Genomic DNA, 41,956 nt, shown 5'->3' with positions numbered 1-41,956 from the left:
CGACATCTCGAAGCGTGGAGAACGGCCGCCTCCGCTGTCCCGGAAAGAACCGCAGATCAGCAGGTCGGGTGACCTGCGCGGTTAAACGCCAAGCTATGTGCTGCACACTGGCACCCAGTGGGAGTACCTGCCCCAGGAACTCGGCTTCGGCCCGGGCATGACCTGCTGGCGCAGCGCTGGCCATACTCCCAGCCCCGTTGAAATAAAGCGTGCCTAATCGTTCCTCTGTTCGGCCTATCCCCGGGTCGCTGCGGTTCTCCCGCGAGCTTAGCGTCTTCCACTAGGACCGGACGCCAGCCGGACGACCGGCTGACCGCCCAGGACCTTCGGTCAGGAGGAGCGCAATGAGCGGGGTCCCGAAGAGGGGTAGCGAACGAGACCCTGCCCTGACGCACGAAGAGATCCAGGCCAGGATCGGAAAGCGCCTGGACGACGTTGCCAAGATCCTGGCTGGAGCCCTCGTCGCCGTTGCCGGAGTCATGACCCTGCTTGGCCTCAGCAGCGACGTCGTGTTCGTTGCCCTCAACAACGACTCGTGGCCCATCTATGTGGCCTCGCTCTGCGCCATCCTCGCCATCGTCTGCAGCATTGTGGCTCTGCTCGTCCACCCCACACGGCGGGGCAACTTGTGGGAGACCGTCGTGCTCATTCTCGGGGTGATCCTCTATATGGTGGCTCTGAGCGTGGCGGTTATCGGCGCGGCCAAGGCTGCTGGGGGAAACGGGCGGCCGACGATCACCAACATCAAAGTCGACGGCCCTCGGTCCAATCTGAAATTGAGTTTCCTGGTTCATGCTGACGGCGTCGAGACGGGGGCCAGCATCGAGGTGTTTGTAAACGCTGTCAGGGCCGACTTGTCCGAGGCTGTCGTTGAATCGGTCGACGCCTACTCAAGTGAGCTCAGACCCAACGACAAGGGCGTGGTCGAGCAGCGGGTCAGTATGCCGATGTCCCTTCCACCACAGGCTGCAGGCATCAGCATCATGGCTCTCAACGCGGGCGACGGAACCCAGGACGAATGTGGCTCGCTCACAGAGCGCGGGCCGACGTGCGCGAGGTTCCGGGTTCCCTAACAACGGCTAACACGATGAGCCGAGTTGTCGCTGGGTAATCAGGCAGCAGGCGAGTTTGAGAAACGCCTCGTGGATGTCCGCCCTGCGTTCCCAGCGGATGCTCAGGCGTCGGAAGCCGTGCAGCCAGGCGAAGGTGCGCTCGACCACCCACCGGTAAGTACCCAGACCGGTGCCGTGCCGGGTGCCGCGGCGGGCGATGGCCGGGACGATGCCGCGGGCGCGGACCTGGTCGCGGTAGATGTCGTGGTCGTAGCCGCAGTCGGCGAACAGGAGTCGGGCTTGCGGCGCGGACGCCCCACCCGGCCGCGGACGGGCGGGATGGCATCGAGCAGCGGCAGGAGCTGGGTGACGTCGTTGCGGTTGCCGCCGGTCAGCAGGACCGCGAGCGGGGTGCCATGCCCGTCGGTGATCAAGTGGTGCTTCGAGCCGGCCCGGCCCCGGTCGACCGGCGACGGGCCCGTGTGCTGCCCCCTTATAGCGCCCTGACGTGGGAGGAGTCGACCACACTGCGCGACCAGTCCAGCCGCAAGGCCGCGTTCAGCTCAGCAAGCAGGACCTCGTGCAGCCGCTGCCAGACCCCGGCCTCGTTCCAGTCCCGCAGCCGACGCCAACAGGTCATGCCTGAGCCGAAGCCCAGCTCCTTGGGCAGGTACTCCCACTGGATGCCGGTTTGCAGCACGAACACGATCCCGCACAGCACCTCCCGGTCCGGCAGTGCCTTGCGCCCCGGATACCGGAGGCGCCGCTCGCGCTGCGGCAGCAACGGCTCCACTCGGTCCCACAGCCCATCCGACACGATCCACGGCGACATCTCCACACCGGAGCGCGCTCAACTCCCGCCCCGGACACGGCCATCAGGACTGATCCACCTCATTGTGTTAGCCGTTGTTAGACCGGACCCGGCACGCAGAGCCGATTGACGAGAGGGAAGCTGTCCTGCCCGCACCGGACGCGCCGGGACTTGCATGAGTTCGTGGAGGGACCATGGGAGCAGAAGCATGGCCATCGGTCATTGCCTTGATCGGTGTGACCGTCGGAGGCGCGCTTTCGTTTGCGGCGCAATGGGTAAATCACCGCGCTCAGGATCACCAAGATAATGCGACGCGGCAGGAGGCTCGACGCAACGAGCGGCTGTCTTACCTCGTCACCTTCCTCGAAGTAGCGCAGGAAGCCGAACGCACCGCGATGGACCAGCACCTGGTACGCGCTGATGAAGACGAGTGGCGCCGGAGGGCAGGGGCTGTCCAGGATCGCCTCTGGGCGGCGCAGAAGACACTGCACATGCTGTGTCAGCCAGCTGTTGCGCAGTCCGCTCACGCGTTTGCCCAGGCGGTCAATCATCTGCTCTGGCACGGTCCGGGGGCTCAGTCGGTCCGCGACTTCCTGCATCCGACGCGCAACGCGTTTCTTGATGCTGCACGATCCGATCTTGAGCGCCACGCCAGGTAGCCGGGCCGTTCCCATTGACGCGCCATGGGTGGTGTCGACCACACCCGCATGATCAGCATCACGAACTTGCCCTCGTCGACGACACACTCGAGACCTGGACACGTCCCGGTTTCCTCAGGCATGCAGCAGCACTTGCCGACGTGAACCTTCTCGCCTACGTGCTGACGCAGGCCGCACGCCTGCAGGAGGCGTGGCCGGTCTTCGAGGCCAATGCAGCGGTCGCCACCTCATGGCCCTGGGAACTGGACGGCGCGCCTCTGAAAGAGGTTCAGGAGTGGCACTCTCGTGCCTTCAGGGCCCGGGCCCGGCGGTCACCACGGTGATGGCTCACGCATTCGCGAAGCACCGGTTGGTCCTGCCTGGACAGGCCGCCCTGCGTGCCGCGCCGGGCGCAACGGAAATGGTGGCGTCATGCCCGTTCCGCCACGGATTACGTACAGGAATCGCGGCAAAGTCCGCGATATCGAAATTGACAACCTCGCCACCCGGGGAGAAACTGGTCCTATCTGGTAATTACCAGTTTGGGCTATTGCTCAGCGGCCGCGGCGACCGCTCGTCGCCTCCGCGGAAACCCGAGGTTGTGATGACTGCTCAAGCGCCCCCCGAACCAGTTGGGCAGGCCGAACTGCTCGCGCTGGACTCGGAATGCAGGGTCACGAGGACCGATCAGCTCTTCCGCGAAAGTCATCGGAACGCGGCAGACGACCCACATGAAGCCCACTTCGAACTGGTGAGTGTCGATGCCCGAGATGTCGGCCGGCTGCGGCGTCTTGCGCAGGAATTCCTCACCGACCTGAAAGTGCCGCCTGCGGCGCGCGATGATGCTCTGCTCATCGTCTCCGAACTTGTCACCAACGCGGTACTCCATGCCTCGCCGCCAGCTGCTCTGCGAGTGCGCTGCATCCAGCGACGTGTCCTCCGAATCGAAGTCACGGACGGCGGCCCACAACCCGATCCACCCTCCAAGGCGGACCAGCATGGGGAGCACGGCCGCGGCATGCAGATCGTCGCCGCCATAGCAGTTCGCTACGGCACGGTGACGCACGCAGGCGGGGCCACCCGCTGGGCGGAGCTGAACTCCCGATGAGCAAGCAGCCGACCCTGCCGGCCTTGGCCCAGCGGCGGAAACGCGGGTGCAGGTTGGCTCATGGACCGTACCGCTCGGGCACCTTGATCCTGGTCCTCCAGCCGCAGCAGGCGACCGGCGGCGTCGACCCGGACTGGCCACCGATCGTGACCTGTATGACGGGCTGCTGAGCTTGTTCTTTAACCTCAGTCGCTGCTGAGTGCTTGCTGGTAGGGCAAATTGCGGTGCGGGCGGGCACCACCCCGGGTCAGACTCGCGGACATGACTGAGAAGATCACCCGCATCAACCCCGAGCAGCTGCATGAAACTCCCGGCTACCACCACATCACGGTGGTGGAGGCCGGCCGTACGGCCCATCTGGCGGGGCAGTGCCCGCTGGATAGGAACGGTGACCTCGTGGGTTCCGGTTCCCTCGAGACGCAGGTCGACCAGGTGGTCGCGAACGCGCTCACTGCCCTGGCAGCGGTGAATGCCCAGCCGCAACACGTGGTGCGGTCAGTGATCTATGTGCGGAGCGACGAGAGGGATGTTCTGGGAGCCGCGTGGCGTCGGCTCACCGACTCTGCCCTGGGTCCGGCGTTCACCACCGCCAGCACGCTCTTGGGCGTCGCCCAGCTGGGCTTTCCCGGACAGCTCGTCGAGGTGGATCTCACTGTGGCGTTGCCTGACTGAGTTTTCTCGCTGACTGTCGAACGCCGTCTCGCCGCCTGGCTCGACCACAAGGGCGAACTCCCGTTGATCGAGGGCACGTTGATTCGGCTGGAGGTCGAGCATCTGTCGAAGGACCGCGCAGCGCCGGCGGTGTGGTTGTGGTCCTCGAAGACCGGCGCCACCGACGCGGACGTCGACCGCGCCCGGCAGGCCTTCTTGCGGCGCTTCGACCTGGAACACACCTTCCGGCTGTTCAAGCAAGACCCTCGGCTGGACCCGACCCCGACTGCGGGAACCGGAAGCGGCCGACCGGTGGACCTGGCTGATCATCGCCGCATACTCCCAACTCCGGCTCGCCCGCCCGCTGGCCCAGGACCTGCGGCAACCTTGGGAGAAACCAGCCACACCGAACCGGCTCACCCCGGCCCGGGTCCGCCGCACGTTTCGGAACCTCCGCCAGCACATGCCCTGCCCCGCCAGAGCACCAAAACCTCACCGCCCCGGCCCCGGGCGACCACCCGGCACGAAGAACAGACACCGGGCGCCCCGATACGACGTGGGCAAAACCGTCCGCCGCGAAAAGACACTCATCGCCCTACAACGGTTGAAAGGTTAAAGAACAAGCTGAGAGACACGCAGGTCGGAGCCCTCACCGGGCGTGTGCGTTTCAAGCCCCAGATTCGTCAGTGTCGGCTGAGACCGCTTGCCGTTGCGAGAGGGTGATGCGGCGCTGGACCGGGTCGACGTCCAGGATTTTGACCGGCAGGGCGTCACCGACCTGGATGCCGCGCTGCGGACTGTCCAGGTTTCCGTCGGCCAGTTCGGAGTTGTGCACCAGTCCCTCGAAACCGTTCTCCATCTCTTCAATGCGTACGAACGCGCCGATCGGTACGAGCTTGGTGACGCGGCCGACGACCGTCTGGCCGATCTGCCCGGTCAGCAGCGGCATCGGATCTTCGTGCAGGGCCTTGAGGGACAGTGATACGCGTTCATGGATCGGGTCGACGTCGAGAATTTCGGCGTTGATCTCCTGACCCACGGAGACGATGTCGGACGGGTGGTTGATGCGGCGCCATGACAGCTCGGGGATATTGATCATCGCTTCGAAGCCGCCGATGTCCACGAAGGTGACGCCGAAGCTGGCGATCTGGGTCACCGTGCCGGTGACGATCTCACCTCGGCGAAGGGTCTTGAGGAAGGCCCAGTTCCGGTCGCTCGGTGTCGGCTCGGTCTGCCAGCGGGCCCGTACCACTCCGTCGCTGTCAGGCATCACAGCGGTGAACAGAGGCACGCGTTCATCGGCATACACGGACAGCAGTACTGCGGCGTCGGCCTCGGATATCCGGTGGGCCAGCTCCGGGAACTCGTTCTCCTCGGCGACAGCGCTGTGGATCCGGCCGTCCTTGTCCTGCCAGACACATTCGACGAGGCCCTCGGCGGGGAGGGCTGCGAGCACCCCTTCGATGTCGGAGTACAGGTCGGGCCACACGGCCAGCCGGGCGCGGGGAGCGAGCCCGGCGCGAACTGTGTCGATGGTGTGGCGGGTGAGGCGGTGCCACCGTGAGGCGCCCTCGATGTATGTCTCCTCCAGGAGTCCGGCGCGGCGCGTGGCGACTGCCCAGTGCAGACCGGCCCAGAAGTCGTCGTCGCCCGGCCGCTGGACGTGAGCCGCATCGTTCTCCATGTCGTACGGGGAGGCGTCCAGGCGCTCCGGGAACAGTCCAAGCGCGCGGGTCCGGGCCAGCGCCTCCTCGCAGGGCCGGCTACTGCCGATATAGAGGTACTGGTCCCAACCCACGTGCACTGCGAATGCGCCTTCCGCCTCCAGCCGGCACCAGGCGCCGCCGTCGCGCAGCATGACCCGCACCAGTTCCAGCCCGATCTCGAGCGATACTTCTGCTCCGTCGTGGAAGCTGGCCAGGCCGGTCGGGAAGAGCCCATCCAGCCCGAAGTCGTCCAGGGGTCGCTCGACACCGAAGTGCGCGAGGGACGGGACCTGCGGCTCGCGTACGGACAGAACGTCGATTCCGACCTCCGCGGCGAAGGCCTCGACCGCCCGAAGATAGGCCGCCTCTACCTCGCCGTGATCGCTGACGGTGTCCTCGGCGCCGGTGTAGCGGCCGTGTTCGTCACGGTCGGCCGGGTCGTACTTGGTGACGCGATGGACGTAAGGCAGCACGCCCCCATCTTCGAGTAAGAAGCCACTCCCTGACGAGCCGCTGAAGGACGTCTCAGCCGTCTGCTTCGCGGTCGTCCTGCACCTGTTCGTCCACGAGGCGCCCGAACAGATCGCGCAGGCGCTGTTCGGCTTCCGGGTTGAGCGGGTCCGGAGGCTGCGTGATCAAGTCCCGCAGGTCGGCGGCAGTGGTGTCCTGGGCGGCCAGGCCGGCCGCGGCGGCCGCGCCGAAGCGGCGGATGACGTCCTGGAGCCGGGCGCGTTCCTCCGGCGAGGCGGCGTCGAGTTGCGCGGTGAGGGCGTCGCGGAGGGCCTGGAGGCGTTCGACGTCCGCGATGGTGCCGGGGATGTCTTGGCTCATCAGCACCCGCGCACTCGCCTCGTCCCCAGGCACCGGGGCAGCCTCGTCGGCCACTTCGCTCGGTTCGTCGGCGGACAGGACCCAACCGTGCGCGGCCATGCCCTCCTTGGTCCACTCGACAAAAAGGTCCGCGCCCTCCTCGACGCGTGCCATGTCGTAGCCGCCGCCGGTGCCGAACCAAGCCAGCAATGCGCAGGCGGCGGGCTTGCCGACATCGCAGGAGGCGCACAGTTCCAGGTGGATCGGAAAGCCGTTCTCGTCTTCCTGCGGCATGACGGCGCTGGAAATCAGTGGCCCGCCGCATCGTGAGCACGACGGCAGATTCTCTGCGAGTTCCACTCGGGTCACGCGAGCCTCCTTGCTCGTCACGTGCGCCCACCAAAGCCCTCGTGATCGACGGCGTCAACCCCCTCCACATCACACCCCAGCGAGGAGAATCCGACCAAGGGGGCGCGCCGTCTCGTCGAGCCATACGTACCGGTTGCGCAGTCGAGCGAGTTGACCACCGTGGACCGCTACTACCTGGCCAGGGACGCCTACCGGCAGCAGCACGGCCGCGAGCCCGAGCGCGATGAGCTCCCGCAGTTCCTGGCCGCACAGGGCATCACGGGACGCGGCGGCACACCGGCCAAAGCCAGCAATCTGCGACGACCCTTCGTCGAGTTCCGCTTCTAGGCTCTGTGGGCTGCGTACCGAGCCGCGGGACCGAAGAGCGACTGTCGGGCTTTGAGCGCCGCTGGGCCGTCGTGTCGGCACTCCGCCCTGGCGTGCCCGCCTGATCTGGTCCTGGGGGCGGCGCGGGCGGGTGCTGGCGTGAAGTTCTGAACGGTGGTTCACTTGTTGCATGGTCTACCGCAAGACGCCCGCCGAGCAGGACCGCCTCGCCGCCGCCAGGGAGCACCTGGTGGAGCGGGCCACCGCCGTCGTTGCCGATGTGGGCTGGGCGAACGCCTCCGTCACGGCGGTCGCGGCCGCGGCCGGGATGTCGGTCGGCTCGGTCTACCAGCACTTCCCTTCCAAGGGCGCGCTGGCGGTCGAGGTTTTCCGCCGCGCGTCGGGGCGGGAGGTCGAGGTGCTCAGCAAGGTCCTCACGGAGGGCGGCCGGGACCCGGTCGAGCGGCTCGCGCTGGGCGTCGGCGTGTTCGCCCGACGTGCCATGGAGTCCCGCGGCCTGGCTCACGCGCTGCTCGCCGCTCCGGCCGAACCGGCGGTGGGGCAGGAGCGGCTGGGGTACCGGCGCCGCTACCGCGAAGTCTTCGCCGAGGTGATCCGCGAGGGCATCGGCTCAGGTCTGCTGCCCGACCAGGACCCGGAGGTCACCGCCGCGGCGCTGACCGGGGCGATCGGCGAGGTGCTGGTCGACCCGCTGTCCGTTCCGGCCGAGGGCGGCGACGCCGACCACCTGGTGGCCGAACTGGTGGCGATGTCCCTGCGCTGCGCGGGCGCCGCCGCCCCGGCCGAAGTCGACGCCGAAGACCGTGACCACGCCCGCGTACGACGACTCCCGGAGACTGCGATGACCACGACAGAAGCCGCCGCACTACGCAGCAACCCCGCCGCGCGCACCCATGAGGTGACCAACCAGCCGCCGCCGCTGGTCGGCCACGATGTCGCCGACGACGCCGTACTGCTGGAGGGCGTGCGGCGCGAGGGCGCCGAGTGGTACGTGGAGGACCTGCATCGCGTCGGCCGGCTGGCCGGCTCGGAGCAGGTCCAGCGCTGGGCCGAGGAGGCCAATCGCTACGAGCCGGTGCTGCGCACCCATGACCGCTACGGCAACCGGATCGACGAGGTGGACTTCCACCCTGCGTACCACGCGCTGATGGACGTGGCGATCAGCGAGGGCCTCGGCGGCGCACCGTGGGCCGACGACCGGCCCGGCGTCCATGTGGCCCGCGCGGCGGGGTTCATGGTGTGGAGTTCGGCCGAACAGGGGCACGGCTGCCCGGTCTCGATGACCTACGCGGTCGTCCCCGCGCTGCGCTCGGCGCCGGACCTGGCCGCGCTGTACGAGCCGCTGCTGACGAGCCGGACGTACGACCCCGGACTGCGCGCCCCTGCAAGCAAGCGCGGCCTGCTCGCGGGCATGGGCATGACGGAGAAGCAGGGCGGCACCGATGTACGGGCCAACACCACCACCGCCGTCGAGCAGTCGGACGGCACGTGGCGGCTGCGCGGCCACAAGTGGTTCACCAGCGCTCCGATGAACGATCTGTTCCTTGTGCTCGCGCAGGCTCCGGGAGGGCTGTCCTGCTTCCTGGTTCCGCGGGTGCTTCCGGACGGCAGTCGCAACACCTTCCGTATCCAGCGGCTGAAGGAAAAGCTCGGCAACCGCAGCAACGCCAGCAGCGAGCCGGAGTTCGACGACACCGTCGCCTGGCCGGTGGGTCAGCAGGGGCAGGGGGTGCGGACCATCATCGACATGGTCACGATGACCCGGCTCGACTGCATCCTGGGCTCCGCTTCCGGGATCCGTGCGGCGCTCGCGCAGGCCGCCCATCACGTCCGGCACCGCACCGTGTTCGGCGCCCGGCTGATCGACCAGCCGCTGATGCGCAACGTGATCGCCGACCTCGGACTCGAGTCCGAGGCAGCGACCACCCTCGCCCTGCGGATCGCGGGAGCGACCGACCGGGCGCAGCGCGGAGACACACAGGAGCGCGCGTTCCTGCGGCTGGCCACGGCGGTCGGCAAGTACTGGGTGTGCAAGCGGCAGCCCGCGGCGGTCGCCGAGGCCCTGGAATGCCTCGGCGGCAACGGTTATGACGAGGCATCAGGGATGCCACGGCTGTACCGAGAGGCTCCGCTCAACGGCCTGTGGGAAGGCTCGGGCAATGTCAACGCGCTCGATGTGCTGCGCGCCCTGACCCGCGAACCCGAGTCCCTGGACGCCTTCCGCGCCGAGATCGAGGCCGCCGCAGGCGCGGATGCCCGGCTGGACGAGGCCTGGCGGCAACTGCGCGGCGAACTGGTGCTCACGGAGGACGCGGCACAGAGCGCCCGCAGGCTGGTCGAACGCATGGCGCTGGTGCTGCAGGGCTCCTTGCTCGTCCGGCACGCTCCGGCCGCCGTCGCGGACGCGTTCTGCGCCTCGCGGCTCGCCGGCGACCAGGGCCTGGCCTTCGGCACGCTCCCTGCGGGCATCGACCTGTCCGGCGTCATCGCCCGGCTCCCGGGGGCTGTGGGCTGAGCTCTGTTCCCGTAAGAGCGGATTCGAGGTCAGGGCAGGGTGAGGATGCGGGGGCCGTCCTCGGTGATGGCGATGGTGTGTTCGATGTGGGCGGCTCGGCTGCCGTCGATCGTGCGCAAGGTCCATCCGTCGGGGTCGGTGCGGTAGTCGTTGCGTCCTCCGGCCATGAGCATGGGTTCGAGGGCGAGGGCGAGGCCGTGGCGCAGGGGGAAGCCGCGGCCGGGTCGGCCGTGGTTGGGGACGTGTGGGTCTTCGTGCATCTGGCGGCCGATGCCGTGGCCGCCGAAGTCGGCCGGCATGCCGCAGTCGGCCTTGCGGGCAACCGTGCTGATGGCATGGGAGATGTCGCCGATGCGATGGCCGACGGTGGCGGCGGCGATGCCGGCGTCCAGTGCCTGCTGGGTGGCGGCGATGAGTTCGAGGTCGGCGGGGCGAGGGGTGCCGACGGTGAAGCTGATCGCGGCGTCGCCGGTCCAGCCGTCGAGTTCGGCTCCGCAGTCGATGCTGACCAGGTCGCCGTCGCGCAGGCGGTAGTCGGCGGGGATGCCGTGCGAGACGGCGTCGTTGACGGAGGCGCAGATCACGGCGGGGAAGGGGACGGGGGCGAAGGAGGGCCGGTAGCCCAGGAACGGGGAACGTGCTCCGGCCTTGGTGAGCACGGTGCGGGCGGCTTCGTCGAGCTCGCGCAGGCGAACTCCCACAACTGCCGCTGCGCGGGCGGCCGCAAGTGCGTGGGCCACGACGCGTCCGGCTTCTCGCATCGTCTCCAGTGCCGTGTCGGTCTTGATCTCCACCATGTGTCGTGACTCCCTGCGATGCGACGCCATCCAATACTTATACCGGTATTAGTATCACGGTCATGGTGGGAGTTCCTTGAATCCGCATGAGCGGCAACGCGGAGAGCGCTTCGGGTTGCTGCTTCGCCGGGCCCGCGGTGACCGCAGCATGGTCGACGTGGCAGCAGCGCCCGGGGTGTCCGCTGAAACCCTCCGCAAGATCGAGACGGGCCGAGCCCCGACCCGGCCTTCATGACCGTGGCAGCCTTGGCCCACGCGCTGCACCTGTCACTCGATGACCTGGCCGCCGCCTGCGCGGAAGACACCGAAGCAGGCGAGCACACCTGTCATGCGTCAAGGAGTTGGCAGGGTTTGATCTTGGTATAGCTGGGCTCAGTACGTGTATGTTCAGCCTCCGGTTAGTGAGATTGTCACCGTACGGGGTGTGCAACAGCGCAGATCACAGCGGTGGCGGCGGGCTCGTCTCGTCCCCGCCGGTACGTCGGAGGTTTCCTTTCCGTCCGGAGCATCTGCTTGGCGTGGTGGTCAACTGGCCCTCGGTGTGGCCTGACCGATGAGTTTTGCGCGCCGTGCTGGTCTGTACGCCGAATACCGACTCACGGGAGGCTGACGCCATGCGGAAACTGACCTTCGCAATGAACATGAGCCTGGACGGCTACATCGCCGCGCCCGGCGACGACCTCGGCTGGAGCGTGCCGAGCGACGAGCTGTTCCAGTGGTGGTCCGACCGGGTGGACGCGACGGGCCTGGCGCTGTACGGGCGCAAGCTGTGGGAGACGATGAGCTCCCACTGGCCAACCGCCGACAAGCAGCCGGGTGCCACACCGGCGGCGATCGAGTACGCCGGCCGCTGGCGGGACATGCCGAAGGCGGTGTTCTCCTCTACGACCAGCACGGTCGACTGGAACACCCGTCTGGTCACCGGCGACGCGGTCACCGAGATCACCAGGCTCAAGGCCGACGACGGCGGCCCCATGGACATCGGCGGTGCCACACTCGCCGCGGCGGCCATGCGGGCCGGGCTGATCGACGAGTACGCGATCGTCACCCATCCGGTCCTGGTGGGCGGCGGCACGCCGTTCTTCACAGCCCTGGACAACTGGGTGAACCTGAGCCTGGTGGAGACCCGGACGTTTCCCGACGGCCTGTTGCTGACCAGGTACGAGACCAGGCGCTGAGTGCCCGACGGCGGATCAACGCGGGCTTCGGGCCGCCTGTCGCGGCGTCCGGTCGTCGAGTGCCTGGTGGGGGCGGAGGGTGTTGTAGGTGTGGCGGAACTGGTTGATGTCGACGGCGAGGGCATTGCCGTCGCCGATGATCGCGCGGTAGAGGTGTTCGTACTTCAGGGTGCCGAAGAACCGTTCGACTACGCCGTTGGTCTGCGGGCTCCTCACCCTGGTACGGACGTGTCGGAGCAGCGGGTCGTCGCCGAGGAGACACCATGTCGCCGCGCCGCCTCGGCCAGCGAGAGCTCGCCTTTCAACACCGCCAACACGACCTGGATCTGCTCGTCCACGGACACCTGCCGGGACGGCTTCTGCGATCTGCTCACCCAGACACCCTTCGTGACCGGTCAACCTCGGACCCTGCCACAAAGTCTGACGCACTCCACTGGCAGCTCAGCGAACGAATAATCGGTTGTCTGTTGGCGATGGTGGTGGATGCAATGTCCGGCATGGTCACCCAGGTGCGTCTGCCACGGCGAGATGAGATGAACGCGTACTACCGGGCCTTGCCACTCTGCGATCCGGGCAGACAGCAACCGAATCGTCACGCGGGAGACGGCAACGCATGAACACGCCACCATCGCCACCGGGAGCGGAGCGGACTGATGGATCATCCGTCCGGATCGGCGCTCTCGTTCCGCTGTCTCGGCCTGGCTGGGTCGAGGCGGGCCAACACTTGCTCGCCGGCCTCGAGTTGGCCGTGCGCGAAGTCAATGACGCCGGCGGGATCGTCGGAAGACCACTCGAGCTGGTGGTCCGAGACACCGCGGCTGATCCACAGAGGGCCGCGGCGGCCGTAGATGAATTGGCTCGCCTGGGCGTGGCCGCTTTGGCGGGGGAGTATCACAGCGTCGTCGCTCGCGCCGCGGCCGCCAGGGCCGACGCCCTCGGCCTGCCGTTCCTCTGCTCGTCGGCGGTTCTCGACGCGCTCACCGAGCAGCCAACGGAATGGGTCGCGCGCCTCTCCCCGCCGCAGTCCCGCGGCTGGCGGATCTATGCGGACTTCCTCCTCGGCGCGGGCCACAGTCGCATCGCCGTAGCAGCCCAGCCGAGTGTCTACTGGGCAACTGGGACCCGCATTGTGCGGGACTACGTCGCTCCACGCGGCGGCACCGTCATCGAACTCGACATGGGGGCGCTCACCCCCACGGCCGTGTGCGACGAACTCGTCGACCATCGCGCGACAGCCCTCCTTCTTCTGGTCGGACACCCGGAGCCGGCGGTGTCGATCGTCAAGTCCGTCCGCCGCGACCAGCGCCTCGCCGAGATCATGATTGGTGCTCCGGCCGGGCAACCGGAGTTCGCCGAATGGGCGACGTTGCTGGGCGACGACAGCGCCGCGATCCCGTTCCTGCGCTACCTGCCCGAGCGCCTCAGCCCACTCGGTGCACGAGTCGAGACGGCCCTCCGCGAGCGGCTGGCCGAAGCACCCTCCTTCGTCGCCTTCGAGGGCTACGACACGGTCGCCGTCCTCGCCGATGTGCTGCGTTCGCACGGCGCGGACCGGGCGCGCACTGCCGAGTCCTGGCCGCGCGTTGCAGTCGAAGGCACCCGCGGGCAGATTCAGTTCTCCCGCACGCCAGGCATCAGCGTTTGGCAATGGGCGTCGACGCCAATCCAAGTCGTCGATCGAGATCCGGCGGAGCCCGATCGCTTTCGGATCCTTCACGCCGGCTGAGAGGCCCGGCGGTCCGCCTTCCCTGGCTGCCGTCACGACCGGACCGCTGATCGGCTGCCCGCTCCGCGCCGCTGCGCGCCGCTGATCTCGGGAAATCCACTTGAACAGGCGCCGGGTGGGCGTGGCAGGCTTACGCGGTGATCGTTGAGTTGGCTCCCCGCTTTCTGCGCTGGGACGAGGTGGACCCTGCCCGTCATCCGTTCGACGGCGCGTCTGCCGCACAGGTGGTGCACTCGCTCTGGCCGGCACGGCGTGTGCCTCGCCGCCCCGGCGTCTCCTTCGCCGACCCGGCGATGAGCAGTTGGAGCTGGGGCGAGGGCAAGCTCTGGGCCGACGCCATGTCGCATGCCCTTGTCCAGCGCTACGGCCGCTGGGTCGTGGGCTGGCGCTGGGCACATGACGAAGGGGACTTCGACGGAGGGCCGGTCGGGAGCTGGTGCTGCCCGCGGGACTCGATCACCACGCCGGAGGAGACGCTCGCCCGTGTCGTCGCGGCGTTGTGCGAGTGGCGCGGGTGGCTGGAGAACCTCGCCGGGTGGTTCGAGGCGTACCCGCTGGACCTGGCCGACGTCGAGGGCCGGCAGATCTTGTGGGAGCGCGCGGCTCGGAACCTGATCCTGCAGGTCGTCGACCGCACAGGCTGCGGCAGTGGCTGGCACGGGCACTGCCGTCAGGTGCTCACCTGGTTCCTCGGCCACTGGGGAGTCGCGCCCGACGTCGCACGCGAACGGGTCGACGAGGCGATCAGCGGGCGGTTCCATAGCTGGACCGGCCCCGACACAGTGCTGGTCGACGACGTGGCGGAGCAGCTCGCCCTGTCGCTGCGGCCGGGCGACGGCGTACGCTCCGCCGAGCCGGTCCCGGATCACTTGCAGCGCTGGCTCGTGGTGCGCGAGAACGTGCCATGGCAGGAGGCTCCGGACGGCTGCGGGGGCGAACCGGTGGCCCCGTCACGCGACGGCGCGGCGGAGGACATCCGTGCCTTCGACGGCGCCCTGGAACCCACACGCGCCCAGGGTCTTCTCGCCGCCCTTGAACTGCTGCGGGCCGACGCGGCGGGCGGCGCCTCTCTCGACTTCGAACTGCTCCAGCGCTGGCAGCAACACGTCCTGGGCGTACCGCAACCGCCACTGTTCCGCGACCTGCCCGCTTTCGCCAAGGCGGGCCGGGAACGCTACGGCATCAGCCCGGACAGCCGCGCCCGCCTCGACGCCTGCCTGGCCGAGAGCGCGAAAGCCGGACAGCGGCCCCTTCCCCTCACGGCCCGCGCCGCACGCGCCTATCTCGACGTCTGCTTCTTCCATCCCTTCGACGACGGCAACGCCCGGTCCGCCTTCCTCGCCCTCGTCTTCGTCCTCGCCCGCGAGGGCGTCGCGCTCGAAGGGGTTGGACTGCTGCGCCGCGTCACCTTCCAGGCCGACGAGCCCAAGGACGCGCTGGCCCTCACCCGGTACATCGACATCCACCTCGCGGAGACCCGACGCAGCGCTGCCGTTGTCGGCTCCTAGCGGCTGGGCAAGCAGGCGCCGATCAGCCCATGCTGAGCACCTGAGCGAGGCGTTCTCCGTGCTGTCCGACGTCGCCGAACTCCGGCGGACTCGCCGCTCACCTCAGAGGCGGTCATCACGGATGTGCACCATCTGCTTTCGCACGGCGAGAAGGCGTGGCATTCGACACCATGTGCTCGTGGATCCACGAGGATGCTCTGCAAATCATCCGGCAGTACCACGCGAGCCTTTGTGATGCTGACGCATGACCGGAAGCTCGCCGCGAAGGCGACGGAGGTCGCTGCGAGGAGGAGACGGCAATGACCAATCGTATGGGCAGGGTGATCTGCGACATCACGATCTCCGCTGACGGGTACTCGGCCGGGCTCAACCAGACCGAGGAACGCCCGTTCGGCGATGACGGCGGCGACGGCTCGGGCGGCAAGCTGCACGCCTGGATGTTCGACACTCCCGACGAGAACCGGGCCGAGGTCGACCAGTCGGCTGACTCCAAAGCGTTCATCATGGGGCGCAACATGTTCGGCCCCGTGCGTGGCGACTGGGATCGGCAGTGGAACGGCTGGTGGGGCGACGATCCGCCGTTCCACGCGCCGGTGTTCGTGCTCACCCACCACGTGCGCGAGCCGCAGCCGATGGACGGCGGCACCACGTACTACTTCGTTACCGACGGAATCGAGTCGGCACTGGCACAGGCACGCGCGGCGGCCGGCGACGGCGATGTCGCGATCCAGGGCGGCGCGACCACCATCAACCAGTACCTCGCCGCCGGCATGGTCGACGAGCTGCGGCTGCACATTGTGCCGCTCACGCTCGGCGCCGGCACGCGGCTGTTCGAGGGCGTCCCGCCGCTGAAACTGGAGCAGGTGAAGTCGCGGGCAGCGAGACTGGTCACGCACGTGACCTACCGCGTGCTGTCCTGAGCGGGAGTGCGTTGTTGCGCGACTGCCGCCCGGCCCAGACCGTCTGTCCTGGACGCGGTCCGCCTCGGCCCCGGCGACGAGTTGGCTGAGTTCACCGCCGCCCACGCCCAGCTCCGCCTCACCCGCGAAGCCGCAGCCGATCTCCGCCACCCTGGGAGAAGCCGAACCAAGTCCGTCCGGCTCACCCCGGCCCGCGTCCGCCGCGGGTTTCGGAACCTCCGCCCGCACCTGCACTGTCCAGCCCGTGCACCGAAACCACCAACTCCAAGCCCAGGAAGGCCACCTGGCTCGAAGAACCGACGACCCGCCACCCGCCACGACGTCGGCAAAACGACCAAACGCCCCGAGACATCACTGAACGCAATCAGCTCAAGGGCCACAGAGGACAACAGACAAGCTGAGGCTGGTCCAACCTGCGCTGCGCTGCGCTGCGTGCAGTTGGCCTGACAGACGGGTGAAGCCCCTGATAGATGGGTTCTCGACCAAGAGAACCGTGTCCATCAGTGGGCTTCGCGTGCTTGCGTTCGGGGCCGGGGCCGGGGACGGCAGCGGGCAGGCATGACCGGTGCGTGGTCTGTCTCCTGCACGTCGTCCCTGCGGTCGGCGACGCAGCCACCGGACCAGCGCCCCACCTACGGGGAAGGGCCCGTCGCTCAGAACGCGCGATCAGGGGCTGTCGGCGTGGGTGAGCGTCTCCCAGGCGAGGAAGTAGTTCGCCCCCGCGGGCCGCTTGCTCTCCGTGTACCGCTGGCTGGTCCCCATCTCCAGGCCGAGCCGGTTGCGGTAGTGGTTGACCACCACCTCCGTGGTGGCGCCGAGGCCGAGATCGACGCTACCGCCGCACAGCCACGAGGGCACCGCCGTGCCCAGCTCGTACCGGGTATGGAAGTACACGGCGTCCATCATCCGGTCCTTGGCCTCGCCGTAGAGACTTACGCCCTGGTGCCACGCGGTCTCGGCGACATGCGCCATGGCCTCCAGGCCCCAGCCGGTGTGCCCGAAGTCCCGGCATGTTTCCTGTGCGAGGCCGTCCTCGAACCGGCTCTGGCCGTGCCAGTACGCGACGATCTCGGCCTGCGTGTCTTTCGCCGGGCAGGTCGACGGCGCCTTGGGGCGCGCACCGTCGGACTTCTGGTAGGCGTAACCGGGCACCCGCCCACGCCAGATGCCGATCGCCTTGTCGAACGCCCCACGGTCATCGAGGAACACCGCGATCCCGACCGCCGCGTCCATCATGATGAGCTCCCAGTTGCCGTTGGTGCAGCCGCCACCATTGCGGATCTCCGGCAAATAGACGTTGCGGAGCGTGTTGGCGAAGCGGCCGGCCTGCGGCCAGCTGGGATACGTGTGCTTGATGATCTCGGCGGCGCGCGAGAACGACGCGCCTGCCCAGCCTGTCTGCAGCCGGGCGTTGTGGTTGGTGTGGTCGGTGATCACCGCGGACCACGCGTCCATCAACGCGATCGCCTTCTGGCCGTGCCGTTCGTCCCGGGTGATGTACCAGAGCAGGGCCTGCGTGTAGGCGGCGAGAGCGTCGCCTCGCTCGTCCGTGCAGCCGTTGTTGGGGTTCGAGCTCGCACCGCATTCGACGATCGCCCGCGGCTTCGGTGTCCGCGACAGCGAGGCGTACGTGCTGGCGCGCATCGCGTCGTAGGCGGCCTTCCACGGCTGCTGACCGGCGTTCACCCGGGACCGGGCGGTGTCCAGCTGGGCGCGGCTGACGAGCACGCCGGGGTGGTTGAAGACGGCGGCGGTCTGCGGCGTGGCGGTCGTCGGCGTCCCTTCGGCCGCTGTCGCCGCCGTTCTGGATGTCGCCGTTCCGGCCGTAGCAATCAGGAGCCCGGAGGCGAAGAGGCCGGCAAGGCGGAGGCGTAATCGGTGATTTCCCACGTCGGTTCTCCCTTGCGCAAGGAAGTAAGGGCTTTCTATGCGATTCATTCGCAAACTATGCGATCAACAGGAAACGGGCAATGGTACGGACCAGTAAGGCGAGCCCGTCCGCCCGGGGCCCGCCGAAGCACCGGCCGAGGTGCCCGCGAGCGGGCGAGGACGATCCGAGTTCGGCACTCTGCGCAGGTAGGTCCGTCTCAATTTCCGTCTCGTTCAGCTGCGTTCGCCGTCGTCCAGGACAGGCCCGAACTGATCTCGGCCAGCAGACCGGATCCGGCCTTGAACGCAGGTGAACGGCCTCGGACTACACCCAGCAGGCCACCAACAGACTTGGAAAGCGTGCGAGTCGGGATCTGCGAACTGCCTCGCAGAAGGGCACCGGCATGCCGATGGTCGTGCGCGCGCCGGGCCGATTACCCGTTCGGGCCGGCACTGACGCGGGCAAGCACGCTGTCGGCCAGTTCCTGCGGGGTCAGTTCGCCGTCCAGGAACACGGTGTCGCCGGGCAAGGTGTCGGCCGCGGCCGTGCACGGCTCGATTCTGTCCTTGCACCACTGCCGGACCCGCTCATCCTTGGCGGGGTCGTCAGGGGTGAAGCTCCGTCCGTCGATCCGCGTCACCAAGACTTCCGGTGAGACTTTGAGGAAGAAGTGGTGGGCGACGATGCCTGCGGCGTTCAGCGCACCGAAGATCTCGCCGACATACCCGGGATTGACTAGCGTCATGGGGACCAGGACGGGGCGTTGATACTCCTGGACCAGACCCACGGCCAGATCCGCGACCTGCCGCCGCCACAGTCTCAGATCCTGGAAATCGCCGGTCGGCACCTCGACGATCTCGCGCAGCACATACCCGACCATCTCCGGGTCATAGACCAGCGCCTCGGGCCAACGCGGACGCAGTTCATCCACCAGCGTGCTCTTCCCGCTGCCGAACGCACCGTTCACCCAGACGATCACACGCTTTCTCCCACCTCACCGTCAGCGACCCGCGTCCTGGGGACGGCCGTGTCCAAAACACCCCGCGAAAACGCCCGGGTGGGACCAATGCACAGTGACAGATCATGCCCGAACGATCGCCAACTGGGGCCGAAACTCACTGACATACGGTGCCAGCTCAGGGGCGGGCTCAACAAACGCGCACGGTGAGTGACGGCTGACGGACGCAACGGTCTCCGAGAAGTGCCTGAAAATGATCAGTGACGATGCTGGTGTGGCCGACAGTTCGGCGCCGTGGAAGGGCAGTCCACCGGCTGGAGGAGCTGTTGTTCCCGTCGATCGCAGACGTGACGGTGCTGTCGGGTGGGGCCGAACACGGCCGAGTGGGTTCCGCGGGGGCGGTCAACGGTCCAGAATGTGGGTGATCACTGGTCGATTGTTCCGGGGGCGGATCAGCGTGGAGACACTTAGGGCCGAGGATCCGTCCCGGATCGGCAACTACCTGCTGCTCGGCCGGCTCGGCGCGGGCGGCATGGGGCTGGTGTATCTGGGGCGCGGGGCCCAGGGGCGGATGGCCGCGGTCAAGGTGATCCATCCGCAGCTGGCCCACGATCAGGAGTTCCGGCGGCGGTTCCGTGCCGAGGTGCGGTCGGCGCAGCGGGTCGACGGTGCGTGGACGGCTCCCGTCCTCGACTTCGACACCGAGTCCTCCACTCCCTGGCTCGCCACGGGCTACGTTCCGGGTCTCACCCTGCACGAGGCGGTGACGGGCCACGGCGGGCGGCTGCCGGAGGAGTCGGTGTGGTCGTTGGCCGCCGGGCTGGTCGGGGCACTGCAGAACATCCACGGCAGCGGGCTGGTGCACCGCGATCTCAAGCCGTCGAACGTGATGCTCACCCTCGACGGCCCCCGGGTGATCGACTTCGGGGTGGCGCGGGCGGCCGACGCCAGCGTCGCCACCCGGACCGGAGCGGTGATCGGCTCGCCGGGTTACATGTCCCCGGAGCAGGTCAGGGGACGGCATGTCACCGCGGTCAGCGATGTCTTCAGCCTCGGTTCGGTACTCGCGTTCGCCGCCACGGGACGGCATCCGTTCGGCGACTCCGACAGCGGCAGCTACGCGCTGATGATGCGTGTCGTGGAGGACGATCCGGACCTGGAGGGACTGCCGGAAACGCTGGCCGGGCTCGTGCGGCGCTGTATGGCGAAGGACCCCGGGGAGCGCCCGCCGTTGCGTGAGATCGCCGAGATGGCGGTCGCGGCGACTGCCGGTGAGCCGCAGAGCACATGGCTCCCACCGGCTCTGACGGCGGAGATCGGGCGCCGGAGCGCCCGCCTGCTCGATCTCGACGACCCGCAGGGCCCGCCGCGGACCCAGGTCGACACTCCGCAAGGGGTGCACGCCATGCCGACGGCGCACACTCCCGCATACGGCCCGCCCCGGCAGCGACCGACGCCGCCCCCGCCCCCGATGCCGACTCCGGTACCGATGCCTACTCCGGTTCCGGCTCCGGGCCTGAGGCAGACCGTCGTTCCGCCGCATGGCGGAGGCAGCCGTAACCGCGCGCTCGTACCGGTTCTTCTCGCCGTCGGCGCGATTCTGGTACTTGGCATCGTCTTGATGCTCGTGAAGACGGGTGACAACGGGCGGGACGACGACCGGGCAGAGGATCCCGGAACGGCCACCGCCTCGGCGTCGTCGCCCGCGAGCGACGGCAGCTCACCAGCGCCCACGAAGTCATCCTCGGCGAAGTCGTTCACCTACGAGGGACGGTGGAGCGGGCTGCTGCGGCAGGACGGTTCGCAGGAGTACACGGTGAAGGTGAGCTACACCGGTGGGAAGGTCGGCGAGCAGGTGGCGACGGTCGACTACCCGTCCCTCGGCTGCAGCGGTCACTGGATCCTCACCGAGGAGTCACCCGGGGGCCTCCGGGTCCGGGAGGAGATCACCAAGAACTCCACCTGCATCACCGAGGTGGAGATCCGCTTGACCCGCTCGGGCGATCGGCTCCTCTACGAGATCACCGACCCCGCCACGGTGGTGGGCTCGCTGAACCGCAACGACTGAACGGCCGGCGCGGGAGCTGTTCAGTGCCGTGAGGCACCCGCGCACGGGCATGGGTTTGAGCTCTTGCTGGGTCGGGCGGCAACCCGCGGCCGGGTGGGCGTCTGACGGGTGTCGTCACCCACGGCCCTGCCCCCAGGTAGGCGCGGTCGGCGAGCACCGGGATGCCCTGGCGTTCGCAGATCCGTACTTGCCCCGCTGCCACCCTCCATCGCTCTCTTCGATATCGAGCCATAACGGAGCGTCACTCGTCACGGAAGTTGAGTGACGACTTACCTCGCTACGACCAGAACTCGTCATAGGCCTCCTGATCGGACCACAGGTCCCAGCCCTCAGTGATCCTGCCGTCTCGGATGTGGAAGACGATCGCGTAGTCCATGTCGAGCTCCTTGCCTTCACGCGAGGCCGTGGCGTGGAGCAGGGCGACCGTGTGCTTGTCGTTGGCGAGCACATCGTGGAGTTGCGGACGGTACGTGCCCCCGGACATCTGGAATTCCCGTTGAAACAGAGCGAACGCGGCCTCACGACCACGGAAGTCACCCGCCAGTGGGCCCTGGCCGGGGTTATGCCACACCACATCGGGGTGGAATACCTCCGCGAGCGCCTCCAGGTCGCCAGCCGTGAAGGCGGCCATGGCCCGTTGAAACACAGTGATGTTCGGGTGATCAGTCATCACAGCCTCCTTTAGCCCCGCGAACGTAACCGGAAGCCAGCCAGGCAGCCGCAGCCACACCGGGTTGGTCGGCTCACACCTACCTGATTGGGCCCCAGGGGAAGCCATGACGACGTCTATCGCCTTCTCCCCATCGACCGGGTGTGCCCGCCCGCTGATCACAGGTGGTCTACATGCCAGCTGTCAGTGAGCTCTTTCAGCGTGGCCACTGGTCGGGTGAGGGCTACCGACGAAATTGCGTTGACCTGTGGTTCTGTGGATCGCTCCAGTGGCGATCCCCATTGTCGAGTCGCAGCATTCCCTGAGGACGGGTGCTGAGGGGGCGCCGTGGCACCCCCTCAGCCGGGGCGGTGGGTCATGCCTCAGCTCGTCGTGTACCGAAGACCGACGGCTACGGGGTCACCAGGTTGAAGACCGGGTAGATCTTCGGCTCCACCTCCGGAGCACCGGCCTCCCGCAAAAGCGGCAGGACGACTTCACTGAACCGGCGGAACGCCTCCTCGGACTCCCAGACGTCGGCGACGTACCAGCCATCGGGAGTGGGGGCGGATGTGTGCGAGATGAGGCCGGGTACGGGCCAGTCCGCGGGCTTCTTGACCAGGCCGCGGTCGCGGTTCACCTTGTTGGAGACCTGTTCGTACTGGGCCTGGGTCATGCCGGGTTGGTCGAAGATCGCGATGATTGCCACGCTGGGCTCCCTTGCGCGCAAGTTTGCAGAGTCAGGCCCAGCCGACCATCTCGGGCAGCCGGCCGCACCTCCGACTGCGCCGTACGGACGGCCGGCTCGAAGCTGTCCACGCCGCTCAAGCCCTTTAGGGTCCGCGCGCCGCCCTTTCGTCACCCAGTACCCGCGCATTTCGTCGGTGACCCGTGAGGGGTCGGCGTCCGCAACGCACGAGGCTCCCGTGCCGTTGAGGGAGGTGTTCGAAGTCTCAACTCGCTGGCGCAGGAGCCTCGTTGGTTTCCTATCCTGCCGCACTCGACCTGCCCCATGCTCTGGTCGAGTGGGTCACCATGCTCATCGTCACCCGCGAGGGTGACCGCCGCTGCAGGCTCCCGCCGCACCAGCGTGCCCTGGTCGGCCTGGTGTACCTGCGACGGCACGACCCCCTTGCGCAGATCGCGGCCGGTTTCGGTATTGCCCTCGGCACCGCCCACGCCTACACGGCAGCCGTCATTGACCTGCTTGCCGAGCGCGCGCCCGGCTTGCTGCGTGCCCTGCGTGAAGCCGACCCCGACTACGTGCTGCTGGACGGCTCCCTGGCGGAGTGCGACCGGGTCGGCGACGGCCGGGCCGACTACTCCCACAAGCACCGTGCCGCCGCCCTCGGCATGTCGGCCGGAACGGTCAAGAGCACTCTGCATCGGGCGCTCGCCCGGCTCCGGCAGGAACTGGAACGCCGCGACCTCGATTCTTTCCAGCCGGCGTAGTCGCAGCGGCTGTCAGCTGATCACTGATGTGTAATGCGGCGCGATTCCGGGCGAGAGCCATGGGCCGCACCCCTACCACGCTCCGCAAGTCCAGGCGGTGGCCCGGGTCGTACGGTGGCCGCATGGGCAGGAACGGGGCACCTCGGCTGAGGCTGGTCGTGGTCACGGACGACCGTGACAACGGGCTGCGGTTGTGCCGTGGGGGCGGTGGTCCGGTGATGCCGGCAGCGAAGGCGACGGCGGTGTCCTGTTCGGCCTAGTGTCGTTCGCGGCACTGGCGGGGATGCGGCGGGCGCGGGCGAGGACCGAGGCGATCCAGGCCGACCGGACAGCGAACTGCACGGTCGGTAGCTGACCGACGCTCCACGCCGACTTCACGTGAGCCCCCCGAAGTCCTTCCCCGCGCGGCTGGACCGCACCGGTGGAGGATTGTGCAAGAGACAGCGAGGATCGTTCTACAAGTTCTGCAGGTCACAGGGGTTGGATGGAACCACGTAAAGCGGGCTCAGTCATGGCATGAGCTGCATCGAGGAACGAAGGAGCACGCGAATGTCCGCAAAGCAGCAGTCGACCGTCGCGATCGTCACAGGGGCCAACAGCGGCATCGGCCACGCTGCTGCCCTGCATCTTGCCGAGGAAGGTGCCGCTGTGGGCCCTCGTCGCCCGCCGGCGGGAGCGGGTTGAGGAGCTGGCCAAAGCCATTGCGAACCAGGGTGGAGAAGCCCTGGTCGTCGCGGCGGACGTGACCCAAGCGGACGCTACGGCGCACCTCGTCCAGGAACGTTGTGGATCGCTTCGGCCATCTCGACATTCTGGTGAATGCCGCCGGCGTCATGCTCAACGCTGACTCGCTCCGCGCCCGCAGGACCGCCGACGTTCCATTCCCCTGGATGTCGTCGGCCGGTGTCGGACAGCGACAGCCGCTGCGGCGCGTGCGGGGCTCGCCTGGTTGACGACGACGGCTGACCATCTTTGCGTCACGGGCCAGGTCTCCGGTAGCTGATACGGGCTGCGGCTATGCAGACGAAGGCAAGGAAGTGCTCGGACTTGCGTTCCTAACGGCCGTACAGGCGTCGGCAGCCGGCCAGGACACCGTCCTCTCGACCACCCAGCGGTGAAGTCGCAGCACATGACTTACACGCCAGACCTCACACCGACTCGGCCGGGATGGGCCGACAGACCGGAAGCTGACGGTGAACCATGAAGGCAATAGCACTCGAACAGTACGGCTCGTCCGACGACCTGCGGCTGATTGACCTTCCCGATCCCAAGGTGGCGCCAGGCGAGGTCCTGGTCCGTGTGAGGGCAGCCGGGGTCAATCCGGTCGACTGGAAACTCGCCGCCGGACACCTGGATCCCATCATGGAAGTCCGCTTCCCACTGATCTCCGGCTGGGACGTCGCGGGCGTCGTGGAACGGGTCGGTTTCGACGCCGGAGAGTTCGCCGCTGGGGACGAGGTCTTCGGCTACGTGCGGAAGGACTGGGCACAGAACGGGGCGTACGCCGAACTGGTCTCCGCCCCCGTTCGTACCCTGGCCAAGAAGCCCGCCGCGCTCAGCTGGCAGCAGGCCGCGGGTGTGCCACTCGCGGGGCTCACCGCCTACCAGAGCATCAAGCGGGTGGGCCTCGCCAAGGGCGAGACCGTGCTGATTCACGCCGCGGCGGGCGGTGTCGGCTCGTTCGGCGTGCAGCTCGCCGTCACGCTCGGCGCCCGCGTGATCGGCACCGCGAGCGAACGCAACCACGGCTTCCTCCACGAGCTCGGCGCGGAGCCCGTCATCTACGGGGACGGGCTCGCTGACCGCGTACGGGAACTGGCGCCCGACGGCGTGGACGCGGCCCTCGACTTCGTCGGCGACGGCGCAGTCGATGTGTCGCAGCAGCTGCTCAAGAAGCGCGACCGGGTCGCGTCCATCGCCGATGGCGAGGCAGTGGCGAAAGGCGGCCACTACGTGTGGGTCCGCCCGGACGCGGCCGACCTGGCTGCCCTCGCCGACCTCGCGGACGCGGGCAAGCTCACGGTTCCTGTTGAGCACGCGCTGCCGCTGGCCCAGGCGGCGGAAGCGTGGCGCCTCAGCCAGTCGGGCCGCACCCGCGGAAAGATCGTCCTGACCCTCTGACATCGCCTGCGGGTGGGCGCTGGGAAAGCGGGAGCCCAGCGCGACCCCGGCCCTGCTGGGCGTTGTTCATCGGCGCCGACCGTACTCCCCATAAAGCCGTACTCCCCATGAAGCTGCGAACAGATAGAGGTATGCCATGCCGGCAGCCAAGAACAAGATCCTCATCATTGTCACCAATGCCGACGAGTATCAGAAGGTCGGCCTGAGGACCGGACTCTGGCTCGGAGAACTGACCCATTTCTGGGACTTCGCCGAGGAACACGGGTTCACGATGGATATCGCGAGCCCATCGGGTGGCAAGGTCCCGCTCGACCCGGAGAGCCTGACGCGGCAGATGCTGGATGATCAGGGCACCGGCAAGCGCTACCTGGACCGGGACTTCATGAACCTCCTGAAGGACACCATGAAGGTCTCCGACGCCAGTGTCGACGACTACGACGCCATCTACCTCACCGGCGGCCACGGGGTCATGTTCGACTTCCCTCAGAGCCAGGACCTGGAAAGCCTGATCGCCCGGTTCTACGAGACCGGCCGAGCGGTAGCGACCGTCTGCCACGGTGCGGCCGGCCTGCTCAACGTCACCCTGAGTAACGGGGAGCCTCTGGTCAAGGGCAAGAGGGTCACCGGTTTCTCGTGGCCCGAAGAGGTGCTGGCGAACCGGGCGGAGGCGGTCCCCTACAACGTCCAGGAAGAGCTGAAGAAGCTGGGTACCGACTACAGCACGGCCGCCCAGCCGTTCGCCTCGTATGTCGTCGAAGACGGGCGCCTGATCACCGGTCAGAATCCGTCCAGCGCCAGGACAGTTGCCGAGGCAGTCGTCAGGCAGCTGGCCGCCGGGTGAGAGGTCCGCGTCCATGTTGATGATTGCGGCGTCTGCTGATGCGGTCGAGATGTGTTCCGCCCGCAACCCTCGTGTTCCAGCCGGTCAATCCTTGCCGCCGGCTGAGCGCGCCGTGAATCGAACCGCGTCCTGACTTGGTGGCGCGCCGAAGAAGCGACGGTACTCTCGGCTGAACTGGGACGGGCTGTCGTATCCCACGAGGTTTGCGATGTGCGCGATGTCTTTCGGATGTGCCGCCAGAAGCAGCCGGGCCTCATGGAGTCGGATCCTTTTCTGAAATTGGATGGGACTCATTCGGGTGGCGGACTGGAAGTTCCGGTAGAAGGCGGAAGGGCTCATCCCGATGAGCTCTGCCAAGTCGTCCACCCGGAACGGCTCTCTGTAGTTTCCCCGAATCCACTGCACGGCTCTGGAGATATGGGAGAGGTTGCTGTCGGAGAGACCGATCTGGCGAACCGCCGCGCCCTGCTCGCTGGTGATCAGGCGCCACAGGATCTCTCTTTTGAGGAGGGGGACGAGCATGTCCCTGTCGCGCGGTTGGTCGAGCAGGCGCAGCAGTCGCACGGCGGCGTCGAGGAGCTCGTCGGACGCGTCGCTGACGGTGATGGCGGGTGGTGCGATGTCGTTCTGCGGAAACGTGCCGGGAGCGGCCTGCAGCATCATCTCGGCGATGTCCGAGGGCTGCAGTATCAGACAGACGCCCAGCCCTGGCCGCTGCGGTGTGGCGTCGGTGAAACGGCCGGTGACGGGCAGGGCGATGGATGTGACCAGGTACTGCCCGGCACCGTATTCGTATACATGTTCGCCGAGCGCGAGGTGTTTGGCGCCCTGGGCGATCAGCACCATGGCCGTCCCGGTCAGACCGGTCGACGGCGAGTGCGACTCCTCGCGGCCGATCAGCACGTTCTCGATGGCGCAGGTTCCGTCGGCTCGGGCGTGACGGGCCAGCAGGGCGCTGAGTTCGTCCAGCAGCATGGACCGATTGAAGCATCACGACCGAGGAGCGGTCCAGGGGAAACAAACCTTTACGGCTCATGCGAGATCACAAAGAGGATCGTGCAAGCCTCCGCCACTTTTAGGCAAAGAAATTCTCCAGCGGGCTGGTTGAATGTTTGGAGCCTCTGAGGCTCTGCTTTTCCGAGGATTCGTGTATTGCGGAAGGACAAGCGGTAATGACGGACGGAACCCATAGCGAGATACTTATTCGCGTCAACGGTCTGGCACACCGCTTGAACGTCGACAATCGCAGCACACTGCTCGACACTCTCCGTGAGGGCACCGGCCACACAGGCCCGAAAAAAGGCTGCGACCGCGGGCAGTGCGGTGCCTGCACGGTGCTCCTGGACGGCCGGCGTGTGGTGTCCTGCCTGACGCTCACGGTCGCCGCCGACGGCTCGGACGTCACGACGGTCGAGGGCCTCGCGCCCGACGGTGAACTCCGCCCGCTGCAGCAGGCGTTCGTACAGTTCGACGGTTTCCAGTGCGGCTACTGCACACCCGGGCAGCTCTGCTCCGCGGTCGGAATGCTGGCCGAGCACGCGGCGGGCTGGCCCAGCGCGGTCACCGCCGACGTCTCACCCGACGGACTGGCACCGGAGTTGGACGCCGAGGAAGTACGCGAGCGCCTGAGCGGCAACCTGTGCCGCTGCGGTGCGTACCCGTCGATCGTGCGCGCCGTGCTGGAGACGGCGTCCCGCGAGGAGGTGGCGGGATGAAGGAGTTCAGCTACCAGCGGCCGACGCAGGTCCGCGACGCCCTCGCCGCGGTCGCCGCGGACGACGGCGCCCGGTTTCTCGGCGGTGGAACGAATCTCGTCGACCTGATGAAGGACGGCATCGAGACGCCCACCCGACTGGTGGACGTGCACCACCTGCCGCTGGACGGTGTCCGCGAGGCCCCCGACGGCGGACTCGTCATCGGCGCGACGACCACCAACAGCGACGCGGCGGCCCATCCCGAGGTACGCCGCCGGTATCCGGCACTCAGCCAGGCCGTACTGGCGGGCGCGTCGGGGCAGCTGCGCAACATGGCCACGGTGGGCGGCAATCTGCTGCAGCGCACCCGGTGCGGCTACTTCGCAGACCCCTCGCAGCCGTGCAACAAACGCACCCCCGGCAGTGGTTGTTCCGCGATCGCCGGAGAGCACCACAACCACGCGATCCTCGGCTGGTCCGACCACTGCGTGGCCACCCATCCCTCGGACATGACCGTGGCCCTGGCCGCGTTCGACGCGGTCGTGCACTACGAGACCCTGGACGGGACCCACGAGATCCCGCTGAACGAGTTCTACCTGCCGGTCGGCGAGACTCCGCATCGGGAGACGGTACTGCCGCCGGGAGCCCTGATCACCGCGGTCACCCTGCCGGCCGCCGCGGCATCCCCGCGTTCGCGCTACCGCAAGGTCCGCGAGCGCGCGTCCTACGCCTTCGCCAACGTGTCCGTCGCAGCCGCGCTGGACGTCCAGGAGGGCATCGTCAAAAGCGCCAGGATCGCCCTCGGCGGCCTCGCCTCACGTCCCTGGCGTGCCCACGTCGCCGAGTCCGCCCTGCTGGACGCCCCCGCCACGGCCGACCGCTTCCGCGCCGCCGCCGACGTGGAACTGTCCGCCGCGCGGCCGCTGCGCGACAACACCTACAAGGTCACGCTGGCCCGCAACCTCATCGAGGCCGTCCTGACCGAGCTCGCCCACCGGGCCAATGACGAACCGTTCCCGTCGTAGGCCCTGAAGGAGATCCACGCATGAACGCGTTCTCGACATCCCCGGCACCGGCCGGACACCCGAGCGCCGCCTTGGGCCCCGCCGATACGGCGGTACCGGCCCCGGGCGCCGTGGGCACGGCGCGGCCCCGCATCGAGGGGGCAGCCAAGGTCACCGGCCGCGTGCGCTACGCGGCGGATCAGCCGATGAGCGACCTTGCCCACGGCTGGGTCGTCACCTCCACGGTGTCCCGCGGACGCATCCGCGACATCGACACCTCCGCCGCCCTGGCCATGCCCGGCGTGCTGGGCGTGATCGACCACCGCACCGCGCCCCGGCTCAACCCGCAGGCGGGGGTGTTGTTCGGTCCGGACGGCGGCCTGCAACTGCTGCAGGACGAGACGATCCCCCACGCCGGCCGGCCGATCGCGCTGGTGGTGGCCGAGACGCCGGAGCAGGCCCGGGCCGCGGCTCTGGCGCTTTCGGTGTCGTATGACGAGGAAGCGCACGACACGGACTTCTCACTCGACCACCCGGCGTCCCGGCCTGCGTTGCCGCTGTTCGGTGGGGACGCGAACGTCGGCGACGTGGACGCGGAACTGGCCGCGAGCGCGGTGGTCGTCGACGAGCGGTACCGCACGCCCGAGGAACACGGCAGCGCCATGGAACCCCACTCGGCGACGGCGTGGTGGGAGGACGGGCGCCTGCAGGTGATCGACTGCAACCAGGGCCCCTTCCTGGTCGCCCGGACGCTGGCCACGCTGTTCTTCCTGGACCCGAAGCAGGTGCGCATCCGCGCCGAGCACGTCGGCGGCGGTTTCGGCTCCAAGACGAATTGCGGGCCCCACCTGATCCTGGCGGTGATGGCCGCGACGCTGTTCGAGCGGCCCGTCCGCGTCACCCTGACCCGCAGCCAGGTGTTCCAGACAATCTCGATGCGGCCGGCGACCGATCAGCGCATCCGGATCGGGGCCGACGGGGACGGCCGGCTGCGGGCGATCGACCACGCACCGGCCTTCGAACTCTCGCGGATCGCCGTATTCCTCGAGCACTGCACCGAACTCACCAAGACGCTCTACTCGGCCCCTGCGATCCGTACCCGGCTCACCACGGTCCCGCTCGACATCCTGCCGCCGTTCTCGGTGCGCGGACCAGGTGCGGTACCTGGTTCGTTCGCGCTCGAATCTGCCATGGACGAGGTGGCGGAGCAGCTGAACATGGATCCGCTCGACCTCCGGCTGCTCAACGAGCCCGCCGTCGGCCCTGTGTCCGGCCTGCCCTTCAGCCGCCGCAACCTCGTCGCCTGTCTGCGGGAGGGCGCACGCAGGTTCGGCTGGGCCGCACGCGACCACCGCCCCAGGGCGCGGCGCGAGGGACATCTCCTTGTCGGCAGCGGGCTGGCGGCCACGTCGTTCATGGCGGGCGCGTTTCCCTCCTCGGCGTCCATCACCGCCGAGACGGACGGCACGTACACCGTGGCCATAAGCGCCTCCGACATCGGAACGGGCGCGCGCACCGCGCTGACGGCGGTGGCCGCCGAGGCCCTGCGGGTCGATCCCGGGCGGATCCGCATGCTGATCGCGGACAGCGACCTCGGCCCCGCGTGGAGCGCCGGCAGCTCCCGGGGAACGACCTCCTGGTCCTGGGCCATCACCGAGGCCGCGCACAAGCTGCTCGCCCAGTCCGACGATCCGACACGGCCGCTGACCGTCTCGACCGAGACCAGCGAGTCGCTCGGCCGGCTGTCGCCCAAGGAACGGCACTCCTACAGCGCCGTCTTCGCCGAGGTGACCGTCGACCCGGCCACCGGCGAGGTGCGTGTACGACGCCTGCTGGGCATGTTCGCCGTGGGCCGCGTCGTCAACCCGCTGCTGGCCCGCAGCCAGCTCGTCGGCGGCATGGTCACGGGCCTGTCCATGGCCCTGCATGAGGAGGGCGTACGGGATCGGGTCACCGGCCGCCACATCAACGGGGACTTCGCCGGCTACCACATCGCCGCACACGCCGACGTCCCTGACATCGAAGCCGACTTCGTTCCCGACTACGAACCCGACGACCCCTCGGGCATCAAGGGTGTCGGCGAGATCGGCGCCGTCGGCACCGCGGCCGCGATCGCGAACGCCGTCTGGCACGCAACCGGCCGACGCCAGCGGACCCTGCCCATCCGTCCGGACCGCGTACTGGAAGAACGGCCCGAGTACTGAGCCGTCCGAGAGAAAGGGCTCCCGGACCGATGCTGTCGCGGCTCCGGTCCGGGACCTGAACAGGAGATACACGTGCTACGCGAAGTGTGGCCCTTCGTCGACGCCCACCGCCGGGCAAGCCGCCCCGTCGTGGTGGCCCGCCTGATCGGCCGCGACGGCCCCGGATCACGACCGCTCGGGGCCACCTTGGCCGCCGCGGCGGACGGAACGTGGCGTGGCTCGCTGTCGGGCGGATGTGTCGAGGGCATCGTGCTGGACGCGGCCCGCGCCATCCTGGCCGGGGCCGCACCCCATGTGACCACCGTGGAGCCCAGGGAACACCTCCTGCCCTGGGAGGACGCCCCTGCCTGCGCCGGCGAACTACGGGTCCTCATCACCCCCGCACCGCCCGAGCCGGTGCACTCCGCTATCACCGCGGCACTGGCCGAGGACCGTCCGCTCGCCGTGCGGGTCGGGTTGCGCCCGCCGTACCCCTGGTCGACAGCCCCCACCGTCGGCCAGCTGCCCGACGAGGAACCGGCGTTCACCGAACAGCTGGCGGCTGGGCCACGGCTGGTGCTGGTGGGGGCGACGGACCTCGCCGCGGTCCTGGCCACCCTGGCCCAGCCATTGCACCGCAAAGTCACTGTCCTCGACCCGCGAACCAACCATGTCGCCTCCGGGGCCTTCCCCGACACCGCCGAAGTCGTCCGCGCCTGGCCCGACGAGTGGATCACCCAACACCCGCTCGCCGCACGCGATGCGGTCGTCACACTCAGCCACGACCCTCGCATCGACGACCGCGCCCTCCGCGCCGCTCTGGCAGGCCCCGCCGCATACGTCGCCGCGCTCGGCAGCCGGACCACCCACGCTGGGCGTCTGCAACGCCTGGCCGACGCCCCCGGACTGGACCGCCTCACCGGCCCGGCGGGCCTCGACCTCGGCGGAGCGTCCCTAGCCGAGAGCGCCCTTTCCGTCCTCGCCGAACTCGTAGCAGTGGACAACGGACGCAGCGGGCGCCGCCTGCGCGCCGGCAACCTGCCCATCCGGGCCGCCACGGTCGCAGCGAACGCCGCTCGGGCAGAGTCGGGAGTGGGCGAGCCGGGTCAGCAGCTCCCTGAAGAGGGTGCGGATCCAGTCCCGGTGGGACGCCACCGGGCCGCGCAGTGCTCGGCGGCTCGTCCATGAACGGCGATCCGCGAAAGCCGCGCTCGCGTGCGTGCGTGAGCCGCCATCGCCTCGAAGATCAGGTCGATCGCCTCCGCGGGCGGGTGTGGCCGACGGCAAGCAGTTCGGCCTCCCGGTAGCAGGCGTCCCTGGTCAGCAGACAGGCCACGCCCAAGTCGGCGCAGTTCCTTAGAAGGTGCCGCGTCTGCCACGGCCGACGTCGCCCTTCCAGTCCTTCCGCCCTCAACACAACCGGCCGCTGCGCCACCAACGGGACCCCACCGCACATTGCCCGTTCTCGCCCACACGATCGACCACCCGCACTCCCCGACAAGGGCATCGACATGACCACGAGCACCGCGCACCGAACAGCCCGGCACTGCCGTCTCTGCAGGCGGCCCTTGCAGGAGCCGAACGACTACACCCTGTTCCTGCGGCAGTGGGTGCGCGCACCGGCCCGCATGGGGGCCATTGCCCCCAGCTCGCGGCGCTTGGCCGAGGCGGTCTGCGCGCCGGTGCCCGAACGCGGTGAGCCCGTCGTGGTGGAACTGGGTGCCGGCACCGGACCGTTCACCGCCGAGATTCAGCGTCGGCTCGGCGGCCGCGGCCGCCACCTTGCCGTCGAGATCGATCCGCTCCTTGCCCAGCGCTTGCGCCACCGCCACCCGGGAGCGGAGGTCATCCAGCGCGACGCCGTACACCTGCGCCACCTGCTGGATGAGCGCGGCATCGGGAGCGCTGACGTGGTGGTCAGCGGCCTGCCCTGGGCCCTCTTTCCCTCCGCCACTCAACACCAGCTCATGGCCGCGACAGCCGCGGTGCTCGCCCCGGCGGGTGCCTTCACCGCGTTCACCTACCTCCACGCCGTCCCCCTCACCCCGGCCCGTCGATTCCGCGAACTGATGGCCAACCGCTTCGAAGAGGTCGTCCCCAGCCGCACCATATGGCGCAACACACCCCCGGCCTTCGTCCTCCACGCCCGCAGACCCCGCCCGTAACCCCTTCTTCCGGCGTGATCGACGCCCCCGCAGACCGCCTTTCGCGGTGCCCGCGGGCGAGGGTTTGGTCGCTGCTGGGGGGTCGGGACCGGGCTGCTGGTCGCCGTGGTCGTCGACCCCGGGATCCCGGTCACCGAGCTGACGCACGATGGTGGCGTACTGCTGCCGGCCAATCTGCTCGCCGGCGTCTTCGGGCGGGCGCGCCGACCGGCTTCTCGGGCCGCCTTCCGGCGCACATGAACCCTGCCGTCAGCTTCGTGAGCGACGGCAGGGTCGGCGTTACGCGGTGTCGGGGTTGACCAGGACGATCTTGCCGATGTGGTGGGCGCCCAGGATCCGGTGCGCTTCCGCGGCCTCGGTCGTGGGCAGGGTCCGGTCGATGACCACCTGTACAGATCCGTTCTCGACCAGTGGCCACACGTGGCCCTGGACCTCGGCCACGATGGCTGCTTTCTGCCCGGTCGGGCGGGAGCGCAGGGCGGTCCCGTGTACGGACGCGCGCTTGAAGACGAGTTCGGCGAGGTTGAGTTCGCAGTCGAGGTCGACGTCCTCCAGTGATGGGGTGCTGAATCTCGCTGATCGAGGCGAGCGCGCCCGCCGTCTTCTTCGCGCCCTCCTCGCCGCCGTTGAACTGGGCGCCAGGCTTCCTTGGTCCAGGAGTGGCACGACGCCGCCAGGCGTGGCGACGACGATCTCGTGGCCGGCGGCCGTGAACGCCTGGTACGGGATGACGGCCTCCTCGGCCCTTAGCTTGATCTTTATCTTCGGGCCTCGAACGACATCTCGAACTTGAGGCGGGTTTTCCCAGTTCAGCGGACATGGCAACGGCTTCGTCTGATCCTTTGCTCCCAGAGGCACGCGATCTAACGAAGGCCGTTGCGATGAGCCTGCTCTCCTCCGGGCACCGGCGGGAGGCGTTCGCAATTCCTCCCTCTCTGTGGCCGTCGGGCTCGCCGGCGGCCACTTCTGCTTCGTACGGTGGCCGCATGGGCAGGGACGGTGTTCCCCGACTGCGGCTCGTTGTGGTCACGGACGACCGTGACGTTGGTCCGCGGTTGTGCCGTGGATGCGGTGGTCCGCTGATGCCAGCGGCGAGGGCGACGGCGGTGTTCTGCTCGTCCGTGTGCCGGTCGCGGCACTGGCGCCGGATGCGGCGGCGCGGGAGAGGACCGAGGCGGTCCAGGCCGGTCGGACGTCCAACTGCCCGGAGTGCGGGACATCCTGGACGGACGGCGTCGAACGTCCCGTCTCGGCAACGTACTGCTCTCCCCGCTGCCGCAAACGGGCCTGGCACAGGCGGCGCACGAGGCAGGCCAGGACGTGAGACCGCGCATCGGGCGGCCACAGGGCCGCTTCACGCGCCGGGCCCGCACGCCCTTTCCGACGGCCGGAGGTCGTCAGATGGTGCGAAGTGACGGGTCGCCAGGGGGTGTTGGCGGCATCGATAGGGTGCTGCACCCGGGCCCGCGGGGGTGGTGTCCGGATGCCCGAGATGATCGGGAGTGTGACCCGGGAACGCTACGACGAGCTGGTCAAGCTGGGGCGGGACTGGGTGGCCACGATGAGCAGTGCCCAGTGGCGGCTCGGGGATGCGGCCGTGGAAATCGAACCGATGCGCTCGTATGGGGGTGCGAATCCATCCGGGAAGGACGACCTGTTCACCGTCAGCGAGGCCCTCCGGATGTTCGCCGAGGACGTGGGACTGGCTTACACCACCGTTCGCAGTTACCGGTGGGTGTCCTCGCGCTGGCCAAAGGAGCGCCGACGGGCGGAGGTCTCGCACACGATCCACAAGATCCTGGCCAGCATCCCCGATGAGCAGGAGCGTTTCGCGGCGGTCACCAACCCCCCGCCCAGCCCGCGCGGCGGGCAGCCGAGGTGGACGCACGACAGCGTGAAACGGATGGTGGGCTGGAAGGTCGACTCCCCGGAGAGCGTCCAGGAGAAGGTCGAAGCGATCCACGACCTGGCCGCCGACGATGCCGTGGCGGCGGTGGTGACCACCGACTTCCTGCGCCGTCCGGCGGTCGCCAACAAGGCCATGGCCGACGACACCGCCCGGCACGCAGTCAACGAAGCCCAGTTCGACCGGTTCCGCCAGCAGGCCCAGTTCGTGCACGAGGAGGCGGCCCCGCAACTGCAGCGCATGGAGCACAGCGCCCAGTTCATGGACCTGGTCGCGGCCTGCGCGCAGTTCGTCACCACCGCCGGCAGGATCGTGCCGAACCTGCGCGGCGAGACTTACGACGCCGCCGAACGCGACACCATCGGCCGGGGACTTTCGCGGGTACGGGCCGCGGCCGACTGGATCGAGAACGCCGTCACCCGCGGCGAGGTCGACTTGGACGAGCAGCTCCAGAAGCTGCTGAAGGGCTCCGGTGAGTAGGCGATGGGGCGGGGTGTCCCCGCTCACGTCCACGCCGAAGCGATCCTCAGTGCCCTGCAGGAGGCCCGCCCCGCCGGCTTGAGCGTCACCCAGCTGATGGCTGCCACCGAACGCACCCGAGCGCAGATCCACACCGGGCTGGCGCATCTGCGCCAGGTCGCGGCCGCGCGTGGTCTTCCGCCGGTGACCTGGGACCGGAAGTGGGGATACCGGCTGCTGGACGATGCGCCGGAGGTGTGGATCGGCTACGAGCGGGCGTTCTTCGGCACCGTGCACCACCGCGTTGAGAACTTCATCGCCGGGATCCTCCTCCCGCACCAGAAGAAGACCCCCGACGACCCCTATATCCGCACCGTCATGGCCCAGATGGGTGCGATCGAGTCCACCCTTCAGCTGCTGGCCAACCTGGAGTGAACCACAGCAGGAAGGCAGAGGCGGGCCGCGACCGCACCGCAGTTGGCTCCTGACCCCCAGGTCGCGGCCCAACCTCGTGATGCTGCCGCGCTACCGCTACCCCTCCGACACCAGCGACCTGGAATGGGCCCTGCTGGAGCCCCTTCTCCCCGTTCCCGCATGCCAGACTCCGAAGGGCGGCGCCCCGGAGAAGTGGCCCCGCCGCCGCCTGATCGATGCCATCCGCTACATCGTCGACAACGGCGCGAAGTGGCGTGCGCTGCCCGCTGACTTCGGCATCCCCTGGCGCACCGTGTTCGGGTACTTCGCGCGCTGGGCGAAGGCCGGCGTGCTCCGGCACATCCTTGACCAGCTCCGTCGCCGGATCCGGCTGCGTGGCCGCCGCTGCCCCTGGCCGGTCCGGGTGATCATCGACGCCCAGTCCGTCAAAGGCGCGGAGACCGTCTCGAAGGCGACGAGAGGATGGGATCAGGGGAAGATGATCAACGGGAGGAAGCGACATCTCATCGTTGATCAGGACGGGCTCCTGGTCGACGTGCTCGTCACCCCCGCCAACGTCCAGGAGCGCGAGGCCGCCCGCATCCTGCTCACCCGCCTCCACGCCGCGCACCCCGAGATCGTTCTGGTCTGGGCCGACAACGCCTACGGAGGCGAGGAGTTCACCGCCTGGGCCCAGCGCAGCCTCGGAATCACGATCAAGGTCGTCCCCCGCCCAAAGGACGCCACTGGTTTCGTCGTACTGCCAAAGAGGTGGGTGGTGGAGCGGTCAAATTCGTGGACGATGCGCGCCCGGTACGCGAGGGACTACGAGCGCCTGATGTCCCACGCCGAGGCGCACATCCAGTGGGCATTCATCACCCTCATGTCCCGCCGGCTGGCCCGGAAACAGCGCCAACCCGAGGCGGTCACCACCACCCTCGCGGCAGCGGCCTGACGGTCATCCTCCTGCCGTTCGGATGCCCGACCATGGACGCCTAACCGAACGGCAGACCGGATCACCGTCGCACAGCATACCCGTGACCTGCGGAAAGAGATGTGACACAGCTTCTAAACCGCCGCCCGCCCGCCGACCCAGCCCTTGCGTCATCTATCGAGATTCGATAGATTCCCATCGTAGCTCGATGGAGGGATCGGTCATGGGGAAGCTGACAGTGCGCGCGCTGCGCGCCGTGCTCGTGGTGGTGCTCACCGGCACCGTGTTCGTACAGGCATTGATGGTGTGGGCGTTGGTCAGCGGGAGTGACCCGGAGGACGGGTCGCTCCCGCTGACCCCGCTGCGCGTGATCACGATCCTGGGCATCGGGACGGCCCAGGTCGCCCTGGTCTGTGTATGGCGACTGGTAACGATGGTGCGACGCGGAACCGTGTTCTCCCACGCCGCCTTCCGGTACGTGGACGTCATCATCGGCGCGATCGTTGCAGCTGCTCTCGTGTGGTTCGCTGTCACGGCCCTGAATGCGCCCGGCCAGCGGGACGACCCGGGCGTCACCCTCATCATGGGCGGGATTGGTGTGGCCATCCTGGGAGTCGCGCTCCTCGTGCTCGTGCTGCGGATGCTGCTCGCCCAGGCCGTCGCCCGCGACGTCGAAGCGGCGCAGATGCAGGCCGAGTTGGACGAGGTGATCTGATGCCGATCGCCGTCGACATCGACGTGATGCTGGCCAGGCGGAAGATGTCCGTGGGCGAGCTCGCGGACCGCGTAGGGATCACTCCCGCCAACCTGGCGGTACTCAAGAACGGCCGCGCCAAGGCGGTGCGCTTTGCGACGCTCGCCGCGCTCTGCGAGGTGCTCAAGTGCCAGCCGGGCGACCTGCTTCGCTGGGAGGCCGAGGACACCGCTGGCGACTGAACCGTGCCTGCCGACGCGTCATCGCCGATCCCGCTTACCTTTGACCAACTCCGCGAGCATCCCGGGGCCGTACCCGGGGAGATCCCGGGCCTGCTGGAGCGTCTGGCCGAGGTGCCCGACCCTCGCGATCCGCGCGGCGTACGGCACGCTCTGGTCGTCATGCTTGCGCTGACCGCGTGCGCGGTTCTGGCCGGAGCGACCTCCCTGCTGGCGGTGGGTGAGTGGATCACCGAGGCCCCGCCGTCCGTCCTAGAGCGTCTCGGCGTACGGCCCGATCCGCTGTCCCCGAAGCGGTGCCTGCCGGCGGAGGCGACGGTGCGTCGGCTGCTGGGCCGCATCGACGGCGACGCGTTGGACCGGGCGGTGGGCCGCTGGCTGGCCGACCGGCGCGCTGGGGCCGACAGCCGGCTGCACGCAGTGGCGGTCGACGGCAAGACCCTGCGCGGAGCGGCCAGGGCCACGGGCCGCAAGATTCATCTACTCGCCGCCTGCGACCACCTCTCCGGCCTGGTCCTGGCCCAACTCGACGTTGGCGAGAAGACCAACGAGACAGACTCGGCCTGAGCCATTCCTGCCTTGCTGGTGGCCTCCGCCGCTCGCAAGGCAGCCTTCAACTGCCAGCGGCCCACAAGCAGGGCGGCAGGTATTCCGATGAGCACCACTCCTGCTGCAGACAGCGCTCCTACTCCCTCAAGGTCCATGGTGAACATGTTGTCGGACGCAAGTGGCGGTGCTTTTGGCGGCCCTGACCGACTACGGGCAGCCAGCCACAACGACCCAGGCCTCCCAAGACCCCCCGGATGGCTGCACCCATGACTGTGATGACGGAGCCGTTTGCTTCTGGTGTAGCGGCAGTTGCCCCCGTGGTGCTGACTGCCGGAGGTCTTGAACTGGCTGTCTACGAGCGGATGGCGCGAGATTGGGCGGCGAATGTCGTGCAGCCGCTGCCAGATCGCCGCCCGCCCCCCTCTCCAACTCGGCGTACGACGAGGAGAAGGAGACTGCCCGACAGCAAGGGCGGCGGACTTCATTTCACGCGAGCGAGGTGGGCTCCTCGGCTGTGACGAGCTGACGACATGGCAGGGCACTTTCCTTGACGCCGTCATTCCCGCCTGGCTCTACCCGATAGAGACGGGCTTGAGGCGTGCGCGTCACCGAGACCGTCAACTGACCGTCCGTAAATAGGGCACCGACGCCATCCTCCACCGCCCAGCCGGCCGGTAGCGCGTGAGCGGCCACGGCCGCCCTAAAGGACGATCGACGACCCGGCTCACTGTCGTAGTGGGGGCAGACCGAGCCGGACAGCAGGCCCAACCCGTCAGAGAGGTGGGTCAGCGGCCCGAAAGAGTCGGTATGCGAGCCCTCAGCCCAGCAGTTGGCACCTGCGCTGATACCGCACAGCAGGGTGCCTTGGTCGAAGGCCTCGTGCAGTAGTCGGTCCACGCCGTGCGCACGCCAGACCGCCAGCAGATTCGCGGTGTTGCCCCCACCTACATAGACGACGTCCTGACGGAGCAGGAACGTTCGCAGGGCGTCGTCATCGAGCTCGCGCCGAAACAGATGCAAGACACTCGGCTCGCAAGAACGTGACTGGTACGCCGCGAGAAATTGCTCGACGTAAGCGGAGGCGTCGCCACTGGCTGTCGGAACGAAGCACACCTTGGGCCGAGGAGCGCGCACCTGATCGAGCACCCAGTCATCCAGCAGACCATCGTCGTCAGTGGAGAAGCCGCCTCCAAGGAGAGCCAAACGACGTTCCGGATCGACAGCCACGAGGGGGCCTCCTCAGTTCACAATGGAGACGCGGACGACGCCTCGAACGGTGCCAAGCCATCGGCTCCCTCCGCAATCGAATAGACCTCCGCCGACGCGAGGTCCTGTTCACCCATGACAGGACCAGGCCCAACCGCAGACGGAGAGCCCCGGAAAGACGCCAGTCCACGATCCACTCTTTAGTCAGGAGACGCGCTCACCTCACACTCAAGCCTTGGGCACGGTCCATTCCGGCGACGTGGGGAACAGGTAGTTGGTGTATAGGACGCGCTTGGGTCGCTGCTTGCCAGCACGGCGCAGACGGACTTCCCGCGAACGCAGTCGCCCTCTTTGGTCACGACCTCGTGCGGATACTCCCAACGGCCCGGGGCTTGTTGTTGCCAGACCGCCTCGTAGCCGACCTTTTCAGTCAGCGCTCCCAGCCGTCCTCACCGCCGGGACCGACGGTGACACCGTCGACCCCGTGGCCGGCCAAGTGCCAGGACTCAAATTGCGGGTCCGGGCCGATCCACAGTCCCGCACTGTCTTCAAATTCGATGGCCAACGCTCCACGGCCTTGGACATCGACGGCGGTGATCGACTGACCGAACAGTGCCAGCACGGGGGCGAGCCTCGCCCCGGTTCCGGGGTCCAGTTCGTGCCAGTCGCCGATGGCATCACGGAGCAGGAAAGGTGTCTCCAGAACCAACTCAGCGTCCAGGCGATAACCCTCGTCCGGATCGAGCGCGCTGAGGTTCAGCCTTACCTGATATTCAAACGAGGTGCGCTCCACCCGCGAGCCGATCAAAGCCGTCGGGACCTTCACTGTGTCTCCCGGGCGGCTGCGCTCAGCTCAGCCTTCCGCCGCCGGACGTAGCCCTCCCAGTCGCGCTTGATGGCCATGACGCCCTCAACCGGTATGCGGATGGGCGCACAGTGCTGGCCGTCGCACGACCGGGGAAAGCTGCCGTCGATGAGCGAGATGCCGCTCAACACCACGCCACCGTCGTCGTCGATCTCCGTGCACAGAACCGGATGGAAGGAGCAGTCCTCGTACACGTCCCCTACGCGGATGCCGGCCGAGTTGCGCAGATCTATCACCTCATTCATGACGCCTAATGTGTCAGGGCTGACCACGCAAGCGCCGCACAGTTTCCGCGGCGATCCTCCAGCCGTGCCAGATCCCGTGCCAAATCGGTCGGCGAAATCACGGTCAACCAGGGGGCGGCGTCCGACCAAGTATCGAGGCATGAACATCCAAAGCCAGAGCTCAGGCCACATGCACGCCAATCACCCCTCCTGATTCCCAAGCTCAGAGCGCGGGTTCGCTTCCCGTCACCCGCCCCATAGGGCCGGCCGCTGAGGGCTGCTCCTCTCGATCAGCGTTCCCAGCCGTCCCCACCGCCGGGACCGCCCGCGAAACCGTCGACTCCATGGCCAGCCAAGTGCCAGGATTCGAACTGCCCATCCGGGCCAATCCACAGTCCTGCACCGTCGTGAAAGTCGATGGCCGACGCATCGCGGCCGTGCTGTGGCCGCAGGGCCCCGCTCGCGGAACTGGCGTAGGGCCGTGACACCTTCGAGACCGCCGACGACCTGCGCGAAGTGATCGACCGACACGAGGACGAGCGGACCCGCCCTGCGAGTTCCTCTTCTGCGAGGTCAACTCCTCGACGGACGAGGCGGAACTGCGCGAACTCCTCGCGGGCCCGGGCCGCGTTGCGCCGTACGGCCTGGTCCGGGCGGAGGGAGCCCGCTGGATCCTTGACGTACGACAGAACTCGAAGGCCTGACCGGTTGCCGGGAGCCGTGCAGGAAGAGCACCGAATTGACGTACCGCCGCCGGAACGGGGCGAGGCTGCGGCGTACGAGGCCGTGCTCGGCGACATGCGAAGTCAGGGACTGGTGGCCCGGCAGATCGAAATCGGACAGTGGCAGCCAGTCGCGGCCCGGCAGCACCCAGCCCCGGTAGCCGTGGTGGGTGAGCAGGTCAAGGACCGGTTCGATGGGCCCGATCCGGGTCTCCAGCTCGATGAGGAGCGCGGGGCGGTCACGGACCAGGATCTCCTCTGCGCCGCGCAGGACGTTCAGCTCGCTGCCGTCGACGTCGATCTTGATCAGGGTGACGTGGTGCAGACCGAGGGTGTCGAGCCGGACGCAGGGCACCGGAATCGACCGGGCGTGCATGTCTCTGCGGACAAGCGACGAGACACCACGGTTGCCGCAGTCGCCCGACGGCAGCCACAGGTGCGCCGTGCCGCCGTCGTGGTCCGAGGCAGCCGCGTGCACCACGTGGACATGGGCGGGAGTGGTGTTGGTGAGCAGGCGGGCGAGGTGGGGGACCGGCTCGAGGGTCACCACTCGGTCGGCCCGCCTGGCCAGCCGCCGGGTCCACGGGCCGTACCAGCCGCCGACATCCACCGCCGAGCCGCCG

At 68.3% G+C, this 41,956-nt stretch carries 43 protein-coding genes and 5 pseudogenes (1 of these 48 only partly in view); 31 read left to right on the top strand and 17 right to left on the bottom strand.

The window, feature by feature from the left end:
- Positions 1–344: 344 nt before the first annotated feature.
- The gene (locus ACH4YL_RS36585; RefSeq protein ID WP_398511841.1) at positions 345–1,073 is read left to right on the top strand and encodes a hypothetical protein; all 729 of its coding nucleotides are present in this window, start codon (positions 345–347) and stop codon (positions 1,071–1,073) included.
- 6 nt (positions 1,074–1,079) lie between these two features.
- Here ACH4YL_RS36585 and ACH4YL_RS36580 read toward each other — a convergent pair.
- A pseudogene (locus ACH4YL_RS36580) lies at positions 1,080–1,349 on the bottom strand (transposase); the annotation flags it as partial.
- 196 nt (positions 1,350–1,545) lie between these two features.
- Complete coding sequence (locus tag ACH4YL_RS36575) at positions 1,546–1,884, bottom strand: transposase (RefSeq protein ID WP_398511840.1); 339 nt, start codon at positions 1,882–1,884, stop codon at positions 1,546–1,548.
- Between the two features lie 173 nt (positions 1,885–2,057).
- On the opposite strand from ACH4YL_RS36575, the gene ACH4YL_RS36570 reads away from it, so the two are divergent.
- The 4 genes and pseudogenes from ACH4YL_RS36570 to ACH4YL_RS36555 all read left to right on the top strand — a co-directional run.
- Positions 2,058–2,522, top strand: coding sequence for a hypothetical protein (locus tag ACH4YL_RS36570; protein ID WP_398511839.1), 465 nt, complete (start codon positions 2,058–2,060; stop codon positions 2,520–2,522).
- A 229-nt stretch (positions 2,523–2,751) separates the two neighbouring features.
- Positions 2,752–3,609, top strand: a complete 858-nt coding sequence (locus ACH4YL_RS36565; protein WP_398511838.1) for an ATP-binding protein — start codon at positions 2,752–2,754, stop codon at positions 3,607–3,609.
- Between the two features lie 261 nt (positions 3,610–3,870).
- Positions 3,871–4,281 (top strand): RidA family protein, encoded by a 411-nt coding sequence (locus ACH4YL_RS36560; RefSeq protein WP_398511837.1) that lies wholly within the window; start codon positions 3,871–3,873, stop codon positions 4,279–4,281.
- 30 nt (positions 4,282–4,311) lie between these two features.
- Positions 4,312–4,876, top strand: a pseudogene (locus tag ACH4YL_RS36555) (transposase); the annotation flags it as partial.
- 51 nt (positions 4,877–4,927) lie between these two features.
- Here the strand turns inward: ACH4YL_RS36555 and ACH4YL_RS36550 are convergent.
- Complete coding sequence (locus ACH4YL_RS36550) at positions 4,928–6,439, bottom strand: S1 RNA-binding domain-containing protein (protein WP_398511836.1); 1,512 nt, start codon at positions 6,437–6,439, stop codon at positions 4,928–4,930.
- 52 nt (positions 6,440–6,491) lie between these two features.
- Complete coding sequence (locus ACH4YL_RS36545; protein WP_398511835.1) at positions 6,492–7,145, bottom strand: DUF6300 family protein; 654 nt, start codon at positions 7,143–7,145, stop codon at positions 6,492–6,494.
- A 150-nt stretch (positions 7,146–7,295) separates the two neighbouring features.
- Between ACH4YL_RS36545 and ACH4YL_RS36540 the strand changes: the two genes are divergently transcribed.
- The 3 genes and pseudogenes from ACH4YL_RS36540 to ACH4YL_RS36530 all read left to right on the top strand — a co-directional run bounded on the left by ACH4YL_RS36540 (position 7,296) and on the right by ACH4YL_RS36530 (position 9,987).
- Positions 7,296–7,472, top strand: a complete 177-nt coding sequence (locus ACH4YL_RS36540; protein ID WP_398511834.1) for a hypothetical protein — start codon at positions 7,296–7,298, stop codon at positions 7,470–7,472.
- Positions 7,473–7,641: 169 nt separating this feature from the next.
- Positions 7,642–8,133 (top strand): annotated as a pseudogene (locus tag ACH4YL_RS36535) (TetR/AcrR family transcriptional regulator); the annotation flags it as partial.
- Positions 8,134–8,313: 180 nt separating this feature from the next.
- Entirely contained in the window at positions 8,314–9,987 is a 1,674-nt protein-coding gene (locus tag ACH4YL_RS36530) for an acyl-CoA dehydrogenase family protein (RefSeq protein WP_398511842.1), read from the top strand.
- A 29-nt stretch (positions 9,988–10,016) separates the two neighbouring features.
- Here ACH4YL_RS36530 and map read toward each other — a convergent pair whose 3' ends face one another.
- On the bottom strand, positions 10,017–10,784 hold the full coding sequence (gene map / locus ACH4YL_RS36525) for a type I methionyl aminopeptidase (RefSeq protein ID WP_398511833.1): 768 nt from the start codon (positions 10,782–10,784) through the stop codon (positions 10,017–10,019).
- A 76-nt stretch (positions 10,785–10,860) separates the two neighbouring features.
- Between map and ACH4YL_RS36520 the strand changes: the two are divergent.
- Together ACH4YL_RS36520 and ACH4YL_RS36515 are read left to right on the top strand one after the other, a co-directional pair.
- A pseudogene (locus ACH4YL_RS36520) lies at positions 10,861–11,150 on the top strand (helix-turn-helix domain-containing protein).
- Between the two features lie 248 nt (positions 11,151–11,398).
- The gene (locus ACH4YL_RS36515) at positions 11,399–11,962 is read left to right on the top strand and encodes a dihydrofolate reductase family protein (RefSeq protein WP_398511832.1); all 564 of its coding nucleotides are present in this window, start codon (positions 11,399–11,401) and stop codon (positions 11,960–11,962) included.
- A 15-nt stretch (positions 11,963–11,977) separates the two neighbouring features.
- Here ACH4YL_RS36515 and ACH4YL_RS36510 read toward each other — a convergent pair whose 3' ends face one another.
- Positions 11,978–12,178 carry an integrase core domain-containing protein gene (locus ACH4YL_RS36510; RefSeq protein WP_398511831.1) on the bottom strand — a complete coding sequence of 67 codons (201 nt, stop codon included), beginning with the start codon at positions 12,176–12,178 and terminating at the stop codon, positions 11,978–11,980.
- Positions 12,175–12,336 (bottom strand): hypothetical protein, encoded by a 162-nt coding sequence (locus ACH4YL_RS36505; protein ID WP_398511830.1) that lies wholly within the window; start codon positions 12,334–12,336, stop codon positions 12,175–12,177. The genes ACH4YL_RS36510 and ACH4YL_RS36505 overlap by 4 nt, the downstream gene beginning before the upstream one ends.
- A gap of 239 nt (positions 12,337–12,575) precedes the next feature.
- Between ACH4YL_RS36505 and ACH4YL_RS36500 the strand changes: the two genes are divergently transcribed.
- From ACH4YL_RS36500 to ACH4YL_RS36485, 4 genes and pseudogenes are all read left to right on the top strand, one after another.
- The gene (locus ACH4YL_RS36500) at positions 12,576–13,688 is read left to right on the top strand and encodes an ABC transporter substrate-binding protein (protein ID WP_398511829.1); all 1,113 of its coding nucleotides are present in this window, start codon (positions 12,576–12,578) and stop codon (positions 13,686–13,688) included.
- Positions 13,689–13,825: 137 nt separating this feature from the next.
- On the top strand, positions 13,826–15,196 hold the full coding sequence (locus ACH4YL_RS36495) for a Fic family protein (protein ID WP_398511828.1): 1,371 nt from the start codon (positions 13,826–13,828) through the stop codon (positions 15,194–15,196).
- Positions 15,197–15,495: 299 nt separating this feature from the next.
- The gene (locus tag ACH4YL_RS36490) at positions 15,496–16,116 is read left to right on the top strand and encodes a dihydrofolate reductase family protein (protein WP_398511827.1); all 621 of its coding nucleotides are present in this window, start codon (positions 15,496–15,498) and stop codon (positions 16,114–16,116) included.
- 99 nt (positions 16,117–16,215) lie between these two features.
- A pseudogene (locus ACH4YL_RS36485) lies at positions 16,216–16,563 on the top strand (hypothetical protein); the annotation flags it as partial.
- 219 nt (positions 16,564–16,782) lie between these two features.
- Here the strand turns inward: ACH4YL_RS36485 and ACH4YL_RS36480 are convergent.
- Both ACH4YL_RS36480 and ACH4YL_RS36475 read right to left on the bottom strand, forming a co-directional pair.
- Positions 16,783–18,006 (bottom strand): alginate lyase family protein, encoded by a 1,224-nt coding sequence (locus ACH4YL_RS36480; protein ID WP_398511826.1) that lies wholly within the window; start codon positions 18,004–18,006, stop codon positions 16,783–16,785.
- Between the two features lie 413 nt (positions 18,007–18,419).
- On the bottom strand, positions 18,420–18,965 hold the full coding sequence (locus ACH4YL_RS36475; RefSeq protein WP_398511825.1) for an AAA family ATPase: 546 nt from the start codon (positions 18,963–18,965) through the stop codon (positions 18,420–18,422).
- Positions 18,966–19,401: 436 nt separating this feature from the next.
- Here ACH4YL_RS36475 and ACH4YL_RS36470 point away from each other — a divergent pair, with 436 nt between their 5' ends.
- A complete protein-coding gene (locus tag ACH4YL_RS36470; protein WP_398511824.1) occupies positions 19,402–21,012 on the top strand; it encodes a serine/threonine protein kinase in 1,611 nt (536 codons plus the stop codon).
- 277 nt (positions 21,013–21,289) lie between these two features.
- On the opposite strand, the gene ACH4YL_RS36465 is transcribed toward ACH4YL_RS36470, so the two are convergent.
- Together ACH4YL_RS36465 and ACH4YL_RS36460 are read right to left on the bottom strand one after the other, a co-directional pair.
- Complete coding sequence (locus tag ACH4YL_RS36465; RefSeq protein ID WP_398511823.1) at positions 21,290–21,682, bottom strand: nuclear transport factor 2 family protein; 393 nt, start codon at positions 21,680–21,682, stop codon at positions 21,290–21,292.
- A 391-nt stretch (positions 21,683–22,073) separates the two neighbouring features.
- Positions 22,074–22,370, bottom strand: a complete 297-nt coding sequence (locus ACH4YL_RS36460) for a hypothetical protein (RefSeq protein ID WP_307177488.1) — start codon at positions 22,368–22,370, stop codon at positions 22,074–22,076.
- Positions 22,371–22,639: 269 nt separating this feature from the next.
- Here ACH4YL_RS36460 and ACH4YL_RS36455 point away from each other — a divergent pair, with 269 nt between their 5' ends.
- From ACH4YL_RS36455 to ACH4YL_RS36440, 4 genes are all read left to right on the top strand, one after another.
- On the top strand, positions 22,640–23,113 hold the full coding sequence (locus tag ACH4YL_RS36455) for a transposase family protein (RefSeq protein WP_398511822.1): 474 nt from the start codon (positions 22,640–22,642) through the stop codon (positions 23,111–23,113).
- 549 nt (positions 23,114–23,662) lie between these two features.
- Positions 23,663–23,797 carry an SDR family NAD(P)-dependent oxidoreductase gene (locus tag ACH4YL_RS36450; protein WP_398511821.1) on the top strand — a complete coding sequence of 45 codons (135 nt, stop codon included), beginning with the start codon at positions 23,663–23,665 and terminating at the stop codon, positions 23,795–23,797.
- A gap of 516 nt (positions 23,798–24,313) precedes the next feature.
- A complete protein-coding gene (locus ACH4YL_RS36445) occupies positions 24,314–25,234 on the top strand; it encodes an NADP-dependent oxidoreductase (protein WP_398511820.1) in 921 nt (306 codons plus the stop codon).
- A gap of 136 nt (positions 25,235–25,370) precedes the next feature.
- Positions 25,371–26,075, top strand: coding sequence for a type 1 glutamine amidotransferase domain-containing protein (locus ACH4YL_RS36440; protein ID WP_398511819.1), 705 nt, complete (start codon positions 25,371–25,373; stop codon positions 26,073–26,075).
- Positions 26,076–26,159: 84 nt separating this feature from the next.
- On the opposite strand, the gene ACH4YL_RS36435 is transcribed toward ACH4YL_RS36440, so the two are convergent.
- On the bottom strand, positions 26,160–27,050 hold the full coding sequence (locus tag ACH4YL_RS36435) for an AraC family transcriptional regulator (RefSeq protein WP_175303190.1): 891 nt from the start codon (positions 27,048–27,050) through the stop codon (positions 26,160–26,162).
- Between the two features lie 197 nt (positions 27,051–27,247).
- On the opposite strand from ACH4YL_RS36435, the gene ACH4YL_RS36430 reads away from it, so the two are divergent.
- From ACH4YL_RS36430 to ACH4YL_RS36405, 6 genes are all read left to right on the top strand, one after another.
- Entirely contained in the window at positions 27,248–27,790 is a 543-nt protein-coding gene (locus tag ACH4YL_RS36430) for a (2Fe-2S)-binding protein (protein WP_175303191.1), read from the top strand.
- Positions 27,787–28,794: an FAD binding domain-containing protein gene (locus tag ACH4YL_RS36425; RefSeq protein ID WP_398511818.1), complete on the top strand. Its 1,008-nt coding sequence runs from the start codon at positions 27,787–27,789 to the stop codon at positions 28,792–28,794. Before ACH4YL_RS36430 ends, ACH4YL_RS36425 begins: the two co-directional genes overlap by 4 nt.
- A 20-nt stretch (positions 28,795–28,814) precedes the next feature.
- Complete coding sequence (locus tag ACH4YL_RS36420; protein WP_398511817.1) at positions 28,815–30,977, top strand: xanthine dehydrogenase family protein molybdopterin-binding subunit; 2,163 nt, start codon at positions 28,815–28,817, stop codon at positions 30,975–30,977.
- A gap of 72 nt (positions 30,978–31,049) precedes the next feature.
- Complete coding sequence (locus ACH4YL_RS36415; protein WP_398511816.1) at positions 31,050–32,144, top strand: XdhC family protein; 1,095 nt, start codon at positions 31,050–31,052, stop codon at positions 32,142–32,144.
- Between the two features lie 323 nt (positions 32,145–32,467).
- Complete coding sequence (locus tag ACH4YL_RS36410; RefSeq protein ID WP_398511815.1) at positions 32,468–33,121, top strand: class I SAM-dependent methyltransferase; 654 nt, start codon at positions 32,468–32,470, stop codon at positions 33,119–33,121.
- A 105-nt stretch (positions 33,122–33,226) separates the two neighbouring features.
- Positions 33,227–33,361, top strand: coding sequence for a hypothetical protein (locus ACH4YL_RS36405; protein ID WP_398511814.1), 135 nt, complete (start codon positions 33,227–33,229; stop codon positions 33,359–33,361).
- Positions 33,362–33,400: 39 nt separating this feature from the next.
- Here ACH4YL_RS36405 and ACH4YL_RS36400 read toward each other — a convergent pair whose 3' ends face one another.
- On the bottom strand, positions 33,401–33,979 hold the full coding sequence (locus tag ACH4YL_RS36400) for a zinc-binding dehydrogenase (protein WP_398511813.1): 579 nt from the start codon (positions 33,977–33,979) through the stop codon (positions 33,401–33,403).
- Between the two features lie 646 nt (positions 33,980–34,625).
- On the opposite strand from ACH4YL_RS36400, the gene ACH4YL_RS36395 reads away from it, so the two are divergent.
- From ACH4YL_RS36395 to ACH4YL_RS36370, 6 genes are all read left to right on the top strand, one after another.
- The gene (locus tag ACH4YL_RS36395; protein WP_398511812.1) at positions 34,626–35,507 is read left to right on the top strand and encodes a DUF6192 family protein; all 882 of its coding nucleotides are present in this window, start codon (positions 34,626–34,628) and stop codon (positions 35,505–35,507) included.
- Positions 35,508–35,510: 3 nt separating this feature from the next.
- Entirely contained in the window at positions 35,511–35,921 is a 411-nt protein-coding gene (locus tag ACH4YL_RS36390; protein ID WP_398511811.1) for a RacP protein, read from the top strand.
- Between the two features lie 79 nt (positions 35,922–36,000).
- Positions 36,001–36,855: an IS5 family transposase gene (locus ACH4YL_RS36385; RefSeq protein WP_398511810.1), complete on the top strand. Its 855-nt coding sequence runs from the start codon at positions 36,001–36,003 to the stop codon at positions 36,853–36,855.
- 202 nt (positions 36,856–37,057) lie between these two features.
- Positions 37,058–37,549, top strand: coding sequence for a DUF2975 domain-containing protein (locus tag ACH4YL_RS36380; RefSeq protein ID WP_398511809.1), 492 nt, complete (start codon positions 37,058–37,060; stop codon positions 37,547–37,549).
- Positions 37,549–37,770: a helix-turn-helix domain-containing protein gene (locus ACH4YL_RS36375; protein ID WP_398511808.1), complete on the top strand. Its 222-nt coding sequence runs from the start codon at positions 37,549–37,551 to the stop codon at positions 37,768–37,770. The genes ACH4YL_RS36380 and ACH4YL_RS36375 overlap by 1 nt, the downstream gene beginning before the upstream one ends.
- 3 nt (positions 37,771–37,773) lie before the next feature.
- Complete coding sequence (locus ACH4YL_RS36370; protein WP_398511807.1) at positions 37,774–38,334, top strand: transposase family protein; 561 nt, start codon at positions 37,774–37,776, stop codon at positions 38,332–38,334.
- Between the two features lie 468 nt (positions 38,335–38,802).
- Here the strand turns inward: ACH4YL_RS36370 and ACH4YL_RS36365 are convergent, their stop codons facing one another.
- The 4 genes from ACH4YL_RS36365 to ACH4YL_RS36350 all read right to left on the bottom strand — a co-directional run.
- A complete protein-coding gene (locus ACH4YL_RS36365) occupies positions 38,803–39,543 on the bottom strand; it encodes a Type 1 glutamine amidotransferase-like domain-containing protein (protein ID WP_398511806.1) in 741 nt (246 codons plus the stop codon).
- A 409-nt stretch (positions 39,544–39,952) separates the two neighbouring features.
- Complete coding sequence (locus tag ACH4YL_RS36360) at positions 39,953–40,348, bottom strand: DUF6188 family protein (RefSeq protein ID WP_398511805.1); 396 nt, start codon at positions 40,346–40,348, stop codon at positions 39,953–39,955.
- Positions 40,345–40,632: a hypothetical protein gene (locus tag ACH4YL_RS36355; RefSeq protein WP_398511804.1), complete on the bottom strand. Its 288-nt coding sequence runs from the start codon at positions 40,630–40,632 to the stop codon at positions 40,345–40,347. Before ACH4YL_RS36355 ends, ACH4YL_RS36360 begins: the two co-directional genes overlap by 4 nt.
- 552 nt (positions 40,633–41,184) lie before the next feature.
- Positions 41,185–41,956: the 3' portion of an FkbM family methyltransferase gene (locus tag ACH4YL_RS36350; protein ID WP_398511803.1), read on the bottom strand. Its footprint extends 119 nt past the window's final position; 772 of the gene's 891 nt are visible here — the last part of the coding sequence; its start codon lies beyond the right edge, outside the window — the gene reads right to left on this strand; its stop codon occupies positions 41,185–41,187.

Source organism: Streptomyces sp. NPDC020681, from assembly GCF_044334895.1.
GTDB lineage: Bacteria > Actinomycetota > Actinomycetes > Streptomycetales > Streptomycetaceae > Streptomyces.
The sequence above is the reverse complement of the archived record's forward strand: the minus strand, read 5'-3'. Positions and strand labels throughout refer to the sequence as shown.

What these genes read in the sequence shown, in the direction of transcription:
- ACH4YL_RS36560 (WP_398511837.1), top strand. Translation starts at nt 3,871, where the DNA reads ATGACTGAGAAGATCACCCGCATCAACCCCGAGCAGCTGCATGAAACT.
- ACH4YL_RS36435 (WP_175303190.1), bottom strand. Translation starts at nt 27,050, where the DNA reads ATGCTGCTGGACGAACTCAGCGCCCTGCTGGCCCGTCACGCCCGAGCC.
- ACH4YL_RS36585 (WP_398511841.1), top strand. Translation starts at nt 345, where the DNA reads ATGAGCGGGGTCCCGAAGAGGGGTAGCGAACGAGACCCTGCCCTGACG.
- ACH4YL_RS36465 (WP_398511823.1), bottom strand. Translation starts at nt 21,682, where the DNA reads ATGACTGATCACCCGAACATCACTGTGTTTCAACGGGCCATGGCCGCC.
- ACH4YL_RS36440 (WP_398511819.1), top strand. Translation starts at nt 25,371, where the DNA reads ATGCCGGCAGCCAAGAACAAGATCCTCATCATTGTCACCAATGCCGAC.
- ACH4YL_RS36490 (WP_398511827.1), top strand. Translation starts at nt 15,496, where the DNA reads ATGACCAATCGTATGGGCAGGGTGATCTGCGACATCACGATCTCCGCT.
- ACH4YL_RS36530 (WP_398511842.1), top strand. Translation starts at nt 8,314, where the DNA reads ATGACCACGACAGAAGCCGCCGCACTACGCAGCAACCCCGCCGCGCGC.
- ACH4YL_RS36450 (WP_398511821.1), top strand. Translation starts at nt 23,663, where the DNA reads ATGTCCGCAAAGCAGCAGTCGACCGTCGCGATCGTCACAGGGGCCAAC.
- ACH4YL_RS36375 (WP_398511808.1), top strand. Translation starts at nt 37,549, where the DNA reads ATGCCGATCGCCGTCGACATCGACGTGATGCTGGCCAGGCGGAAGATG.
- ACH4YL_RS36515 (WP_398511832.1), top strand. Translation starts at nt 11,399, where the DNA reads ATGCGGAAACTGACCTTCGCAATGAACATGAGCCTGGACGGCTACATC.
- ACH4YL_RS36390 (WP_398511811.1), top strand. Translation starts at nt 35,511, where the DNA reads ATGGGGCGGGGTGTCCCCGCTCACGTCCACGCCGAAGCGATCCTCAGT.
- map (WP_398511833.1), bottom strand. Translation starts at nt 10,784, where the DNA reads ATGGTGGAGATCAAGACCGACACGGCACTGGAGACGATGCGAGAAGCC.
- ACH4YL_RS36420 (WP_398511817.1), top strand. Translation starts at nt 28,815, where the DNA reads ATGAACGCGTTCTCGACATCCCCGGCACCGGCCGGACACCCGAGCGCC.
- ACH4YL_RS36575 (WP_398511840.1), bottom strand. Translation starts at nt 1,884, where the DNA reads ATGTCGCCGTGGATCGTGTCGGATGGGCTGTGGGACCGAGTGGAGCCG.
- ACH4YL_RS36355 (WP_398511804.1), bottom strand. Translation starts at nt 40,632, where the DNA reads ATGAATGAGGTGATAGATCTGCGCAACTCGGCCGGCATCCGCGTAGGG.
- ACH4YL_RS36445 (WP_398511820.1), top strand. Translation starts at nt 24,314, where the DNA reads ATGAAGGCAATAGCACTCGAACAGTACGGCTCGTCCGACGACCTGCGG.
- ACH4YL_RS36410 (WP_398511815.1), top strand. Translation starts at nt 32,468, where the DNA reads ATGACCACGAGCACCGCGCACCGAACAGCCCGGCACTGCCGTCTCTGC.
- ACH4YL_RS36425 (WP_398511818.1), top strand. Translation starts at nt 27,787, where the DNA reads ATGAAGGAGTTCAGCTACCAGCGGCCGACGCAGGTCCGCGACGCCCTC.
- ACH4YL_RS36430 (WP_175303191.1), top strand. Translation starts at nt 27,248, where the DNA reads ATGACGGACGGAACCCATAGCGAGATACTTATTCGCGTCAACGGTCTG.
- ACH4YL_RS36565 (WP_398511838.1), top strand. Translation starts at nt 2,752, where the DNA reads ATGGCCCTGGGAACTGGACGGCGCGCCTCTGAAAGAGGTTCAGGAGTG.
- ACH4YL_RS36500 (WP_398511829.1), top strand. Translation starts at nt 12,576, where the DNA reads ATGAACACGCCACCATCGCCACCGGGAGCGGAGCGGACTGATGGATCA.
- ACH4YL_RS36380 (WP_398511809.1), top strand. Translation starts at nt 37,058, where the DNA reads ATGGGGAAGCTGACAGTGCGCGCGCTGCGCGCCGTGCTCGTGGTGGTG.
- ACH4YL_RS36570 (WP_398511839.1), top strand. Translation starts at nt 2,058, where the DNA reads ATGGGAGCAGAAGCATGGCCATCGGTCATTGCCTTGATCGGTGTGACC.
- ACH4YL_RS36385 (WP_398511810.1), top strand. Translation starts at nt 36,001, where the DNA reads ATGCTGCCGCGCTACCGCTACCCCTCCGACACCAGCGACCTGGAATGG.